This is a genomic window from Umezawaea beigongshangensis (assembly GCF_016464305.1).
GTDB classification, from domain to species: Bacteria; Actinomycetota; Actinomycetes; order Mycobacteriales; family Pseudonocardiaceae; genus Umezawaea_A; species Umezawaea_A beigongshangensis.
The window spans coordinates 224,683-282,353 of the sequence record NZ_JAEIOJ010000009.1; the positions used below are offsets into that span (position 1 = coordinate 224,683).

26 protein-coding genes (2 of these 26 only partly in view) are annotated in these 57,671 nt (G+C 73.9%); 13 read left to right on the forward strand and 13 right to left on the reverse strand.

Features of this window, described 5'->3' with window-relative positions; all coding sequences use genetic code 11:
- The 4 genes from IMZ35_RS22400 to IMZ35_RS31880 form a co-directional block, all read left to right on the forward strand.
- A protein-coding gene (locus IMZ35_RS22400) for an ATP-binding protein (RefSeq protein ID WP_199443111.1) crosses the window boundary here: on the forward strand, positions 1–1,850 show its final stretch. Its footprint begins 3,613 nt before the window's first position; only the last 1,850 of its 5,463 coding nucleotides appear in the window; the start codon falls outside the window, past its left edge; the stop codon is at positions 1,848–1,850.
- A gap of 83 nt (positions 1,851–1,933) precedes the next feature.
- Complete coding sequence (locus tag IMZ35_RS22405) at positions 1,934–2,665, forward strand: class I SAM-dependent methyltransferase (RefSeq protein ID WP_199443112.1); 732 nt, start codon at positions 1,934–1,936, stop codon at positions 2,663–2,665.
- 65 nt (positions 2,666–2,730) lie between these two features.
- On the forward strand, positions 2,731–3,048 hold the full coding sequence (locus IMZ35_RS22410; RefSeq protein WP_199443113.1) for a hypothetical protein: 318 nt from the start codon (positions 2,731–2,733) through the stop codon (positions 3,046–3,048).
- A 70-nt stretch (positions 3,049–3,118) separates the two neighbouring features.
- Positions 3,119–4,663, forward strand: a complete 1,545-nt coding sequence (locus IMZ35_RS31880; protein ID WP_199443114.1) for a nucleotidyl transferase AbiEii/AbiGii toxin family protein — start codon at positions 3,119–3,121, stop codon at positions 4,661–4,663.
- A gap of 176 nt (positions 4,664–4,839) precedes the next feature.
- Here IMZ35_RS31880 and IMZ35_RS22420 read toward each other — a convergent pair whose 3' ends face one another.
- From IMZ35_RS22420 to IMZ35_RS22440, 5 genes are all read right to left on the reverse strand, one after another.
- A complete protein-coding gene (locus IMZ35_RS22420) occupies positions 4,840–5,046 on the reverse strand; it encodes an MbtH family protein (protein WP_199443115.1) in 207 nt (68 codons plus the stop codon).
- Positions 5,047–5,071: 25 nt separating this feature from the next.
- A complete protein-coding gene (locus tag IMZ35_RS22425) occupies positions 5,072–6,328 on the reverse strand; it encodes an MFS transporter (protein ID WP_199443116.1) in 1,257 nt (418 codons plus the stop codon).
- Positions 6,325–21,471, reverse strand: a complete 15,147-nt coding sequence (locus tag IMZ35_RS22430) for a non-ribosomal peptide synthase/polyketide synthase (protein WP_199443117.1) — start codon at positions 21,469–21,471, stop codon at positions 6,325–6,327. The genes IMZ35_RS22425 and IMZ35_RS22430 overlap by 4 nt, the downstream gene beginning before the upstream one ends.
- A 63-nt stretch (positions 21,472–21,534) precedes the next feature.
- The gene (locus tag IMZ35_RS22435; RefSeq protein WP_199443118.1) at positions 21,535–39,630 is read right to left on the reverse strand and encodes a non-ribosomal peptide synthetase; all 18,096 of its coding nucleotides are present in this window, start codon (positions 39,628–39,630) and stop codon (positions 21,535–21,537) included.
- Positions 39,631–39,722: 92 nt separating this feature from the next.
- Positions 39,723–41,072 carry a serine hydrolase domain-containing protein gene (locus IMZ35_RS22440; protein WP_438816891.1) on the reverse strand — a complete coding sequence of 450 codons (1,350 nt, stop codon included), beginning with the start codon at positions 41,070–41,072 and terminating at the stop codon, positions 39,723–39,725.
- Between the two features lie 1,270 nt (positions 41,073–42,342).
- On the opposite strand from IMZ35_RS22440, the gene IMZ35_RS22445 reads away from it, so the two are divergent.
- Positions 42,343–42,804, forward strand: a complete 462-nt coding sequence (locus tag IMZ35_RS22445; RefSeq protein ID WP_199443119.1) for a PPOX class F420-dependent oxidoreductase — start codon at positions 42,343–42,345, stop codon at positions 42,802–42,804.
- Between the two features lie 4 nt (positions 42,805–42,808).
- Here IMZ35_RS22445 and IMZ35_RS31885 read toward each other — a convergent pair whose 3' ends face one another.
- The 3 genes from IMZ35_RS31885 to IMZ35_RS22460 all read right to left on the reverse strand — a co-directional run bounded on the left by IMZ35_RS31885 (position 42,809) and on the right by IMZ35_RS22460 (position 46,056).
- Complete coding sequence (locus tag IMZ35_RS31885) at positions 42,809–43,510, reverse strand: VOC family protein (protein ID WP_199443120.1); 702 nt, start codon at positions 43,508–43,510, stop codon at positions 42,809–42,811.
- A gap of 70 nt (positions 43,511–43,580) precedes the next feature.
- Positions 43,581–45,608, reverse strand: a complete 2,028-nt coding sequence (locus tag IMZ35_RS22455; protein ID WP_199443121.1) for a putative bifunctional diguanylate cyclase/phosphodiesterase — start codon at positions 45,606–45,608, stop codon at positions 43,581–43,583.
- Between the two features lie 82 nt (positions 45,609–45,690).
- Complete coding sequence (locus IMZ35_RS22460) at positions 45,691–46,056, reverse strand: hypothetical protein (RefSeq protein ID WP_199443122.1); 366 nt, start codon at positions 46,054–46,056, stop codon at positions 45,691–45,693.
- 66 nt (positions 46,057–46,122) lie between these two features.
- On the opposite strand from IMZ35_RS22460, the gene IMZ35_RS22465 reads away from it, so the two are divergent.
- Together IMZ35_RS22465 and IMZ35_RS22470 are read left to right on the forward strand one after the other, a co-directional pair.
- On the forward strand, positions 46,123–46,932 hold the full coding sequence (locus IMZ35_RS22465; RefSeq protein WP_307868601.1) for a glycerophosphodiester phosphodiesterase family protein: 810 nt from the start codon (positions 46,123–46,125) through the stop codon (positions 46,930–46,932).
- 43 nt (positions 46,933–46,975) lie between these two features.
- The gene (locus IMZ35_RS22470) at positions 46,976–48,385 is read left to right on the forward strand and encodes an MFS transporter (protein ID WP_199443124.1); all 1,410 of its coding nucleotides are present in this window, start codon (positions 46,976–46,978) and stop codon (positions 48,383–48,385) included.
- On the opposite strand, the gene IMZ35_RS22475 is transcribed toward IMZ35_RS22470, so the two are convergent.
- Both IMZ35_RS22475 and IMZ35_RS22480 read right to left on the reverse strand, forming a co-directional pair.
- Positions 48,348–49,304, reverse strand: a complete 957-nt coding sequence (locus IMZ35_RS22475) for a hypothetical protein (protein ID WP_199443125.1) — start codon at positions 49,302–49,304, stop codon at positions 48,348–48,350. The two genes, IMZ35_RS22470 and IMZ35_RS22475, sit on opposite strands and share 38 nt — an antisense overlap.
- On the reverse strand, positions 49,301–49,642 hold the full coding sequence (locus IMZ35_RS22480) for a PadR family transcriptional regulator (protein WP_229372931.1): 342 nt from the start codon (positions 49,640–49,642) through the stop codon (positions 49,301–49,303). The genes IMZ35_RS22475 and IMZ35_RS22480 overlap by 4 nt, the downstream gene beginning before the upstream one ends.
- A gap of 142 nt (positions 49,643–49,784) precedes the next feature.
- Between IMZ35_RS22480 and IMZ35_RS22485 the strand changes: the two genes are divergently transcribed.
- From IMZ35_RS22485 to IMZ35_RS22510, 6 genes are all read left to right on the forward strand, one after another.
- Positions 49,785–51,161 (forward strand): serine/threonine-protein kinase, encoded by a 1,377-nt coding sequence (locus IMZ35_RS22485; protein WP_307868602.1) that lies wholly within the window; start codon positions 49,785–49,787, stop codon positions 51,159–51,161.
- Between the two features lie 6 nt (positions 51,162–51,167).
- Positions 51,168–51,881 (forward strand): thymidine kinase, encoded by a 714-nt coding sequence (locus IMZ35_RS22490; protein WP_199443127.1) that lies wholly within the window; start codon positions 51,168–51,170, stop codon positions 51,879–51,881.
- A 224-nt stretch (positions 51,882–52,105) separates the two neighbouring features.
- Positions 52,106–52,453 (forward strand): LysR family transcriptional regulator, encoded by a 348-nt coding sequence (locus IMZ35_RS31890; protein ID WP_307868603.1) that lies wholly within the window; start codon positions 52,106–52,108, stop codon positions 52,451–52,453.
- Positions 52,454–52,487: 34 nt separating this feature from the next.
- Entirely contained in the window at positions 52,488–53,126 is a 639-nt protein-coding gene (locus IMZ35_RS22500) for a LysR substrate-binding domain-containing protein (RefSeq protein ID WP_199443128.1), read from the forward strand.
- A gap of 416 nt (positions 53,127–53,542) precedes the next feature.
- Entirely contained in the window at positions 53,543–54,004 is a 462-nt protein-coding gene (locus tag IMZ35_RS22505; protein WP_199443129.1) for an RICIN domain-containing protein, read from the forward strand.
- Between the two features lie 35 nt (positions 54,005–54,039).
- On the forward strand, positions 54,040–54,384 hold the full coding sequence (locus tag IMZ35_RS22510; protein WP_199443130.1) for a hypothetical protein: 345 nt from the start codon (positions 54,040–54,042) through the stop codon (positions 54,382–54,384).
- 80 nt (positions 54,385–54,464) lie between these two features.
- On the opposite strand, the gene IMZ35_RS22515 is transcribed toward IMZ35_RS22510, so the two are convergent.
- The 3 genes in view from IMZ35_RS22515 to kdpA are tightly spaced (at most 1 nt apart) and all read right to left on the reverse strand, a layout consistent with a single transcriptional unit that may run on beyond the window.
- Positions 54,465–55,007 carry a potassium-transporting ATPase subunit C gene (locus tag IMZ35_RS22515; RefSeq protein WP_199443131.1) on the reverse strand — a complete coding sequence of 181 codons (543 nt, stop codon included), beginning with the start codon at positions 55,005–55,007 and terminating at the stop codon, positions 54,465–54,467.
- Between the two features lies 1 nt (position 55,008).
- Positions 55,009–57,042, reverse strand: a complete 2,034-nt coding sequence (kdpB, locus tag IMZ35_RS22520; protein ID WP_199443132.1) for a potassium-transporting ATPase subunit KdpB — start codon at positions 57,040–57,042, stop codon at positions 55,009–55,011.
- On the reverse strand, positions 57,039–57,671 hold the end of the coding sequence (gene kdpA / locus IMZ35_RS22525; RefSeq protein ID WP_199443133.1) for a potassium-transporting ATPase subunit KdpA. The gene runs 990 nt beyond the window's last position; 633 of the gene's 1,623 nt are visible here — the last part of the coding sequence; the start codon falls outside the window, past its right edge; the stop codon is at positions 57,039–57,041. Before kdpA ends, kdpB begins: the two co-directional genes overlap by 4 nt.

Below are 57,671 nucleotides of genomic sequence, written 5' to 3' on the forward strand. Positions count from 1 at the left end.
CGACGACCGCGGGCGCCGGGCTGGAGGAGATCTCGCTGATCGCCCGCCGGCGTGCCCCGGAGACCGGCGCGCTGGAGAAGGTCGTCGTGCGCATCGTCTTCGACGCCACCGGCGGCAGCGAGCTGATCATCGGCGAGCCGACGGACGAGCTGATCGAGCCGCTGGACGGCTACCGGCAGAAGGTGCTGCGCGCGCGCAGCCGCAACACCGTCTACCCCTACGAGCTGACCGGTGTGCTCGGCACGTTCACCGAGCACGACCTGTCGGCGGACGGTGTGCTCGCGCCGGTGGACCGGCCGAAGGGGCGCAACAGCGCGGCGATCGTCGCCGGGGTGCTCAGCACCCCGACCGAGCGCTACCCCGAGGGCGTCACGCGTGTGGTGCTGCTCGGCGACCCGACGAAGTCGCTCGGCGCGCTGTCCGAGCCGGAGTGCCGCCGCGTGATCGCGGCGCTGGACCTCGCCGAGCAGATGCGGGTGCCCCTGGAGTGGTACGCGCTGTCCTCCGGCGCGCGGATCTCGATGGAGTCCGGCACGGAGAACATGGACTGGGTGGCCGCGGCGCTGAAGCGGATCGTCGAGTTCACCCAGGACGGCGGTGAGATCAACATCGTGGTCGCGGGCATCAACGTGGGCGCTCAACCGTACTGGAACGCCGAGGCGACGATGCTCATGCACACCAGGGGCGTCCTGGTGATGACGCCGGACTCGGCGATGGTGCTGACCGGCAAGCAGTCGCTCGACTTCTCCGGTGGTGTGTCGGCCGAGGACAACTTCGGCATCGGCGGCCACGACCGCGTGATGGGGCCGAACGGTCAGGCGCAGTACTGGGCGCCGAACCTCACCGCCGCTCGGGACGTGCTGATGGCGCACTACGACCACAGCTACGTCCTGCCCGGCGAGGAGCGCCCGCGCCGCGCCACCACGACCGACCCGTTCGACCGGGACGTCTGCGACTTCCCGCACGCCGTGCCGGACAGCGACTTCACCACGGTCGGCCAGATCTTCTCCGCGGAGTTCAACCCGGACCGCAAGAAGCCGTTCGACATCCGGACCGTGATGCGCGCCGTCGCCGACCAGGACCACCCGGTGCTGGAGCGCTGGGCGGGCATGGCCGACGCGGAGACGGCGGCGGTGCAGGACGTGCACCTCGGCGGCATCCCGGTGTGCCTGCTGGGCATCGAGTCCCGGTCGGTGCCGCGCCGCGGCTTCCCCCCCACCGACGGCCCGGACACCTACACGGCGGGCACGCTGTTCCCCCGCTCGTCGAAGAAGGCCGCGCGGGCGATCAACGCGGCCAGCGGCAACCGGCCGCTGGTGGTGCTGGCGAACCTGTCCGGCTTCGACGGCTCGCCGGAGTCGATGCGCGCGCTCCAGCTGGAGTACGGCGCCGAGATCGGCCGGGCGATCGTGAACTTCCGCGGCCCCATCGTGTTCTGCGTGATCTCGCGGTACCACGGCGGTGCGTTCGTGGTGTTCTCGAAGGCCCTGAACCCGGACATGACGGTGCTGGCGCTGGAGGGTTCGTTCGCCTCCGTGCTCGGCGGAGCGCCCGCCGCCGCGGTGGTGTTCTCCGGCGACGTCAACGCCCGCACGGCGGCCGACGCGCGGGTGCGGGAGCTGGAGGCCCGCGTCGCGGCCGCCTCCGGCACGGACCGCGCCGCGCTGGTGGCGGAGCTCGACGAGCTGCGCTCGTCGGTCCGGGCGGAGAAGATCGGTGAGGTGGCGGCGGAGTTCGACCGGGTGCACGACATCCGGCGCGCGGTCGAGGTGGGCTCCGTCGACGCGGTGATCCGCGCCGCCGAGCTGCGTCCGCGCATCATCGAGGCGATCGAGGCCCGGCTGCGCTGAGTTCCGGACCCGCGTGATCGACGGCCCCCGCCGCCCGTCTCGGGCTGCGGGGGCCGTCGGACGTCCGTGCCATGATCGGTCGCATGGCCTCTGGACCGGAGAACCGCGCTCTGCCCGCCGACTACGACGGCTTCGCCGAGGCGTACTCGGCGGAGAACGAGACCAGCATCGACAACGCCTACTACGAACGGCCCGCGACCCTGGCGCTGGCCGGGGACGTGGCCGGACGGCGCGTCCTCGACGCCGGTTGCGGGTCGGGGCCGCTGTTCGCGGCGCTGCGCGACCGGGGCGCCGTCGTGAGCGGCTTCGACCAGAGCGCCGGGATGCTGGAGCAGGCCCGGCGGCGACTCGGCGCCGACGCGGACCTGCGCGTCGCCGACCTGGCCGACCCGCTGCCCTACCCCGACGACGCCTTCGACGACGTCGTCGCGTCCCTGGTGCTGCACTACCTGCGCGACTGGGGACCCGCGCTCGCCGAACTGCGGCGCGTGCTGAGGACCGGCGGCCGGCTGATCGCCTCGGTCAACCACCCCACGGCCGACTACTGCGTCGAACGCCTGGCCGGGCGCAGACCCGACTACTTCGCCATCCGCAGTTCGATCGCCGAGTGGCCCGTGGGCGACCAGACGGCCAGGGTGACCTTCTGGAACCGGCCGCTGCACGCGATGACCGACGCCTTCACCGCGGCCGGCTTCCGCATCTCCGTCATCAGCGAACCCCAGCCCGCCCCCGCCGCCCGCGAGCTGTTCCCCGAGGGGTTCCACCTGCTCTCGACCGCCCCGAGCTTCCTGTTCTTCGTCCTGCACGCCGACTGACCGCCGCGGCGCAGCGTCCGCGCCCTCCGGTCTGGATCGCCGGGTTCTGGCCGCACCGCCGTCCGATGCGCCGGGCCGCGCGCTGGGACGGCGCCGTGCCGCTGTTCGCCGACGCGAGCCACGGCCACGCCCCGCCCGTCGACCAGGTCCGCGACCTCGTCGCCCACGTCCGGCAGCACCGCGGCGAGCGGGACGGCACGCCCTTCGAGATCGTGCTCGGCGGCGTCAGCCCGGCCGACCCGGCCGGAGCGCGCGACCTGATCGGGCCGCTGATCGACGCGGGCGCCACCTGGTGGGACGAGCGCCAGCTCGCGGAGGGCGACGACCTCGACCGGCTCGAACCGGTCCTGCGCCGCGTCGAACGGGGACCACCCGCGTTCTGACGTCCCGGCGCGGGAGCCGGGTCGCCGGTGCGTGCAGGAGGAGGGCGGATCGGGTGCGAGGATCGACCACGTGTTCTCCGGCGACTTCGAGGTGCACCTGACCGGTTCCGAGTGGAAGGGGGACGAGCTCGCGGCGTTCGCCGGGCGGCACGGCGCGAAGTTCAGCCACATCCGGCTCGACCGCGGTGCGACGCCGTCCCAACCGATGCTGACCGTCTCGGGCAGCGGCACCCTGGCCCAGCTGCGCGAGCTGGCCGCGCGGTGGCGGACCGACCTGGAGGCGGCCGGTCTGGAGGTGCTCCGGGTGAAGATCGAGGCGGCACCGTGGAACGAGGGCGTGCCGTCCTCCGACGAGGACGCGCGCGACGACCTGTACTTCGAGCACCACGTGAAGGTGCTGCTGCCGACCGGTGACCTCCGCACGATGGCCGCGCTCGACTCGGCGATCCACGAGCACGCGGCCCGCGCGTCGCGCAACGCGCGGCGCACGCGCGACGACGCGCACGAGGAGCGGTTCGTCACCCAGCGCTGTCGCGGTGTGGGCCGGTCGACGGCTCGCGGCCGGCTCGACGCGCTGCTGGCGGCACTGCGCGACGGCGGGTTCGCGGTGCTGGAGGTCGAGGAGGAGTACGTCGTCCACGACGACGCGCTGCACGTCGACCGGGGCTGGCTGGAGGCCGGGCCGCTGGGGCACCGGCGGGTGCGGGAGGAGCAGCGGCTGCTGGCCCCGTCCGCCGAGGGCGGCGACTACCCGTCGACCTACCGTCCGCTGGCGGTGACGCCGGAGCGGGGCGTGCGGCAGGAGGTCGTGTTCGACCCGGCGCTCAAGCACTTCGACCGCGCCTTCCGGACGGGTGAGCCGGTGTTCGACGACGCGGCCGAGGGCGAGCGCTGGCGCACCGCGCGGCGCGCGGCGATGACGCACGTGCTGGCGGTCGTGGCGGCCTCGTCGTGGGCCGGGCACCTGGTGCTGCGGGGCAGCGTCGTGCTGCGGGCGTGGCTCGGCGACACCGCCCGCGAACCCGGTGACCTGGACTTCGTGGTCGTCCCGCACACCGTGGACTCCGACGGCGAGGAGACGCGGGCGATGCTGGAGGGCCTGGTGGCCGCCGTCGCCGCCGACCCGGGTCCTGGCCTGCGCGCGGACCAGGTGGTGTCCGAGCACATCTGGACCTACGAGCGGGTGCCCGGCAGGCGGCTGGTGTTCCCGTTCGACGTCGACGGCCTGCCGGGGGGCGCGGTGCAGGTGGACCTCGTGTTCGGCGAGCACCTGCCCGAGGAGCCGATCGCGGTCGAGGTCCCGCGGGTGGGCAGGCCGATGCTCGCCGCGACGCCGTCCCTGTCGCTGGCGTGGAAGTTGCAGTGGCTGATGACCGACTCCTACCCGCAGGGCAAGGACCTCTACGACGCGGTGCTGCTCGCCGAGCACACCACCGTGCCGCTGGCTCTCGCCCGCGACCTGATGCGTCCTGAACTCGGCGCGCTGGCCGACGAGTTCACCGCGCGGTCCGTGCTGTCGCTGACGGTCGACTGGGACAACTTCCGCGGCGAGCACCCCGGTGTCGAGGGCGACGCGACGTCGTGGCTGCACCGGCTCGCCGCGGCACTCGGGTGACCGACGTCCGCGCGTTCCACCAGGCCCGTCACGACGCCCTCGACCTCGTCGCGCTCGCGGCAGCGCAGCGTCGAGTCCGACGTCGGGGTCTGCCCGTCGGAGGCGAACGCGCCGGGGCCGCGGACGTGCCGTCCTGCGGCGGGCGGGAGCGCACCGGCTCCCGCCCGCGCCGGGGCTCAGCTCCGCTGGTCCGCGGCCATCCGCTCGCGCAGGCTGCGCGGGCGCATGTCCGTCCACACCTCGTCCACGTGCTGCACGCACTCCTGCTTCGTGCCCTCCTTGCCCGTTCTGCGCCAACCGGCCGGCACCTCCTTGTCCGCCGGCCACAGCGAGTACTGCTCCTCGTCGTTGATCAGGACCTGGTAGGTGCCCTCGTCGTCCACGGGAATCTCCTTCTCTCGTCGAGCGTCAGGTGGGGGAACCGGAGGTGCGGTCGAGTTCGGGGCTCTCGTCCTCCGGAGCCGGGTCGCGGGAGAACCCGCGCAGGGTGGGACTGATCGCGGCCAGCACGGTGACCACGGCGATGGCCGCGGCGCACACCAGGACGGCCCGGTCGTCGGGCAGGAACTCGGCGAGCAGGCCGCCCACCGCGGGGCCCGCCGCGGCGGCCACGCCGCTGGCCACCCCCATCACCCCGCTGAGCCTGCCGCGCAGGCGGTCCGGGGTGAGCAGGAGCTGGTGGGTGGTGATGGCGGTGTTGGCGGCGGGCGCCAGGAACGCCATGGCGGCGAACAGCACGCCCGTCGCGTAACCGCTGCGCAGGAACACCGCGAGCGGGGTGAGCAGGGTCAGCCCCCAGAACACGCCCGTGATCAGCGCGTACGGACTGAACCTGGCGTGCAGGCGCGGTGCGGCCAGTGCGCCGAGGATGCCGCCCGCACCGAGCATCGCGGCCATCACGCCCAGTTCGGCCGCTCCGACGCCGCGCTCGCTGCCCAGCACGACGATCACCAGGTAGTACGCGCTGAAGAACAGGTTGACGCTGATCGCGCACAGCGCGGTGACCCGCAGCCGCCGGTGGCCCCACACCCAGCGCACGCCCTCGACCACGTCGCGGCCCAGGTGGGGCGCCGGGCCGGTGGGCGCCGGGTGCGGCGGGACGCGGACGAACAGCAGCGCGACGAACGCGACCACGTGGGTGACGACGTCGAAGACGAACGGGACGATCCGGCCAGCGGCGAACAGGACGCCGCCCAGGGCGGTGCCCCCGAGCTGGGCCGCGTTGGAGCGTGCCGCGTTCATGGCCACGGCCGCCGGGACCTGCTCGGTGGACACCAGTCTCGGCAGCGTGGCGTCCTCCGCGGGCTCGAACAGCGCGCGGCACAGGCCGATCACCGCGGCGGCGGCGATCAGGTGCACGACTCCCGCCGCGCCGGTCCACAGGGCGAGGACGAGGCCCGCCAGGGCGACCGCCTGCGCGGCCTCGCAGGCGAGCATGATCTTCTTGCGGTTCCACCGGTCGGCGAGCGCGCCCGCGGGCAGGCCCACGACCAGCTGCACCACCGCCACCGCGCCGAGCACCGTCCCCGACTGCGCGGCCGAGCCGGTCACGGCCAGCGCCAGCAGGGGGAACGCGAACATCGACGCGCTGAACCCGGTCTCCGAGATCGCCTGGCCGCCCCACAGCAGGCCGTAGGCGCGGTTGCGCGCGAGCGACGTGGTCATGCGCCGGTCCCCCGGCAGTCCCGCGCGATGCCGCGCAGCGCGTCGCCGAACGCGGCGGCCACCCGTTCCACGGTGGACCGGTCGTGCCGGTCCGGCTGGTAGTACCAGGAGAACTCCAGGCGCCCCTCGTGCACTCCGCCCACCACCTCCAGCAGGTGCGCGGCACCGTTCGCGGGGTCCTGCTCGCGGCCGACCGGCGGGAGCGAGGCGTGGTAGAGCCCGTCTCCGGCCGACGTGTCGTCGCCCTGCCCGAGGTAGTTGAAGGCGATCTCCGGGGCCGCCCCGCGTGCTCCTGCGTCGCGCGAGTACCGCAGGGCGCCGTACCCGAGGCCGTTGCCGGGAACAGCGCGCAGCTGCCGCCGCACGGACTTGACGAGGTCGCGCCAGCGCGGCTCTCCGGGCGGGACGTCCAGCGCGACGGGGAACAGGGTGGTGAACCAGCCGACGGTGCGGGACAGGTCGATGTCGTCGGCGAACTCCTCCCGTCCGTGGCCCTCCAGGTCGATCGTGACCGCCCGCTCGCCGGTCCACCCGCTCACCGCCCGCGCGAGCGCGGCGAGCAGCACGTCGTTGATGCGGGTGCGGTAGGCGCCGGGAGCGGTGTGCAGCAGCGCGTCGGTGTCCTCGGTTCCCAGCAGGACCGGCACGACCTCCGGTGCGGTGCCCGGTCGCCCGGTCTCCCGGTCCACGGGCAGCGCGCGGGCGGGCACCGCGTTCGCCCAGTGCTCCCGCTCGTGGTCCAGGCCGCCGCCGAGCGCGTGGTCGCGCAGCCGGTGCGCCCAGTCGCGGAACGAGGTCGTCTTGGCGCCCAGGTCGATCGCCTCGCCCGACGCGGCCTGCCGGTGCGCCCGGTCGAGGTCCTCGAGCAGGATGCGCCAGGACACGGCGTCCACGACCAGGTGGTGGGCGGCGACGAACAGCAGCGGACGGCGTCCGGCGCCGAGGTCGAACAGCTCGGCGCGCAGCAGCGGAGGCACCGCGAGGTCGAAGCTCGCGTGCGCCTCGTCGGCGATCCTCTCCACGGCGGCCGTCCGCTCCGCCTCGTCCACGGCGGACAGGTCGTGCCGCCGCAGCGGTGCGGGCACGCCGACCGGGGCGTTGTGCTGCCGCCACCGGCCGTCGACCCGCTCGAAGCTCAGCCGCAGCGCGTCGTGGTGCGCCACGACCGCCTCCAGCGCCGCCCGCAGGGGCCGCTCGTCCGCGTCCGCCGCGAGTTCGACCAGGACGGACTGGTTGAAGTGGTGCGGGTTGGCGGTGTGCCCGGCGAAGAACCAGTGCTGGATCGGGGTGAGCGGCACCTCGCCGACCACCTCCTCCCGCGTCACCGGCTCGTCGTCCAGTTCGGTGACGACCCCGGCCAGCTCGGCGACGGTCTGGTGCCCGAACAGGTCCTTCGAGGTCATCCGCAGCCCGGCCTGCCGCGCCCGGTGCACCACCTGGATGCTGAGGACGGAATCGCCGCCGAGGTCGAAGAAGTTGTCGTGCGCGCCGATCGGATCGCGGCCCAGGACCTCGGTCCAGATCCTGGCGAGCGCGGTCTGCACGGGTCCGTCCGGCGGCACGGACGACGTCGTCGGCGGTGGGGCGTCCGGCGCGGGCAGCGCGGCGCGGTCCAGCTTGCCGTTGCGGGTGAGCGGCAGTTCCGCCAGCGCCACGAACGCCGGGGGAACCGCGTGCTCGGGCAGGGAGCGGGCGAGGAACTCCCGCAGCTCCTCCGGCGACGGGGTCCTCTCCCCCGGCACCAGGTAGCCCACCAGGCGTCGGTGTCCGTCGTCCTCGCGCACCGACGCCGCCGCCCCGGCGACGTCCGGGTGACCGAGCAGCGCGGCCTCGACCTCGCCGAGTTCGAGGCGGAACCCGCGGATCTTGACCTGCTCGTCGGCGCGGCCTCGGTACTCCAGCTCACCGTCTGCGGTCCAGCGGGCGAGGTCGCCGGTGCGGTACATCCGCGATCCGGGAGCGCCGTGCGGGTCGGCCACGAACCGTTGCGCGGTCTGGCCCGGCCGGTCGAGGTAGCCGCGCGCCAGACCGTCGCCCGCCACGTACAACTCACCCGGCACACCGACCGGCACCGGCTCCAGCGCCGCGTCCAGCACGTACAGGCGCGTGTTCCAGATCGGCCGCCCGATCGGCACCGCACCCGCCGCCAACACCACACCCGGCTCCACCCGGTGCACCACACACCCCACCGTCGTCTCGGTGGGCCCGTACTCGTTGACCACCACCGCACGCGGATGCGTCCCGCGCCACGCGTCCACCGCCGCACCCAACAACTGCTCACCACCCACGACCAGATCACCGGTCGGCGACAGGTCCTCCGACAGGGAAGCCAGAACCGGCAGGTGACTCGGCGTCGCCTTCAAGAACGAACACTGCGCACCCGGCCCGCTCTCCGCCAGATCGGCGAACCGGATCGCGCCACCGGCCAACAACGGCCCGAACAGGGTCGTCACCGTCAGGTCGAACGACACCGACGAGTGCAACACCGACACACCAGACAGACCCGGATACGCCGACACCGCCCACCGCAGGTAGTTCACCACCGCACCATGACCCACCACCACACCCTTGGGCGTACCCGTAGAACCCGACGTGTAGATCACGTACGCCGGATGCTCCGGCCGCAACCGGCGGACACGACACGCGTCGTCCGGGTCCGTCTCCGGCAAACCAGCGGTGTCCAGCACGGCCACCGGATCGTCCAGCACCAGCACCGGAGCGCAATCACGCAGCATCAACTCGACGCGCTCACGCGGATACGACGGATCAACCGGCACGTACGCCGCACCGGCCTTCACCACCGCCAGCAACGCCACCAGCAACTCCACCGACCGCGGCAGCACCACCGCCACCCGATCCTCCGCACCCACCCCCGCACCGATCAACCGGTGCGCCAACCGGTTCGCCCGCACCCCCAACTCCCGATACGTCAACGACCTCCCACCCTCGACCACCGCCACCACATCCGGCGTCCGATCCACCTGACGAGCGAGCAACTCCGGCAGCACCACCGCCGAAAGCCGGTGAACGGTGTCGTTCGCCCCCTCCAACACCCGTGCACGCTCGGCGACCGTCAGCAGGGGCAGCTCTCGGACCGGCCGCGCCGGATCGGCGACGATCCCGTCCAGCAGCACGCGCAGCCAGCCGATCAACCGCCGGATCGTGGCGGCGTCGAACAGGTCGGTGTTGTAGTTGACCGATCCGCTCAGGCCGCCCTCGTGCTCCTCGAACTGGAGGAGCAGTTCGAAGCTCGCCGTCGTCAGCGGGAGGGCGAACTCCTCGGCGATCGGGCCGGACACCGCCGGGGACACAGCCGTCGGGGCCTGGTCCCTGGTGTTCTGCAGCGACACCATCGTCTGGAACAGGGGCGTGCGGCTGGTGTCGCGCACCGGTTGCACCGCGTCCACGACGCGTTCGAACGGCACGTCCTGGTGGGCGAAGGCGTCGAGCACGGTGTCCCGCACCTCGCCCAGGAACTCGCCGAAGGACCGTGTGCCGTCCACGGTGGACCGCAGGACCAGCGTGTTGACGAAGAAGCCGATCAGCGGCTCCAGCTCCACCCGGTCGCGCCCGGAGGTGACGGTGCCGACCGCGACGTCGTCCTGGCCCGACCACCTGCTCAGCAGCACCTGGCACGCCGCCACCAGCGTCGTGAACAGCGTGCAGTTCCTCCCGCGCGAGAGGTCGCGCAGACCGGCGACCAGGCCGGTGGGGAGGTCGAAGTCCAGCCAGGCGCCGTTCGTGGTCCGCTCGGCCGGGCGCGGCCGGTCGACGGGCAGGTCGAGCGGGGTGAGGCCGCCGAGCCGGTCCCGCCAGTGCGCGAGCTGCTCGTCCAGCACCGGTCCGTCGAGGTGCTCGCGCTGCCACACCGCGAAGTCGGCGTACTGGACCGGCAACGGCGGCAGCACGGGCTCCTCGCCGCTTGCGAACCCCGCGTACAGGGCGGTCAGCTCGCGGGTGAGCACACCGGAGGACCAGCCGTCGGTGACGACGTGGTGCAGCACGAGGAGGAGCACGTGCTCTCGGGGGGCGAGCCGGATCAGCCGCGCGCGCAGCAGCGGTCCGCGGCGCAGGTCGAAGGGACGGCGGTTCTCCCGCTCCAGCAGCTCGGCCAGCCGGGTCTCGCGGTCCTGTTCGGACAGTGCGCTCAGATCGGTCACCGGCACGCGGACCTCGTGCGGCGGGCCGACGACCTGCACGCCGCGTCCCTCCACCGCGTCGAACGTGGTCCGCAGCGTCTCGTGCCGCTCGACCAGCGCCGTGAGCGCCCGGTCGAGGGCGTCGGCGTCCAGCTCGCCGCGCAGCCGCAGGGCGGTCGGCGACACGTACTCCGTGCTGCCGGGGTCGAACTCGTCGAGGAACCACAGGCGCTGCTGGGCGAACGACAGCGGCAGCGGGCCGCCGCGCGGCACCGCCGTGACGCCCGGTGTCGTGGCACGGCCGGTCGGCAGCGCGGCGGCGAACCCGCCGGGGGTGGGGTGCGTGAACAGCGTGCGCGGCGACACGTCGACGCCGAGGGCCTCGCGGACCCGCGAGGCGATCCTCATGCTGAGGATGGAGTCCCCGCCCAGCTCGAAGAAGTCGTCGTCGAGACCGACCCGGTCGAGCCCGAGGACGTCCGCCCACACGGCGACCAGCTCGCGTTCGACGGGGGTGCGGGGCGGCACGTGCTCCGCACTCTCCGGCCGTTCACCGGGAGCGGGCAGCGCACGCCGGTCCACCTTGCCGTTCCGGGTCATCGGCAGCGCCTGCAGCGCCACGAACGCGGCCGGCACGAGGTGCTCCGGCAGGGTCCGGCGCGACCGGGCCCGCAGCTCGGAGGCGTCCAGGCCCGACACGACGTAGGCGACCAGGCGCGCCACCCCCGGCACGTCCTCGCGGGCGACCACGAGCGCTTCGGTGACCTCCGGGTGCGCCAGCAGCGCGGCCTCGACCTCGCCGGGCTCGACGCGGAACCCGCGGATCTTGACCTGCTCGTCGACCCGGCCGAGGTAGTCGAGCTGTCCGTCCGCCGTCCAGCGGACCCGGTCACCCGTGCGGTACAGCCGCGAGCCCGGCTCGCCGAACGGGTCGGCGACGAAGCGCTCGGCCGTCGTGCCGGGCCGGTTCAGGTAGCCCCGCGCGAGCTGCACCCCGGCGAGGTGCAGCTCTCCGGGCGCGCCCACCGGGACCGGGGACAGCGACTCGTCGAGCACGTGGCACCGGACGTTGCCCGTCGGCCGCCCGATCAGCGGCCGGTCACCGGTGATGCGGCAGGACACCGCGTCGACGGTGACCTCGGTGGGCCCGTAGTAGTTGTACGCGGTGACTCCCGGTGTGCCGCTCAGCTCCCGCCACGGGGCGGGGCCGGTGGCCTCTCCGCCCAGCAGCACCGTCCGCGGGCGGTGCGCGCCGGTCAGCAGTCCGGCGGGCAGGAGCTGCTGGAGGTAGGTCGGAGTGACGTCCAGGAAGTCGATCCGGTGGTCGCGCACGTACCGGACGACCGCGCGCGGGTCCAGACGGGTGTCGTCGTCGAGGACGTGCAGCTCGTGCCCGTCGATCAGGTGCAGCAGCCCCTCCCAGGACGTGTCGAAGGAGAACGAGGCGGTGAGCGCGGCCCGCACCCGGTCCCGGTCGGCGTCGGTGAGGAAGGTCCCGCGGTGCTCGGCGAGCAGGTTGTGCAGGGAGCGGTGCTCCACGACGACGCCCTTGGGCCGCCCGGTGGAACCGGAGGTGTGGATGACGTAGGCGGCGTTCGCCGGGGTGGGCCGGACGGCGACGGGTGCGCCGTCCCGGCGCGCGCAGCGGTCGCGGACCTCGGCCAGGTCGTCGAGCACGACGACCGGGGCGGCGTCCTCCAGCAGGAGCGCCACCCGCTCGCGCGGCAGGCCGGGATCGACCGGCAGGTGCACCGCACCCGCCTTGAACACCGCGAGGAGGGCGACGACCGCCTCGGCCGAGCGCGGGAGCACCACGGCCACGACGCGCTCCGGCCCGGCCCCCCGCTCCACCAGGTGCCGCGCCAGGGCGTCGGCGCGCGCGTTCAGCCCGGCGAAGTCCAGGACGGTGTCGCGGAACACCAGGGCGGTGTCGCGGGGCCTGCGCGCGACCGTCGCCTCGAACACGTCCAGCACGGTTCCCGGCGGGACGTCGAGCGCGGTGTCGTTCCAGTCCGAGAGCATCCGCCGGTGCTCGTCCTCCGTCGGCCGCACCAGCGCGCCGACGCGCTGGTGGGGATCGGCGGCGAAGCGCTGGACCACCACCGAGAGCTGGTCGGCCAGGCGCTCGGCGGTGGCCGCGTCGAACAGCCGCGGGTCGTAGGACAGCTCCAGGCCGAGCCGGTCGTGCAGGTGGGCGGTGAGGTTCAGCGGGTAGCTGGTGGTGTCGGCCGAGTCGACGTCCAGCACGCGGACGCCCCGCTGCCCGATGCTCTCGTCGATCGGGTAGTTCTCGAAGACCACGACGCTGTCGAACAGGGCGGCGCCCGCCGGGAGGTCGCTCCAGCCCCGCACCCTCGCCAGGGACAGGAAGTCGAAGCGCCGCGACTCGGCCTGCTCGGCCTGCGCGGCGCGCAGCCACGACACGGCGTCCCGGTTCCGGTCGACGGTCATCCGGGTCGGCACGGTGTTGATGAACACGCCGATCATCGACTCGACGCCGGGCAGCTCGGCCGGGCGACCGGCCACCGTGGTGCCGAACAGCACGTCGTTCTCGCCGCTGTGCAGCGCCAGCAGCAGCGCCCACGCGCCTTGCACGACGGTGTTCACGGTCAGGGCGGCACGCTTCGCCGTCTCGTGCAGGCGCCGGGAGTCCTCCGGGGACAGCTCGACCAGCACCGCCTCGGAGGACTCGGCGCGGTGCGCTTCGAGCTGCGGGCGGTCGCGGGGCAGCGGGGTGGCCGCGGTGACGCCGTCGAGCGTCCGCCGCCAGTACCGCTCCGCCTCCTGCTGGTCCTGCGCGGCGAGCCACGCCAGGTAGTCGCGGAACGGCCGCCGCGACGGCACGTCGGGGTGCCGCGCCTCGACGATCGCGGCGTACTGCTCGAACACCTCTCCGAGGATCTGCGCGGTGCTCCAGCCGTCGAGCAGGACGTGGTGGGCGGTCCAGACGAGCTGGACCTCGTCGTCGGAGAGCCTGCCGATCACCAGGCGCGTCAGGGGCGGCGTCGTGAGGTCCACCCCCGTCGCACGGTCCTCCGCGAGCACGCGCTCCAGCGCGGCGGCCCGGTCGTGCTCAGGCAGCGCCCGCCAGTCGTGCTGGACGACGGGCACCCGCACCCGGCGGTGCACCACCTGGAGGGGCTGCTCCACGCCCTCCCACACCACGCTGCTGCGCAGGACGGGCGTGCGATCGACGACCCGCTGGAACGCCTCGGCGAGCGCGTCGGGCCGGGCCACCCCGCCCAGCCGCAGCCGGAACTGGTCCACGTAGGCGGTCGAGCCGGCGTCGACGAGGCCGTGGAAGACCAGACCGGCCTGCAACGGCGTCAGCGGGTAGACGTCCTCGACGTGGCGGCCGTCGCCGACGACGCGGTCGACCCCCTCCTGGTCGAGCCCGGCGAGCGGGAAGTCCGAGGGAGTGCGGCCACCGGCGTCCGGCCCGGCGCAGTGCTCGACGATCTGTCCCAGGGCCAGCACGGTGTCCTCCGCCAACCGGCGCACGGTCCGCTCGTCGTGCACCTCGGAGGAGTACTCCCAGGTCAGGTGCAGCTCTCCGGCTTCGACCACTCCGGTGACGTCGAGCAGGTGCGCGCGCGGAGAGTCCGGGTCGAGGTCCTCGCCGAGCACGTCGAGGCGGTCGCGGACCAGCGCGCCGGAGGTGTCCGCGCCCGACCCGACGTCCCACCGGCCGTGGTAGTTGACGGAGATCTGCGGCGCCGGGTCATCGCGCAGCCGGTTCGCGGGTGAGCCCTCCGCGCTCAGGTACCGCAGCGCCTCGTAGCTCGCGCCGCCGTGCGGCACGGCGCGGAGCTGCTCCTTGACCGACCCGAGCACACCGCCCCAGTCCTCGTCGCGCACGTCGAGCGCCACCGGGTACTGGGCGGTGAACCAGCCGACCGTGCGGGACAGGTCGAGGCCCTCGACGATCTCCTCCCGGCCGTGGCCCTCCATCGTGACCACGACCCGGTCGCGGCCGGTCCACCGGGCCAGGACCCGGCCCAGCGCGCTGAGCAGCACGTCGTTGACCCGCGTCCGGTAGACCGGCGGGACGTCGTGCAGCAGCGCGTGCGTCTGCGCGCGGCCCAGGCGCACCGAGACGCTGCGGGCGGCGTCGGCGGTGTTGCGGGCGACGCGGTCGACGGGCAGAGCCGGGTCGACGCCGTCGAACACCGTCGTCCAGTGCGCGAGGTCGCCGTCCAGTGCGCCCGAGCGGACGTGCTCGGCCAGCGACCGCGTCCACCGGGTGAACGGGGTGCCGACCGGGGCGAGCGGCACGCCGCGGTGCGCCGCCTCCAGGTCGTCGAGCAGCACGCGCCACGACACCCCGTCCATCACGAGGTGGTGCGCGGTGAGGAACAGCCGCGGTGCCCGTCCGGTGCCGGCGGAGAACAGCACGGCCCGCCACAGCGGTCCCCGCTCCACGTCCAGGGAGTTCTGCGCGGCCAGCGCCGCCCGGTGCGCCGCGGCGTCGCGCTCCGCGGGGTCCACGGCGGACAGGTCGACGTGCTCGACGACGTCGGCAGCGTCCGTCGCGGCGGGGTGCTGCACCCAGCTCCCGTCGACCCGCGAGAACCGCATCCGCAGCGCGTCGTGGTGCTCGGCGAGGCGGGCCAGCGCTCGGCACAGCGCTTCCGGGTCGACGTCGGGGGCGAGTTCCAGGTGCACGGAGGTGGTGAAGCGCCGGGAACCCGCCGCGCTCGCCAGGAACGACGACTGGACAGGTCCGAGCGGTGCCGGTCCCGCCACGTCGGCCTCGGCGACCGGTTCGGGCAGTGCCCGCGCCTGCACGACCGTCGCCAGTTCGGCGATGGTCTGGTGCAGGAACACGTCCTTGGAGGAGGTGGCGAGGCCCGCCCGGCGAGCTCGGGAGACGACCTGGATGCTCAGGATCGAGTCACCGCCGAGACCGAAGAAGTTGTCCTCGACGCCGACCCGCGCCACACCGAGCGCCTCGCTCCAGATGCGGGCCAGCTCCGCCTCGACCGGCGTGCGCGGCGGCACGTACCGGTGCACCGGCGCGTCGTCGTCCTCGGGGGCCGGGAGCGCGGCGCGGTCGAGCTTGCCGTTGGCGGTGAGCGGCATCGCGGACAGGGCGACCACGGCGTCGGGCAGCATGTGCGCGGGCAGTGACCGGCCGAGGAACTCGCGGAGTCCGGGAAGGGCGGGCGCGGTCGCGCCCGGTGCGGGGACGAGGTGGGCGACCAGCCGCGCCGGGGCCTGGCGGGCGACCACCGCCGCCTCCGCCACGTCGGGGTGCGTCACCAGCACCGCTTCGATCTCGCCCGGCTCGACGCGGAAGCCGCGGATCTTGATCTGCTCGTCGGACCGGCCCAGGTACACCAGGACGTCGTCGGCTCGGCGGCGCACCAGGTCCCCGGTGCGGTACATCCGCTCCCCCGGCTCGCCGAACGGGCAGGCCACGAACCGTTGCGCGGTCTGGCCCGGCCGGTCGAGGTAGCCGCGCGCCAGACCGTCGCCCGCCACGTACAACTCACCCGGCACACCGACCGGCACCGGCTCCAGCGCCGCGTCCAGCACGTACAGGCGCGTGTTCCAGATCGGCCGCCCGATCGGCACCGCACCCGCCGCCAACACCACACCCGGCTCCACCCGGTGCACCACACACCCCACCGTCGTCTCGGTGGGCCCGTACTCGTTGACTACCACCGCACGCGGGTGCGTCTCGCGCCACGCGTCCACCGCCGCACCCAACAACTGCTCACCACCCACGACCAGATCACCGGTCGGCGACAGGTCCTCCGACAGGGAAGCCAGAACCGGCAGGTGACTCGGCGTCGCCTTCAAGAACGAACACTGCGCACCCGGCCCGCTCTCCGCCAGATCGGCGAACCGGATCGCGCCACCGGCCAACAACGGCCCGAACAGGGTCGTGACGGTCAGGTCGAACGACACCGACGAGTGCAACACCGACACCCCGGACAGGCCCGGATACGCCGACACCGCCCACCGCAGGTAGTTCACCACCGCACCGTGACCCACCACCACACCCTTGGGCGTACCCGTGGAACCCGACGTGTAGATCACGTACGCCGGATGCTCCGGCAGCAACCGGCGGACACGGCACGCGTCGTCCGGGTCCGTCTCCGGAAGCCCCTCCGTGTCCAGCACGGCCTGCGGATCGTCCAGCACCAGCACCGGAGCGCAATCACGCAGCATCAACTCGACGCGCTCACGCGGATACGACGGATCAACCGGAACATAAGCCGCACCGGCCTTCACCACCGCCAGCAACGCCACCAGCAACTCCACCGACCGCGGCAGCACCACCGCCACCCGATCCTCCGGCCCCACCCCCGCACCGATCAACCGGTGCGCCAACCGGTTCGCCCGCACCCCCAACTCCCGATACGTCAACGACCTCCCACCCTCGACCACCGCCACCACATCCGGCGTCCGATCCACCTGACGAGCGAGCAACTCCGGCAGCACCACCGCCGAAAGCCGATGAACGGTGTCGTTCGCCCCCTCCAACACCCGTGCACGCTCGACGACCGTCAGCAGAGGCAGTGCGCGCAGCGGACGCGTCGCGTCGGCGGCCACACCGTCCAGCACCAGCCGCAGCCAGCCGATCAACCGCTGGATCGTGGCGGCGTCGAACAGGTCGGTGTTGTAGTTGACCAGGCCGTCCAGTCCGTCGTCGCTCTCCTGGAACTGCACCAGCAGGTCGAAGGTCGCCGTGACGAGCGGCGGCGCGATCTCCTCCACGTGCAGCCCCGGCAGGGCGGCGCTCCCGCCGGGGGTGTTGTGCAGCAGGACCGCGACCTGGCACAGCGGGGTGCGGCTGGTGTCGCGCACCGGTTGCAGGTCGTCTACCACTCGATCGAACGGGACGTCTTGGTGGGCGAAGGCGTCCAGGACGGTGGCCCGCACGTCGCGCAGGAAGTCCTCGAACGGTCTCGTCGCGTCCACAGTGGACCGCAGGACCAGCGTGTTGACGAAGAAGCCGATCAGGCCCTCCAGCTCGGTCCGCTCCCGCCCGGAGACGACGGTGCCCACGGCGACGTCGTCCTGGCCGGACCAGCGCGACAGCACCAGCTGGCAGGCGGCCAGCAGCGTCATGAACAGCGTGCCGTCCCCGCGGCGGGACAGCTCCGCGAGGGCCGCGGTGGTGCCGCCGGGAACACCGAACTCCAGCAGCGCGCCGTTCCTCGTGCGCACGGCGGGCCGCGGCCGGTCGGTGGGCAGCTCCAGCGGGGGCACGGCGTCGAGCTGACGCCGCCAGTAGCCGAGCTGGTCGTCCAGGGCCGGACCGGTGAGCTGGTCGCGCTGCCACACCGCGAAGTCGGCGTACTGCACCGGAAGGTCGGGCAGTGCCGCGTCCTCCTGCCGCAGTGCGGCGGTGTAGAACGCGCTCAGCTCGCGCAGGAGGACACCGGAGGACCAGCCGTCGGTGACGATGTGGTGCAGGACCAGGACCAGCACGTGCTCGTCGGCGGCGAGGCGGACGAGGCGCGTCCGCAGCAGCGGACCGCCGCGCAGGTCGAACGGGTGGCTGGCCTCCTGCGCCAGCAACGCGCGCAGCGCGTCGTCCCGGTCGGTCTCCGCGCTCAGGTCCAGCAGCGGCACGCGCACCTCGTGCGGCGGGTGCACGACCTGCGTGCCGACGCCGTCGACGGTGTCGAAGGTCGTGCGCAGGGACTCGTGCCGCTCCACCAGCGCGGTCAGGGCGGTGTTCAGCGCCTCGGCGTCCAGCTCGCCGCGCAGCCGCAGCGCCGTGGGCGAGACGTACTCGGTGCTGCCCGGCTCGAACTGCTCCAGGAACCACAGGCGCTGCTGGGAGAACGACAGCGGCAGCGGGCGGTCGCGCGCGGCGACGGGGACGGTGGTCCTGGACCGCTCACCGCTCCCGCGGGTCAGGGCGGCGGCCAGCCTGGCGGGGGTGGGCGCGGTGAACAGCAGCCGCGCGGGCACGTCCGCGCCGAGCGCGGCGCGCAGGCGCGAGGTGATGCGGATGCCGAGGATCGAGTCACCGCCCAGCGCGAAGAAGTTGTCCTCCACGCTCACCCGCTCCAGGCCGAGGACCTCGGACCACACCGCGGCGACCAGGCGCTCGACGTCGTCGCGCGGGGCGACGTGGTGCTTCCGGTCGGCGGACGGGTCCGGCGCTGGCAGGGCGCGCTGGTCGAGCTTCCCGTGCCGGGTCAGCGGCAGCCGGTCGAGCGCGACGAACGCCGACGGCACGAGGTAGTCGGGCAGCGACCGGTTGAGCAGGTCCCGCAGCTCGACCGGGGTGGGCGTGTCCGCACCGGACGCGACGGTGTAGGCGACCAGTCGCGCACCGCCCGGCCCGTCCTCGCGGGCCACCACCGCGGCCTGCCCGACGGCGGGGTGCGTCAGCAGCGCGGCCTCGATCTCACCGGGCTCCACCCGGAAGCCGCGGATCTTCACCTGCTCGTCGACCCGGCCGCGGTAGTCGAGCTGCCCGTCCGCCGTCCACCTCACGAGGTCGCCGGTGCGGTAGAGGCGCGAGCCGGGTTCGCCGAACGGGTCGGGCACGAACCGCTCCGCGGTCTGCCCCGGTTTGCCGAGGTACCCGCGGGCGAGCTGCGGACCGGCCAGGAACAGCTCGCCGGGCACGCCGGTCGGGGCCGGTTCCAGGTTCTCGTCCAGCACGTGCGCCCGCAGGTTGGCCAGCGGGCGTCCGATGAGCGGCCGGTCCCCGGTGACCGTGCGGCGCACGGCGTCGACGGTGGTCTCCGTGGGCCCGTAGTAGTTGTGGACGGTGGTGCCGGTGATCCCGCTCAGCTCGCGCCACAGCGACTCGCCCAGCGCCTCGCCGCCGAGCATGAGGTGCCGCGGCCGGTGGTCTCCGGCGAGCAGTCCGGCCGGCAGGAGCTGCCGCAGGTAGGACGGCGTCAGGTCGAGGAAGTCGACGCGGTGCTCGCGCACGTACCGGGTCAGCGCCTCGGGGTCGAGGCGGACGTCGTCGTCCAGCAGGTGCAGTTCGTGGCCGTCGGCCAGGAGCAGCGGCCCCTCCCACGAGGTGTCGAACGACAGCGCCGCCGTCAGCGCGACCCGCATCGTTCGCGCGCCGAACACCGCGCGGTGGTCGATCAGCAGGTTCATCAGCGCGCGGTGCTCCACGACGACGCCCTTCGGCGTGCCGGTGGAGCCCGAGGTGTGCACGACGTAGGCGGCGTCGCCCGGCGCGGGCCGCGACCGGTCCGGGGCCGGGCCGTCGGCGAGGTCACCGGTGTCGCGCAGCACGACCACCGGGTCCGTGTCGCGCAGCAGCAGCGCGATCCGCTCCGCGGGCAGCCCGGGGTCCACCGACTGGTGAACCGCGCCCGCCTTGAGGACGGCGAGCAGCGCCACCACGGACTCGGCCGACCTGGGCAGCACGACGGCCACCACCCGCTCCGGCCCCGCGCCGCGGCGCACCAGTTCGCGCGCCAGCCGCTCGGCGCGGGCGTCCAGCTCGCCGAAGGTCAGCGACGTGTCCCGGAAGACCAGCGCGGTCCGCTCCGGGTGCGCGGCGGCGGTGGCCTCGAACACGTCCACGACCGTCGTGCCGGGAACGGGCACGTCCGTGGCGTTCCACTCCACCAGCAGGCGGCGCCGCTCCTCCTCGCCGACCAGCGGCAGGTCGGCGACCCGGCTGTCCGGGTGGTGCGCGACGGCGGTCAGGAGCGTCGTCAGGTGTCCCACGAGCGCGTCGACGGTGCCCGCGTCGAACAGGTCGGTGCTGTACTCGACGACGCCGCCCAGCTCACCGCCCGACTCGTGGAACTCCACGCTGAGGTCGAAGTTGGACGACCTCCGGTCCACGTCGACGTCCCGCACGGCGAGTCCGGCGAACGACGACGGGGTGGACGGCGCGCTGTGCAGCAGCACCATCACGTCGAACAGCGGGTTGCGGCTGGCGTCGCGCTCGGCGCCCACGGCGTCGACGACGCGCTCGAAGGGCACCTCGTCGTGGGCGAAGGCGTCGAGCACGGTGCCGCTGACGCGGCCGAGCAGCTCGCGGAACGTGGCGGACCGGTCGACGGCCGATCTCAGCACCAGTGTGTTGACGAAGAACCCGACCACCCGCTCCAGCTCGGGCCGGTTGCGTCCTTGCACGACCGTGCCCACGGCGACGTCGTCCTGGCCGCTGTAGCGGGCGAGCAGCACCTGGCAGGCCGTGAGCAGCGTGCTGAACAGGGTGGTGTCCGCGGCCAGGGCGAGGTCGGCGAGCCGCTTGGCGACCTCCGTCGGCACGGCGAACTCGCGGACCGCGCCCGCCGTGCTCCGCTCGGCGGGCCGGGGCCGGTCGGTGGGCAGCTCCAGCGGCACGACACCGCTCAGTGCCCGCTTCCAGTGCTCCAGGTGCTCGTCCAGCACGGGCCCGGAGAGCCTGTCGCGCTGCCAGGCGGCGAAGTCCGCGTACGCCAGGGGCTGTTCGGGGAGGACGGCGGTCTCGCCCCGCGCGGCGGCGGTGTAGAGCGCGGCGAGCTCCTCGGTGAGCACGCCCATCGACCAGCCGTCGGTGACGATGTGGTGCACGCAGAGGACGAGCACGTGGTTCTCCGGGTCCTGCCGGACCAGCAGCGTGCGCAGCAGCGGTCCGGTCCGCAGGTCGAAGGGCCTGGCGTACTCCCGCGCGAGCACCCCGTCCACGTCCCGCTCCGCCACGTCCAGCACGGGCAGCGCCACCTCGTGCGGCGGGTGCACCACCTGGACGGCGTCGCCGTCCGCCTCGTCGAAGGTGGTCCGCAGCGACTCGTGCCGGGCCACCAGCTGCCGCAGCGCGGCGGTGAGGGCGGGCACGTCCAGCGGCCCCAGCAGTCGCAGGGCGAGCGCGCTGTTGTACTCGGGGTCGCCGGGCCGGAACTGGTCGAGGAACCACAGGCGCTGCTGGGAGAACGACAGCGGCAGCGGACGGCCGCGGTCGGCGGCGGGGATGGCGTCGGATCGTCCGGCCGCTCCCGCCAGCCTGCGGCGCAGCGCGTCCTGGAGGTGGGCGGGCAGCGCCGCGATGCGGTCCTGGCGTGACGACGTCATTCTCGTTCCCTCACAGTTCTTCGACGCGCTCTGACGCGGACGGGACGTGCGGTCGGCCGGAACTCATCCCGGGCGGCCGGGCTCCTCGGCTCCGGGCTGCTCGGCTCCGGGCTGCTCCCCGGAAGCGAGGCCCTCCAGTTCGCTCAAGATCTTTTCCTCGATCGTCTCGGCCAGGGCGGCCACGGTCCGCGCGGCCAGCACGTCCCGCGGGGTCAGGCGCACGTCGAAGACGGCACTGGCCCTGGCGGCGATGTGCAGGCTGCGGATCGAGTCGCCGCCGAGCTGGAAGAAGCTGTCCCGCACGCCGATGTCGCGCAGTCCCAGCACCTCCTCCCAGATCCCGGCCACCGCTCGTTCCAGCTCCGTCTCCGGTGCGACGTGCTCGGTGCTGACCGCGGCGCTCGGGTCGGGCGCGGGCAGCGCGCGCCGGTCGACCTTCCCGGTGCCGCTCAGCGGCAGGCGCTCCAGCTGCACGAACACCGACGGCACCGAGTGCTCCGGCAGGGTCCGGTCGAGGAACGCGCGCAACGCCTCGGGGTCGAGGCGGGCGCCGGACACCGCGTAGGCGACGAGCGTCTTGACGCCCGGCCGGTCCTCGCGGGCCACGACCGCCGCCTGCGCCACGTCGGGGTGCGCCGCGAGCGCGGCCTCGACCTCGCCCAGCTCGATGCGGAAACCGCGCACCTTGACCTGCTCGTCGGTGCGGCCGAGGAACTCCAGCTCGCCGCGCGCGTTCCAGCGCACGACGTCGCCCGTGCGGTACATCCGCTCACCGGGGCGGAACGGGTCGGCGACGAACCGCTCGGCGGTCGCCCCCGGTGCGCCCCAGTAGCCCCTGGCCAGTCCCGCGCCGGAGACGTGCAGCTCACCGGCCGCGCCGATCGGCACCGGTGCCAGGTCGGCGTCGAGCACGTGGACCCGCGTCCCGTCCAGCGGCCTGCCGATCGGCAGCACGTCGGGCAGGTCGTCCACACCGGACACCGGCCGCGCCGTGGCGAAGGTGGTGGTCTCGGTCGGCCCGTAGCCGTCGACCACCAGCAGCCCGGCACACGCCTGCAGCACCCGTCGCACGGCGCCGGAGGGCACCACGTCACCGCCGGTCCAGACCTCGCGCAGCCCCGAGAAGCACTCGGGCGACTCCTGCGCGAGCAGGCGGAACAGCCCCGCGGTCAGCCACAGGCCCGTCACCCCGTGCTCGGCGACCGCCCGGCGCAGCACGACGGCGTCGACGTCCTCCGGCGGCGCGACGACGACCCGGCCGCCGGACAGCAGCGGCACCCACACCTCGTAGGTGGAGGCGTCGAACGCCTGCGGCGAGTGCAGCAGCACCCGCTCGTGCCCGCCGGTGCGGAACCGGTGGTCGGCGGCCAGCGCGGCGACGTCGCGGTGCCGCACGGCCACCCCCTTGGGGACGCCGGTGGAGCCGGAGGTGAACATGACGTAGGCGAGCTGCTCGCCGTCCACGACGACGTCCGGGGCGTGCTCCGGCTCGTCCGCGAGCGCCGGGTCGTCCACGGCGGTGAGCACCCCGGTGTGCACCGCGGCCACGTCGTCGTGCCGGACCGCGTCGGTCACCACGACGTCGACGCCGTGCAGGAGCAGGCGCAGCCGCTCGGCCGGGGCCCGCGCGTCGAGCGGGACGTACACGCCGCCCGCCTTGGCGACGGCGAGCTGGGCGACCACGACCGCGGCGGAGCGGTCCACCGCGAGCCCGACCGGGTCCTCCGCCCGGACGCCGAGCCCGATCAGCCGGTGGGCCAGGCGGTTCGCGCGGCGGTCGAGCTCGGCGCACGTCAGCGACAGCCCGTCGGCCACCACCGCCGGGTCGTCCGGTCGTGCCCGGACCCGCTCGGCGAACAGCTCGGGCAGCGACCGCGACGGCGGCTCGTCGCCGGTGTCGTTCCACTCGCGCAGCACCAGCCGCTCCTCGTCGGCGGGCAGCGCGGGCAGGGCGGACAGGGGACGGTCGCCGTCGGCGACGAGGGCGGTCAGCAGCGACAGGAGGCGGGCGGAGAGCCGCTCGACCGTGGACACGTCGAACAGCTCGGGGTCGTAGCCGATCTCGACGGACAGCGTGCGGCCCGGCGAGGCCACGACGGTGAGCGGGAAGTTCGTCGTCTCCAGGGCGCTGAGGTCGCGGACGCGCAGGCCGTGCTCGGCGGCGGCCTCGTCGTCCACGGGGTAGTTCTCGAACACGACCAGGCTGTCGAACAGGCTCTCGCCGCCGGTCTGGAGCTCGGCCAGCGGGACGAAGTCGAACGCACGGGCCTCCGCCTGGGCGGCCTGGAGGTCTCCGAGCCACCGCGCCACCGGCGCGGCGCGGTCGATCCGGACGCGGACGGGCAGGGTGTTGATGAAGATGCCGATCATCTCGTCCACGTCCGGCAGCTCGGCGGGCCTGCCCGACACGGTCGCGCCGAACACGACGTCGCGCCGGCCGCTGTGCCCGGCCAGCAGCAGCGCCCAGGCGCCCTGCACCACGACGTTCGCCGTCAGCCCGTGCCGCTTGACGAACGCGGCGAACCGGTCCGACGCGGCCTCGTCCAGCGCGCACGGCAGCCACTCGGCCGAGCAGCTCGTGTGCGTCCCGGCCGGTGCGCGGTCCAGCGGCAGCGGCGTCGGGCCCTCCAGGCCGTCGAGGGTGTCGCGCCAGAAGCGCAGGGCTTCGGCGCGGTCGCGTCCGGCCAGCCACTGCAGGTAGTCCCGGAAGGGGCGCCGGACCGGGAGCGGGTGACCGGCGTGCGCGCCGAACAGGTCGGCGAGCACCTGGAACACGCTCCAGCCGTCCAGCAGGACGTGGTGGAACGTCCACAGCACCTGGACCTCGGTGTCCGACAGCCGGGCCAGCGCCACCCGCATCAGCGGCGCGCGGCCGGGGTCGAGACCGGTGGCGCGGTCGTCGGCCAGCAACCGCTCCAGCTCCCGCGCCCGCCGCTGCGGCGGCAGGCCGGTCCAGTCGAGGTGCCGGACCGGCAGGACGACGTCGCGGTGCACGACCTGCACCGGCTCGGGCACGCCGTCCCAGACGAACGAGCTGCGCAGCACCGGCGTGCGGTCGAGGACCCGCTGCCAGGCGGCGGCCAGCGCGGCGGGGTCGGCCACGCCGTCCAGCACGAACGTGGCCTGCTCGAAGTACAGGCCGCGGCCGGACTGCGACAGTCCGTGGAACACCATCCCGCTCTGCATGGGCGTCAGCGGGTAGACGTCCTCGACCGAGCGGGTCGCCAGCCGGTCCACCGCGGCCTGGTCCAGACGCGCGAGGGGGAAGTCCGACGGGGTGCGGCCACCGGCGTCCGGTCGCGCGCAGTGCTCCACGACCTCCCGCAGCGCCTCGACCACGTCCCCGGCCAGCGCGGCGACGGTCCGCTCGTCGTGCAGGTCCTCGGAGTAGAACCAGGTCAGTTCGAGGTCGTCGTCCTCGATGCGGCCCACCACGTCCAGCTCGTGGGTCCTGACCTCGGAGGGGTCCACGTCGGCCGCCAGGCCGCCGCGCACCGCGCGCAGGAGACCGTCACCGGCGAAGTGCCAGTCGAAGCGGCCGAGGTAGTTGAAGCCGACCCGCGGGGACACCTCGGGCACGGCGCCGGTGAGGTGGCGCAGGGCGCCGTGGCCGATCCCGCGCCGGGGCACGGCGCGCAACTGCTCCTTGACCGCCTTCAGCGCGGCGCCCCAGTCGTCGGGGACGTCCAGCGCCACCGGGAACGCGCTGGTGAACCAGCCCACCGTGCGGGACAGGTCCACGTCGTCGAACAGGTCCTCGCGGCCGTGGCCCTCCAGCTCCACCAGCACCGGTCCGGACCCGGTCCGCAACACCCGGCCCAGCGCGGTGAGCAGCACGTCGTTGATCTGCGTCCGGTACACCTCCGGCACGTCCTGGACCAGCGCCCTGGTCGTGGCGCGACCCAGGCGCACGCTCACCGAGCGGGTCGAGGCGATGGTGTTGACGCCGCCGCGGTCCACCGGCGGCGCGACGGCGCGCGGCAGCGCCTCCCAGTGGGGCAGCTCGTCGTCGAAGCCGCCCGCCGCCGCGTGCTCGGTCAGCCGCAGCGCCCACGACCGGAACGACGTCGTCTTCGGGCCCAGTTCCGCGCCGCGGTAGGCGGCGTCGAGGTCCTCCAGCAGGATGCGCCACGACACGCCGTCCACGACCAGGTGGTGCGCGGTGAGGACCAGCTCGGGGTTCTCGCCGTCGCGGCGCAGCAGGACCGCGGACAGCAGCGGCCCGTGCTCCAGGTCGAACTCCGGGTGCTCGGCGACCGGCCCGGTCCGCACGTCGAGCACGTCGGCCGGTTCGGCGGCGGCCACGTGCTGCGACCAGCCGTCGCCGGTGCGCGCGAAGCGCAGCCGCAGCGCGTCGTGGTGGTCGAGCACGGTCGCCAGCGCCGCCCGCAGCGCCGCCTCGTCCACGTCGGCGGCCAGCTCGACCCGCACGGACTGGTCGAAGCGACCCGGTACCGCGTGGTGGGCGAAGAACCAGTGCTGGATCGGGGTGAGCGGCACCGCTCCCGTCACCGGGCCCTGCTCGGCCGGCGCCTGCGCCGGGCCGGTCGCGTTCGCCGCCAGCGCGGTCAGCGTGGGGTGGCGGAACAGGTCGCGGGGCAGCAGGTTCAGCCCGCGGCGCCGGGCGCGCGAGACGACCTGGATGCTCAGGATCGAGTCGCCGCCCAGTTCGAAGAAGTCGTCGGTGGCGCCCACCTCGGCGACACCGAGCACCTCCGCCCAGATCTCGGCGAGGGTCCGCTCGGCGTCCGTGCCCAGCGCCACCCGCTCGGTGATCGGCGCGTCGAGGTCGGGTGCGGGCAGGGCCGTCCGGTCGACCTTGCCGTTGACGGTGAGGGGAAGCGCGTCCAGCGTGACGAACGCGGCGGGGACCATGTAGTCCGGCAGGCTCCGGCCCACGAACTCCCGCAGCTCGGCGGACGTGGGCCTGCCCGGCGGTTCCGCCACGAGGTAGGCCACCAGCCGCTTGACGCCGGGCTGGTCCTCGCGGGCCAGCACCGCGGCCTGGGCGACGTCGGGACGGGTGGCGAGCACGGCCTCGATCTCGCTCGGCTCGATGCGGAAGCCGCGCACCTTGACCTGCTCGTCGACCCGGCCGACGAACTCCAGCTCGCCGCGCGCGTTCCACCGCGCGACGTCGCCCGTGCGGTACATCCGCTCACCGGGGCGGAACGGGTCGGCGACGAACCGCTCCGCGGTCAGGCCCGGACTGCCGAGGTAGCCCCTGGCGACGCCCTCCCCGGCGACGTGCAGCTCACCGGGGACACCGGGCGGCACGGGCCGCAGCCCGCGGTCGAGGACGTAGGTCCGCGTGTTGTCCAGCGGTGTGCCGATGGGCACCACGTCCGGCACCTCGTCCGCGGCGGACATGAGCCGCACGGTGGCGAAGGTGGTGGTCTCGGTGGGGCCGTAGACGTCGGCCACCGTCGTGCCGGGGCACGCCTGCAGCACGGCGCGCAGCGCGGCCGCCGGGACGGCGTCACCGCCGGTCCACACCTCGCGCATCCCGGCGAAGCACTCCGGTGCCTCCTGCGAGACCAACCGGAACAGGCCCGCGGTGAGGAACGCGGCCGTCACGCCGTTCTCGGCGATCACGTCGGCGAGGGTCTGCACGTCCAGCTCCCCCGGCGGCGCGATCACGACACGCCCGCCGTTCAGCAGCGGGACCCAGGTCTCGTAGGTGGAGGCGTCGAACGCCTGCGGCGAGTGCAGCAGCACCCGCTCGTGCGCCCCACCGCGGAACCGGCGGTCGTGCGCCAGCGCCACGACGTCGCGGTGCCGCACGCAGACGCCCTTCGGCGCACCGGTGGAACCGGAGGTGTGCATGACGTAGGCGAGGTCGTCCGGGTGCGGGACCGGGAGCGGGCCGGCCGGCTCGGCGCCGTCCCCGGCGAGGACGCACCGTCCGTGCAGCGACCGGCCGAGCGCCTCCCACGTGTCATCGGCGACCAGCACCGCCGGACGCGCCTCCGCCAGCAGCCGCTCCAGCCGGGCTCGCGGGGCGCGGCTGTCCAGCGGCACGTAGGCGCCACCGGCCTTGAGCACCGCCAGTTCCGCGACGACCAGGTCGATCGAGCGCTCGACCAGCACGCCCACCAGGTCCTCCGCGCCGACCCCGAGCCCCGCCAGCCGGTGCGCGAGCCGGTTCGCCCGCTCGTCCAGCTCGGCGTAGCTCAGCCGGTCCTCGCCGCGCACCAGCGCGACGGCGTCGGGCGTGCGCCGCGCCTGGCGCTCGAACAGCGCGGGAACCGTGCCGTCGGGCAGCGGGTGGGCGGTGTCGTTCCACTCGTCGAGCACCAGGTGGCGCTCGGCGTCGGTGAGCAGGTCGACGTCGTCGAGCCGCTGGTCCGGGTCCGCCGCGATGCCGCGCAGCACGGTGGTGAGCTGCCGGGCGATCCGCTCGGCCGTGCCGGGGTCGAACAGGTCGGGGTCGTGGCCGACGTCGATCGACAGCCGCTGACCGGGTGACGCGACGACGCTGAGGGGGTAGTTCGTCGTCTCGACGGCGTCCAGCCCGCGCAGCCGCAGGCCGTGCTCGGAGGCCGCCTCGTCGTTGATCGGGTAGTTCTCGAACACCACGAGGCTGTCGAACAGGCCGGTCCCGGCCGGGACGCCGCTCCACGCCTGCAGGCGCGTCAGCGGCAGGTGCCCGAACCGGCGGGACTCGACCTGTCCGGCCTGCAGCTCCCGCAACCACTCGGCCACGCGGCGGGTGCCGTCGACCGCGACCCGCACGGGCAGCGTGTTGATGAAGATGCCCACGACGTCGTCCGCGCCCGGCAGCTCCACGGGACGGCCGGACACCGTCGTGCCGAAGCACGTCTCCCGCTCGCCGCTCCAGCGCGACAGCAGCAGCGCCCACGCGCCCTGGAGCACGGTGTTGACCGTGAGTCCGTTGCGCTGGGCCGCGTCGCGCAGCCGGGCCGAGTCGGTCTCGTCCAGCTCGACGGTCAGCCAGCGCGACGAGCGCGTGGTGTGCTCCTCGGCGGCGGGCCGGTCGACCGGCAGCCTCGCCGGGGCGCTCAGGTCTCCCAGGACCCGCCGCCAGTGCTCCTCGGCCAGGGTCTCGTCCTGCCGCGCCAGCCACTCGACGTGGTCGCGGAACGGCCGCCGGTCGGGCAGGTCGTGGCCCGCGTGGCGGGTGAAGACGTCCGCGAGGACCTGGAAGACGCTCCACCCGTCGAGCAGCACGTGGTGGAACGTCCACAGCACCCGCACCCCGGTGTCGGACGTGCGGGCCAGGACGAGCCTGGTCAACGGGGTCTCGGCCGGGTCGAGCCCGGCCGCGCGGTCGCGGTCGAGCACGTCGCGCCACGCCCGGTCGCGCTCCTGCTCGCCGAGGCCGCGCCAGTCGTGCCGGGTGATCGGCACGGTGACGTGGCGGCGCACCACCTGGACCGGCTCCGGCACGCCCTCCCACACCACGCTGCTGCGCAGCACCGGCGTCCGGTCGACGACGTGCTGCCACGCCGCGGCCAGGACGTCCGGGTCGGCGACGCCGTCGAGGTCGAAGACGACCTGCTGGAAGTAGACGCGGTCCTCGCTCCGGCTCAGGCCGTGGAACACCATGCCGGCCTGCAACGGCGTGAGCGGGTAGACGTCCTCCACGTCCCGGCCGTCGCCGACCAGCTCGTCCACGGTGGCCTGGTCCAGCGCCACCAGGGGGAAGTCCGAGGGGGTGCGTCCGCCGGCGCCGGGTTCGGCGCAGTGCGCCACGATCTCCCGCAGCGCGGCGAGCACCCGGTGCGCGAGCGTCGCGATCGTGGCCTCGTCGTGCACGCCCTCGGCGAAGTACCAGGTCAGCTCCAGCTCGTCGCGCTCGACCCGGCTCACGACGTCCAGCAGGTGCGCGCGGACCGACTCGGGGCCGTCGTCGGACTCCAGCCCGCCGGAGCCGGAGCCGAAGCGCCCGAGGTGGTTGAAGGAGATCCGCGGCGCGATCTCCGGCGCGGTGCCGGTGAGGTACCGCAGGGCGCCGTAGCCGACCCCGCGCCGGGGCACCGCGCGCAGCTGCTCCTTGACGGCCCGCAGCGCCGTCCCCCAGTCGTCCGGGACCTCCAGCGACACCGGGAACACGCTGGTGAACCAGCCCACCGTGCGGGAGAGGTCCACGCCGCCGAACAGGTCCTCGCGGCCGTGGCCCTCCAGGTCCAGCAGCACCCGGTCGTGGCCGGTCCAGTCGCGCAGGACGCGGCCCAGCGCGGTCAGCAGGACGTCGTTGACCTGCGTGCGGTACACGGCGGGCACGTCGCGCAGCAGCGCCGCGGTCTCCTCGCGGCCCAGCCGGACGGTGACCGAGCGCGTCGACGCCGCGGTGTTCGGACCGGTGCCGTCCACCGGGATCTCCGCGTTCCCCGTCACGGCGTTCCAGTGGACGAGCTCGTCGTCGAAGCCACCGGCGGCGGCGTGCTCGGTCAGCCGGGTGGCCCACTCCTGGAACGAGGTGGTGCGCGGGCCGAGGTCGACGTCCTCCCCGCGCGCCGCCTGCTCGTGGGCCCTGGCGAAGTCCTCCAGCAGGACGCGCCAGGAGACGCCGTCGACGACCAGGTGGTGCGCGGCGAGCCGCAGTTCGCCGCCGGACAGCGTGGCGCGCAGCAGCGGACCGCGCGCGAGGTCCACGTCGGACGCGCCGAGGACGTCGGTCGCCGTGACGGGCGCGTTGTCCTGCCGCCAGTGCCCGTCGACGTGCTCGAAGCGCATCCGCAGCGCGTCGTGGTGCTCCAGCAGCGCGGCGAGCGCCCGCCGCACCGCCCGCTCGTCCACCGGCCGGGGCAGCGGCACCCGCACGACCTGGTCGACGTGCTGCGGGTCGGCGGTCTGCGTCGCGAAGAACCAGCGCTGGATCGGCGTGAGCGGGACCTCGCCGTGCACCGGCCCCCGCGACACGGCCTCGGTGGTCGTGGTGGCGGCGGCGGCGAGGGAGGCGACGGTGGGGTGCGTGAAGAGGTCGCCGGGCAGCAGGTCCAGGCCGATCTGCCGCGCCCTGGAGACCACCTGGATGCTGAGGATCGAGTCGCCGCCCAGTTCGAAGAAGTCGTCCTGCGCGCCGACCCGCTGCACGCCGAGCACCTCGGACCAGATGGCGGCCAGCGCGGCCTCCCGCTCCGTGCCGGGGGCGACGTGCCCTGCACCGGCCGGGGTCGCGGGGTCCGGGGCCGGGAGCGCGTGCCGGTCCAGCTTGCCGTTGGCGTTGAGGGGAAGGCGGTCCAGCGTCACGAACGCGGCCGGGACCATGTAGTCCGGCAGCGTGCGGTCCAGGAACTCCCGCAGCTCCGCCGGCGCCACCTCGCGGGAGCGCGGGACGACGTAGGCGACCAGCCGCTTCACGCCGGGCCGGTCCTCGCGGGCCAGCACCGCCGCCTGCGCCAGGTCCGGGTGCGCGCCCAGCGCGGCCTCGACCTCGCTCAGCTCGATGCGGAAGCCGCGGACCTTGACCTGCTCGTCGACCCGGCCGACGAACTCCAGCTGCCCGTCGTCGGTCCAGCGCACGACGTCGCCCGTGCGGTACATCCGGTCGCCCGGCCTCCCGAACGGGTCCGCCACGAAGCGCTCGGCGGTCAGGCCCGGCTGCCCCAGGTAGCCCCTGGCGACGCCCTCCCCGGCGACGTGCAGCTCACCGGGGACACCCGGCGGGACGGGTGCGCCGCCGGCGTCGAGGACGTAGGTCCGCGTGTTGTCCAGCGGTGTGCCGATGGGCACCACGTCCGGCACCTCGTCCGCGGCGGACATGAGCCGCACGGTCGCGAAGGTCGTGGTCTCGGTGGGGCCGTAGACGTCGGCCACCGCCGTGCCGGGGCACGCCTGCAGCACGGCGCGCAGCGCGGCCGCCGGGACGGCGTCACCACCGGTCCACACCTCGCGCATCCCGGCGAAGCACTCCGGGGCCTCCTGCGAGACCAACCGGAACAGCCCCGTGGTCAGGAACGCCGCGGTGACCCCGTTCTCCGCGATCACGCGCCGCAGCGCGGCGACGTCCAGCTCGCGCGGCGGGGCGATCACCGCGCGTCCGCCGTTCAGCAGCGGGACCCAGGTCTCGTAGGTGGAGGCGTCGAACGCCTGCGGCGAGTGCAGCAGCACCCGCTCGTGCGCCCCACCGCGGAACCGGCGGTCGTGCGCCAGCGCCACGACGTCGCGGTGCCGCACGCAGACGCCCTTCGGCGCACCGGTGGAACCGGAGGTGTGCATGACGTAGGCGATCTGGTCGGGGTGCGTCGCCACGCCGGGCGGGGTGTCCGGCTCGTCCGCGGCGTCGCCCACCCGGACCACGTGTCCGGTGTGGACGTTCCGCGCGGTGGCCAGCCACGCGTCGTCGGCGACCACGACCGCCACGTCCGCGCCGGTGAGCAGCAGGCGCATCCGGTCGGCGGGCGCCCGCAGGTCCAGCGGCAGGTAGGCGCCACCGGCCTTGAGGACGGCCAGCTCCGCCACGACGAGGTCGGCCGAGCGCTCCACGAGCACCGCGACCCGGTCCTCCGGCCGCACACCGAGCCGCAGGAGCCGGTGGGCGAGCCGGTTGGCGGCGGCGTCCAGCTCGGCGTAGGTCACCGAGGTGCCGTCCGCGACCACGGCGACCGCGTCCGGCGTCGCGCGCACCCCGGCCTCGAACAGCGCGGGGACGCTCGTGGCCGGGAGGTCCGCGCCGGTGGCGTTCCACTCCACCAGCACGCGGCGGGCCTCGTCCCCGGTCAGCAGCGGGACGCGGGAGATCGGCAGGTCCGGCGCGTCGGCCACGGCGCGCAGCAGGGTGGCGAGCTGTGCGGCCGTCCGCCGCGCCGTCGCCGCGTCGAACAGGGCGGGGTCGTGGCCGAGCACCAGCGACAGGCGCTCGCCGGGGTAGACCACGACGCTGAGGGCGTAGTTGGTCCGCTCGGAGGCCCGCAGGTCGCTCAGCCGCAGTCCGTGCGCCGCGGCGACGTCGTCCCCGACGGGGTAGTTCTCGAACACCACGATGCTGTCGAACAGGGCGCTGCCCGGCGGCAGGTCGCTCCAGTCGTGCAGCCGGGTCAGGGCGACGTGCCCGAAGCGGCGCGACTCGACCTGGGTCCGCTGCACCTCGCGCAGCCAGGCGGCGACGCCGAGGTCGTCGTCGACGCGCACCCGCACGGGCAGGGTGTTGATGAAGATGCCGATCACGTCGTCCACGCCGGGCAGCTCGGGCGGACGCCCGGACGTCGTGGCGCCGAAGCACACCTCGGGCTCACCGCTGTAGCGGGCCAGCAGGGACGCCCACGCACCTTGCACCACGGTGTTCAGCGTCAGCCGGTTGCGCTGGGCGAACTCGTGCAACCGGGCGGTCGCCCCCTCGTCCAGCTCCACGGCGACCCGGTCCGACGAGCTGGTGGTGTGGCCGCGCGCGGGGACCCGGTCGTACGGCAGCGGGGTCGGGGTGGTCATCCCCGCCAGCTCCGTGCGCCAGTGCTCCTCGGCGAGGCGGTCGTCCAGCCGCGCCAGCCGGGCCAGGTGGTCGCGGAACGGGCGGCGCGCGGGGAGGTCGGCCTCCCGCTCACCGGCGAGCGCCGCGTGCTGGGCGAAGACGTCGGACAGGACGTGGAAGACGCTCCACCCGTCGAGCAGCACGTGGTGGAAGGTCCACAGCACCCGCACGTCGGACTCCGACAGCCGCAGCAGCACCAGTCGCAGCAGCGGCGCGCGGGTCAGGTCCAGCTCCCGCGCCGCGTCCTCGGCGAACAGCCGGTCCAGCCGCTCCTGCGCCTCGGCGGCGGACAGGCGCGTCCAGTCGCGGTGCTCCACCGGCACGGTGACGTCGCGCTCGACGAGTTGCAGCGGTTCCGGCACGCCCTCCCAGACGATCCTGCTGCGCAGCACCGGCGTCCGGTCGACCACCCGCTGCCACGCCTCGGCGAGCAGGCGCGGATCGCGCACGCCGTGCAGGACGAAGGTCATCTGCTCGACGTAGAGGCGGTGCGCGCCGCGGGCCAGGTCGTGGAACACCATGCCCGCCTGCACCGGGGTGAGCGGGTAGAGGTCCTCGACGGCACGCCCGTCACCGACGAGCCGGTCCACCGCGGTCTGGTCGAGGCCGGCCAGCGGGAAGTCCGAGGGCGTCCGGCCTCCGGCACCCGGCTCCGCGCAGTGCGCCACGATCTCGCGCAGCGCGGTGAGCACGTCCCGAGCCAGCGCGGCGACGGTGCTCTCCTCGTGCACCCCCTCGGCGAAGTACCAGGTGAACGCCAGCACTCCGTCGTCGACGCGGCTGACCACGTCCAGCAGGTGCGGGCGCTGTTCGGCGGGGTCGGCCTCCAGGGACAGCTCGCGCCGCACGCCGGTGCACAGCTCGCCGTCGGGCGAGGTGAAGCGGCCGAGGTGGTTGAAGGAGATCCGCGGCGCGATCTCCGGCGCGGTGCCGGTGAGGTACCGCAGGGCGCCGTAGCCGATCCCCCGCCGGGGCACCGCCCGCACCTGCTCCTTGACCGACTTCAGCGCGGCGCCCCAGTCGCGCGGGACGTCCAGGGACACCGGGAAGATGCTGGTGAACCAGCCCACCGTGCGCGACAGGTCCACGCCGTCGAACAGGTTCTCGCGGCCGTGGCCCTCCAGGTCCACGACGACCCGGCCGCGGCCGCACCACTCCCCCAGCACGCGGCCCAGCGCGGCCAGCAGCACGTCGTTGACGCCGGTCCGGTACGCGGCGGGCACGTCGCGCAGCAGCGCGGTGGTCTCCGCCCCGCTCAGGCTCGCGGTCACCGAGCGCTCCGCGCCGACGGTGTTCGGGCCGTCCCCGTCGACGGGCAGCTCCACGTCGCCGGTCAGGCCGCGCCAGTGCTCCAGCTCGTCGTCGAACCCGCCCGCCGCGGCGTGCTCGGTCAGGCGCAGCGCCCACTCGCGGAACGAGGTCGTCCGCGGCCCGAGGTCGACGGGTTCGCCGCGCACGGCCTGCCGGTAGGCCTGCTCCAGGTCCTCCAGCAGGACGCGCCACGACACCCCGTCCACGACCAGGTGGTGCACGGCCAGGCGCAGCAGCCGCTGTCCGTCCTCTTCGGACACCTCGGCGCGCAGCAGCGACGAGCTCGCCGCACCGGCGGGGGCGTTGTCCTGCCGCCAGCGCCCGTCGGCGCGGGTGAACTCCATGCGCAGCGCGTCGTGGTGCTCCACCAGGGCGGCCAGCGCGGTGGACAGGGCGGTGTCGTCCACGTCGTCGGCGAGCACCAGCGTCGTCGTCTGGTCGAACCGCCAGGTGCCGTGCGTGTCGAAGAACCAGTGCTGGACCGGGGTCAGCGGCACCGGCCCGGACACGGGGCCGCGCACGACGGCGCGCGCGGTCTCCCCCGCCGCCGCGGCGAGGGCCGCGATCGTCTGGTGGTCGAAGAGGTCGCCGGTGGAGATCTCCAGACCGGCGCGGCGCGCGCGGGTGCTGACCTGGATGCTCAGGATCGAGTCGCCGCCGAGTTCGAAGAAGTTGTCCTCGACCCCGACGCCGTCCACGCCGAGCACCTCGGCCCAGATCCGGGCGAGCACCCGTTCCCGCTCGGTGCGCGGGGCGGTTCCGCGCGGCGCGGGCCGGTCGAACCGCGGCTCCGGCAGCGCACGCCGGTCGACCTTGCCGTTGGGGCTCAGCGGCAGCTCCGCGATCGGCGCGACCACCGAGGGGACCAGGTAGTCCGGCAGGACCCGGCGCAGGGAGTCGCGCAGCGCGGCGGGGTCGGGCACCACGCCGTCGGCGGGGACGACGTGCGCCACGAGGTGCTTGCGCCCGGCGGACTCCGCGACGACGACCACCGCCTGCGCCACGGCGTCCAGCGCGGTGAGCGCGGCCTCGACCTCGGCGGGCTCCACCCGGAAGCCGCGGATCTTGACCTGGTCGTCGGTCCGGCCGACGAACTCGATCGTGCCGTCGTGACGGCGGCGCACGACGTCTCCGGTGCGGTAGGCCCGCTCACCGCCGGGAACGGCCAGGAACCTCTCGGCGGTGGCTCCCGGACGGCCCCAGTAGCCGCGGGCGAGCCCGCTGCCCGCGAGGTGCAGCTCACCGAGCGCGCCGGGCGGCACGGGGTCGAGGCGGTCGTCCAGCACGAGGGCGCGCACGCCGTCCAGCGGTGTGCCGATGGGCACCACGCCGGGCACGCCGGAGGCCGACGACATGCGGAACGAGGTGGCGAACGTCGTGGTCTCGGTGGGTCCGTAGCCGTCGACCACCACGAGGCCGGGGCACGCCAGGAGCACGCGGCGCACCGCGGCCGCCGGAACCACGTCGCCACCGGTCCAGACCTCCCGCGCCCCGGCGAGGCACCGCGGGTCTTCCTGCGCGACCAGGCGGAACAGCCCGGCGGTCAGCCACAGCGCGGTCACGCCGTGCTCGGTGATCGTCGCGCGCAGGACGTCGACGTCCAGGTCCCCGGTCGGGGCGACGACCACCTCGCCGCCGGTGAGCAGGGGCACCCACAGCTCGTAGGTGGAGGCGTCGAACGCGAGCGGCGAGTGCAGCAGCACCCGCCGGTGGGCGTCCCCGGCGAACCGCTCGTCCAGCGCCAGGGCGACCACGTCGGCGTGCCGCACGGCGACGCCCTTGGGGGTGCCGGTCGAACCGGAGGTGTACCCGACGTAGGCGAGGTTCTCCGGGTCGACCTCGGGCAGCGGCAGATCGGCGTCCCGCGCCTGCGCGACGGTGAGCACCGGTCCACCGTGGACGGTCCGCGCGGTCTCCCGCCAGCGGTCGTCGGTGAGCAGGACCGTCGCCCCCGCTCCGTCGAGGACGCGGCGCAGCCGTTCCGCCGGGGCGCGCACGTCCAGCGGCACGTACGCGCCACCGGCCCGCAGCACGGCGAGCACGGCCACGACGAGGTCCGTGGAGCGGTCCAGCAGGACGCCGACCCGGTCCTCGCGCCGCAGGCCCAGCCGCAGCAGGTGCCGCGCGAGCAGGTCGGCCCGCTCCCGCAGCGCGGCGTAGCTCAGCCGCTCCGCGCCGCTGCTGACCGCCGTCGCGCCGGGCGAGCGGTCCGCCTGCTCGTCGAACAGGTCCAGCACCGTCCGGGACACGACCGGGGTGCGGGCGCCGTCGCCGAGCAGGGCGCTCCGCTCGGCCGGGGTGATCAGCGGCAGCTCGGCCAGCGGCCGGGACGGGTCGTCGACGACGCCGGTGAGCAGCACCTCCAGGCGCCGCGCGAGGTCCTCGATCGTGCCGGGGTCGAACAGGTCGGTGTTGTGCTCGACGGCGACGGTGAGCGTGTCCTCGCCCGGCCAGAACTCCACCACCAGGTCGAAGCGGGCGGACGGGCGCGGCAGGTCGTGCTCGGTGACCCGCGCTCCGGCGACCTCCCGCGGCCGCACGAGCGGGCTCTGCAGCACGACCACGGCCTGCACCAGCGGGGTGCGGGAGGGGTCGCGCTCGGGCTGGACCTCGTCCACGACCCGGTCGAACGGCACGTGCCCGTGGGCCAGCGCCTCCAGGACCGTCTCCCGGACGTCGGCGAGGAACCCGGTGAACGGCTGGTCGCCGTCGACCCGCGAGCGCAGGACCAGGGTGTTGACGAAGAAGCCGGTCAGGTCCTCCAGCTCGGTCCGGTCGCGCCCGGAGACCGCGGTGCCCACGGCCACGTCGCGCTGACCGCCGAGGCGGGCCAGCAGGACCTGCACCGCCGCGGTGAGGGTCGCGAACAGCGTCGCACCCCGCTCACCGGAGAGCGCGGTGAGCCTCCGGACCAGGTCGGCGGGCAGCGCGTGCCGGTGCACCGCGCCGGCGGTCGTGCGCCGCGCGGGCCGGGGCCGGTCGGTGGGCAGGGCCAGCGGCTCGATCCCGTCGAGGACGCGGCGCCAGTGGTCGAGGTGCGGTCGCAGCGCCGCCGCGTCCAGGGCGGGGTCCTGCCACGCTGCGTGGTCGGCGAACCCGAGGGGCAGCTCGGGCAGCGAGCGCGGGTCGGCGCCGCCGTAGAGGGTCAGCAGGTCGTCGGTCAGGATCGCCACGGACCGGCCGTCGGTGACGACGTGGTGCTGACACAGCACGAGCAGGTGCTCCTCGGGGGCGAGGCGCAGGAGCGTCGCGCGGGTCAGCGGTCCCCGTCGCAGGTCGAAGGGCACCGCGAGGTCGGCGAGCAGCACGGCGTCCAGGTCGTCGGTCGCCGTGGCGTCCACGACGCGCAGCGGCACCTCGCTCACCGGAGCGACGCGCTGAACGGGCCTGCCGTCGGCGGAGTCGAACGTGGTGCGCAGCGAGTCGTGCCGGGCGGACAGCGCGGCGAGGGCGCGGCGCAGCGCGGCGAGGTCGAACGGTCCGGAGAAGCGCAGGCCGACTGCGGTGTTGTACTCGGCGCTGTCGGGTGCGAGCTCGTGCAGGAACCACAGGCGCCGCTGCGCCGGGGACAGCGGCAGGTCGCCGCCGGTGCGCGTCCGGCCGATCGGCGCCTGCGGGACGACGGGCGGCAGGTCGGCCAGCAGCGCAGCCAGCCGCGCGGGGGTGCGGGCGTCGAACACGGCCCGGTGCGAGATCCCCGGCCCGAAGGCGGCGCGCAGCCGGGCCAGCACCTGCACGGCGAGGATCGAGTCGCCGCCCAGGGCGAAGAAGTCGTCCTCCACGCCGATCCGCTCGACGCCGAGCACGTCCGCGCAGATCCGGGTGACGACGCGTTCGGCGTCGGTCCGCGGGGCGGTGGTCTCGTGCGCGGGTCCGGCCGGCGGCTCGGGCAGCGCCCGGCGGTCGACCTTGCCGTTGGGGCTCAGCGGAAGGGCGTCCAGCACGACGACGACCGAGGGCACCAGGTAGTCCGGCAGCGACGCGGCGAGGTGCGCCGAGAGGTCGTCGGGCAGCCGTCCGTCCCCGGTGACGACGTACGCGACGAGCCGCTTCACCCCCCGCTGGTCCCCGTGCGCGACCACGACGCCGTGGGTCACGGCGTCGTGCCGGGTCAGCGCGGTCTCGATCTCGCCGGGCTCGACCCGGAAGCCCCTGATCTTCACCTGCTCGTCGGTCCGGCCGAGGAACTCCAGCTCACCGCACGCGTTGCGGCGCACGACGTCCCCGGTGCGGTACATCCGCTCTCCGGGAGGGCCGAGGGGGTCGGCGACGAACCTCTCGGCCGTGAGACCGGGACGCCGCCAGTAACCGCGCGCCAGACCTGCCCCGGCGACGTACAGCTCGCCGGAGCGGCCGTCGGGGACGGGCGCGAGGTCCGCGTCGAGCACGTGCAGCCGCACACCGTCCAGCGCCGTGCCGATCGGCACCGTCTCGGGCACGGCGTCGGCCGCCGGCAGGGCGTGGGTCGCGGCGAAGGTCGTGGTCTCGGTCGGCCCGTAGCCGTCGACGACCAGCAGGCCGGGGTTGGCGTCGAGCACCCGCCGCACCGCGGCGGCGGGCACCACGTCCCCGCCCGCCCACACCTCGCGGAGCCCGGCGAAGCAGTCCGGGGTCTCCTGGGCCAGGACGCGGAACAGACCGGCCGTCACCCACACCGCGGTCACCCCGTGCCGCGGGACCGCCTCGCGCAGCCACTCCGCGTCGAGGTCGGCCGACGGCGCGACGACGACCGCTCCGCCGGTGAGCAGCGGCACCCACAGCTCGTAGGTCGAGGCGTCGAAGGCCAGCAGCGAGTGCAGCAGGACGCGCTCGTGCCCGCCGCCGGCGAACCGGGAGTCCGCCGCCAGCGCCACCACGTCGCACTGCCGCACCGCGACGCCCTTGGGCGTGCCCGTCGACCCCGACGTGTGCACGACGTAGGCCAGGTTCTCCGGGTCCACCGCCACCGCGGGGTCGTCGTCGGGCTCGGCGAGCAGCGACGGGTCGCCGGTCAGCACGACGTGCCCGGCGCGCAGCGGCTCCGCCCGCTCCGCGCGGTCGGTGATCAGGACCGAGGTCCCGGCCCCGGCGAGGACCAGCGCGTTGCGTCCGGCGGGAGCGCGGTCGTCCAGCGGCACGTAGGCGCCGCCCGCCTTGATCACGGCGAGCACGGCGACGACGACGTCCGGCGAGCCCTCCAGCAGCACGGCCACCCGGTCCTCCGTCCGCACGCCCAGGCGGCGCAGGCGGTGGGCGAGCCGGTTGGCGCGGCGGTTCAGCTCGGCGGCGCTGAGCGTGGTGTCGTCGGTGATCACCGCCGGGGCTCGCGGCGCGAGCCGCACCCGCTGGGCGAACAGCTCGGCCGGGGTGGCGGGTGGCACCCGTCTGTCCCGGTTCGCCCGGTTCTCGATCAGGTCCGTGTCCTGCGTCGTCATCGTCTCAGAACCTTCCGGGCGCGGCGGAGGTCCAGCCGCTGGCCCGCAGCGGTTGGACGGACAGGGGGTGGGGTGCGGTGGTGCGCGTCCGGTCAGGAGGCGAGCCGGGCGATGCGACCGCCGACCTGGATGGCGGGCGCTCCGGTGCGGCGGTCGCGCAAGAACCGCCCGCAGTCGGCCGGTGTCAGGCTCTCCGGGTCGAGCACGGAGAACGCGCCGCCGTCGTAGAGGGTCAGGCCGTGGAAGACCTCGCCGTCGACGGCCATGGACGCCGCTCCGTCCGTCCCGTGCTCGACGGAGTACTCGACGCCGCCGTTGCGGTACCGGGCGAAGTACTCCGCGGGAACGGGAACCCGGTCGGCCGACCGCTTCCCGGCGCGGTAGTCGGCGATCGGGAAGCCCTCGGACCTCAGCTCGTCGACCACCGAGCGCCACAGCGCGGTACCGGTGCCCGCGTTGGTGGTCAGGGCGACGACGCACTCGCCCTCCCGGTCGATCCGCAGGTGGCAGGACGTGCCGTCGGCGGTGCCGTCGTGCCCGAGCCAGTCGCCGTCCAGCCCCCGGAACGACGCCAGCCCTAGCGTCCACCCGTCGGCGAGGCCGAACGGCTCGGCGTCGGGCACCGCGCGGTGCATCTCGCGCGCGGTCTCGGGGTCGAGCAGCTCCGGCTCGCTCAGGTGCAGGCGGCCGACGGCGACCAGGTCGCGGGCGCTGAGCGCGAGCCCGCCCGCCGGCGCCAGCACGGGTGGGAGCACCTGCTCGACCGCCCGCACCCCCGAGCGGGAGCCGCCCGAGTGCCCTGCGACGGTCGGCGCGGGTCCCGGACCGCCGATGAAGGCCGGTTCGATCCCGATGGGGTCGAGCAGGATGGCGCAGACCGCCTCGCGCCAGGACATCCCGGTCGTCACCTCGACGAGCCGTCCGACCAGGGCGTAGCCGATGTTGGAGTAGGAGAACTCCTCTCCCGGCACGCAGACCAGCGTGGACGGGGTGATGCCGTCCAGGCCCCTGCGCAGGGAGGTCGCGTCCTCGCCGGGGTCGGAGGGCAGTCCGCTGGTGTGGCTCAGCAGCTGCCGTGCCGTGAGCTGCCGGGCAGCGGCGTTGCCGCGCAGCTCCGGCAGCACGTCGCCGATCGGCGCGTCCAGCTCCAGGTCGCCGTCGGACACCAGGATCATGGCGACGGTCGCGGTGCAGGCCTTGGTGATCGAGCCGATCGGGACCCGCGACGACGCGCTCATGGGTCGTCCGCCCGCGTGGTGCTCGACGCCGGTCTGGACCGTCACCGTCTCACCGCGGTGGTGGACCGCGAGCTGAGCTCCGGGAACGCGGTGCTGTCGTGCCAGGGCGGTCAGCCGCTCGCCGAGCCGGTCGCTCAGCCCCGCGGACGATCGACAGGAGGTTCCCGCACCGTGGTGCTCGCTGCCGGGCCGGACCGCTGCCACTGGACGACTCGTCGCTCTCGGAAGCACAGAAAACGCCCCTCACCACTGCGAAGATGACCATCGGGAACACCGCGAGGATCGCGGCAGAAAGCATGAGCCGGTGGGCCGAATTCTCCCCAGTCACCGGCTTCCCACACGTTCTCGTGTCAAAACCGCCACTCGTACCGCCGAAAGGACGATTTGGCGAGAAGTGAAATGGGGGCTCTTCTTTCGCGGCGACTCATGTTTGAACCGGAACCCCGCGGGGAAGGGGCGACGAATGCTCTGGTCAACCAGCGGGACCACGGACCTCCGCCCACTTCTGTGATCCATCTTCCCACCAGGTGAACAGAACCGCCGCCTCCCGGCGCGAGGCCCTCACCCGGTCCAGAACGTTCCGGAGGTCGTCCGGCGGACACATCGGCGGCCGATGCCCGGTCTGGACAAAAACGACCAGCACAAAGAACGGGCAGATCGATGAACGACGAAATTCCACCCGTTGTGGACTGATGTGCGACCGGCCTCGTTCTCGCGCAGTGGACCACACCTCCTGCCCGTGTCGCGCGACTCGTCGGACCGTTCTCACCGATCCTCCGCCCGTCGCGGGCCGTCACACAATTATGAACGATCCGTTCACCGCGACGACAACCACGCGGCCCGGCTGCGCGACTCTTTCCCGGCGCTCCGCCGGACTTCGAACAGCGCCGCGCCCGACACCCCCTCGTCAGAACATCTGGTGTTCATTCTCCGGACCACCGCCGAGAACCTCCCGGTTTCGGTGCTCGGTACGGACGCAGTCGCGTTCGACGCGTTCGGCGAGCCCCGGCCGACGAACGCCGACCCCGAGAAGCGGCCGTTCGCCGATCGGACTGGTCGACACGGACGAGTTTGCCGCGCGCGTCCGCGACCGAGGGAGAGCGGGGACGCCACGGGGTGGGCACGCCGGCGACGCGACCGCCGACACCACCGGGCACGGCGCGTTCGGCCGCCGGTGATCGGCGCGTACGACCGAACGCGCTGGGGCGTTCGCGGTTCGCGCGCTGCCGCGCGGGTCCGATCGGGTGGCACGCAGCACCGGGCCCGCGCCGTGCGGCTCGCCCCCGCGAGCGAGGAGGAGTTCGCGCAGCCCTTGCGCGTCGCCGTGCCCGACCACGCCGGGGTGACGCGGTGGGTGGTGCGGCGTCGGGAAGCGGACGCCGCACCACCCACCACGAGTGTGCCCGAGGGGTAGGACAATTCCGCGTCCCCGCGCGGCCGACGCCGTCCCACCGGCCTGTTCTAGGCTCGGCGCATGCCCAGAACAGCCACCGCAGACGTCGTCGACCGCGAGGCACTGCTGGAGTTCCTGCGTCCGCGCCATCGCGCTCTGCTCATCACCCACCGCGCCGACGGCCGTCCCCAGGTCTCGCCCGTGTCCTGCGGCGTCGACGCGGAGGGCCGCATCGTCGTGTCCACCTACCCGCAGCGCGCGAAGGTCCGCAACCTGCGGCGCGACGACCGGGTCAGCGCGTGCGTGCTGTCCGACGACTGGGACGGCCCCTACGTGCAGGTCGACGGCCGCGCCGAGGTGCTCGACCTGCCCGAGTCCGTCGAGCCGCTGGTGGAGTACTTCCGCGCTATCGCCGGTGAGCACCCCGACTGGGACGAGTACCGGGAGGCGATGCGGCGTCAGGGCAAGAGCCTGATCCGCGTCACCGTCGAGCGGTGGGGACCGATCGCCACCGGCGGCTTCCCGCCGGAGCTGGAGTCCTGAGGGGTCAGGAGGGGGCGACCACGTCCGGCGGGAACCAGGAGCCGCCCCAGCCGCGCGGCTCCTGCAGCAGGGTGAACACCCCGCCCGCCGGGTCGGCCAGCACGGCGACGACTCCGGTGGGCACCTCCGTCGGCGGCACCAGCACGGTGCCGCCGGACGCGGTCGCCGCCTTCGCCGTGATCCGCACGTCGACCACCGCGAAGCAGCACGTCCAGCCCGCCGGCACCGCCGTCGTGCGCAGCCGGCCCGCGACCGCGCGCGTCGACTGCGCGCACCGCGCGTCGAAGAGCGTGAAGCCCTGCTCGGCCGCGCGGGGCCGCCAGCCCAGCTCGGCGGCCCAGAACGCGTCGGTGTCCCCGCCGGGGGCGGTCATCAGCTCCGTCCAGCACGGTTCCCCCGCACGCGGCTGCGGCGCCCACGGTCCGTGCAGCACCCGGCCCCGCGACACCCCGGCCGCGACACCCGCCGGGTCCACGAGGTCCCGCTCCCGCTCGCCCGCGAACACCATCCGCCACCCCGCAGCGCCGCCGCGGGGCACGGGTCTCACCCGGACCGCGAGCCGGTCGCCCACCCAGCCACCGGTGGTGCCGTCCGGATCGGGCAGCACCACCCAGCCCAGCAGTTCGGCGTAGAACTCGGCGACGGCTTCCGGCGCGGGCGTGCACAGCTCGACACGACGCAGACCACGGACAGGACTGTCGGACACGGGGCGGATCCCATCGACGAGGAGGTGCTGGCGGTGATCAGGAGTGCGCACCATCCTTCGGGGTGGGCCGCTAACCGGACAATGCGCCGTTCGGCCGCACCCCCTGGGCCGGCAGGACCTCCTCCAGCGGACGCGGCGTCCCGAGGTGGAAGCCCTGGCCCACCCGGACTCCCAGCCCGGTGAGCGCGCCGACCTGGTCGGGTCGCTCGACCCACTCGGCCACGGCCGACAGGCCCAGGCCCCTGGCGATCTCCACGATGCCCGCCACCAGCACGGCGTCCGTGCGGCTGGTGTCGATCGCCTTGACGAACTCGCCGTCGATCTTGATGCCGGTGATCGGCAGGTGCTTGAGGTGGACGAAGGAGCCGAACCCCGACCCGAAGTCGTCCAGCACGATGCGGCAGCCGAAGCCGCGCAGCTGCTGCGCCAGCGCCCGCGCCGCGTCCAGGTTTCCCACCGCGGCCGTCTCGGTGATCTCCAGGCCCAGCCGTCCGGGGGCCACGCCCGCGCTGGCCAGCCGGTCGAGCACGAAGCCGCCGAAGTCGGCGTCGTCCAGCGTCCGGCCGGAGATGTTGACGTTGAACCGCAGTTCCGGGTCGGGGTGCGCGACCAGCGTGTCGATCGCCCTGGTCAGCACCCAGCGGTCGATCTCCAGCACGAGGTTGCCGCGCTCGGCGACCGGGAGGAAGTCCGCCGGTCCCAGACGGGGTTCCTGACCGTCCTCCAGGCGCAGCAGCAGCTCGTGGCCCAGGACGACTCCCGTGCCGAGCCGCACCATCGGCATGGCGTGCAGCGCCAGACCGCCGGACTCCAGCGCCGTGCGCACCCGGTCGAGCACCGAGACCCGCTTCGCGGTGTCCGCGTAGTGCCCCGGCTCGTAGACGGTGACCCGGTTGCGACCGGCGCCCTTCGACGCGTACAGGGCGAGGTCGGCGTTGGCCAGGACCAGCTCCCACGTGTCGCCCGGCCCGTACTCCGCCATGCCGGTGCTCACCGTGATGTGCGCCGCCACGCCCGCCGACACCAGCGGCAACGCCGCCACCGCGTCGCGCAGCCCGTCGGCGACGAGTTCCGCCTCGGCGCGCTCGCAGCCCGGCAGGACCACCGCGAACTCGTCGCCGCCGAGGCGGCCGATGAGCTGTCCCGGTCGCAGCCGCGACGCGAGCGCCGAGGCCAGGGTCCGCATGACCCGGTCGCCCACGGCGTGCCCGCGCAGGTCGTTGACGTCCTTGAAGTTGTCCAGGTCCAGCAGCAGCAGCGCGCCGTCGCCTCCGGTCGCCAGCGCGCGCTCCAGCTCCCTGGTCAGGACTCGCCGGTTCGGCAGGCCCGTGAGCGGGTCCAGCTCGGCCATCCGCAGCAGTTCCTCGTGCACCCGGTGCGCCCGCGTCACGTCGTGAGCGGTCCCCAGCGCACGCACGGGCGTGCCGGAGGAGTCGCAGATGATCTCGCCGAAGCACTCGAAGATCCGCTCGCCGCGCGGTTCGGGCAGCAGCATCCGGTGGGTGTAGGAGAACTTCGCGCCCGCCTCCAGCGCCTCGGCCAGGGTGCTGCGGATCATCGGGAGGTCGTCGGGGTGCACGAACCCCGAGTAGTTCTCCATGGTCAGCTCCACGTCGGACGTGAAGCCGAACATCTCCAGCAGCGCGTCGGACCACACGATGCGGTCCTCGCCGATGTGCCACTCCCAGGTGCCCATCCGGCCGAGCACCTGCGCGCGCCGCAGCGCGTCGGCCTCCTGCGTGACGTCGAGCTCCCGGTCGCGCCAGGAGGTCACGTCCACGACCTCGTAGAGCAGGTCACCGCCGGACAGCTCGCAGCAGGTGATCTCCAGCCACCGGTGCCCGCGCGGCGTCGACGAGGACGCCAGCAGCGGGAGCCCGGCGTGCGCGTGCTCGCCCGGCGGACGCTCCGGGACGCCCGGCAGCAGTGCGGGCAGCGACCTGCCGACGGCCTGCGCCACCGGCACGCCCAGAACGGCCGCCAGCGCGGGGTTCACCCAGCGCAGCACACCGCGGGCGTCCGACACCGCGAACCCCACGTCGGACCGCTCCAGCACCTCGCGGTGCACGGACCGCACACCGTCCTCCACCGCGGTCATCACGCCCTCCCGACGAACTCGCGCGCCATGATGGTGGACGCGCGGACCGCGGGCAAGCCGTCCCGGTCCGGCGGCCGCGGCGCTACCGCAGCCGCTCCACGCCGTGCGCCGACTCCGCGACCCGCAGCGCCAGCGCGCGCAGTTCCTCCCCACCGGCCCCGTCGCCCACCGCCGTCACGACGTCCTCGGCGGCACAGCGCAGCTGGAACAACCGGTCCTGGAGGTCGGCCAGTTCGCCGCTGGAGAGCACGACCGCGTCCTCGGGGAGCCCGCCGCGCTGCACGGCGGCGCGGCGCTCGTAGGCGCGCTGCCGGCACGACTGCCCGCAGTAGCGCCGCGGCCTCCCGATCCGCCCGGACTCCGGCAGCCTGCGCCCGCACCACGCGCAGTGGCGCACCTGCTCCCGCGTCCCCGCGGACACGCCCTCCCAGTGGGACACCAGCTCCATGACGCGGACGCTATCCCGCCACCCACCGGCCACCACAGCGCCACGCCGCCGAGGCACACTCCACTGGTGACCGACGAGAGGCACTACCTCGCTGGCCCCCACCCCAGGGCCTTCGCCCACCGCGGCTGGCACCTCGGCGACCTGAGCGGCATGGAGAACTCGCTGAGCTCCTTCCGCCGCGCCGTGGCCGAGGGGTTCAGCTACGTCGAGACCGACGTGCACGTCACCTCCGACGGCGTGGTCGTCGTCCACCACGACCGCTCGCTCGACCGCACGACCGACGGGCGCGGACCGGTCGCCGAGCAGCCCTGGTCGGTCGTGCGGCACGCCCGCGTCGGGGGACGCGAGCCGGTCGCCCGCCTGGAGGACGTGCTGGAGGAGCTGCCGGACGTGCTGCTCAACGTCGACGTCAAGGCCGACGCCGCCGTCACACCGGTCCTCGACGTCCTGCGCCGCACCCGCGCCACCGCCCGCGTGTGCCTGGCGTCGTTCTCCGAGACGCGTCTGACCCGGTTGCGCCGACAGGGACCGCCGGACCTGCTCACGTCGATGGGCCCGCGCTCGGCGGGCGCGCTGTGGGCGGCTCGCCGGGTCCCCGTCCCCGCGCTGGCGGTGCGGGGACGCATCGCCCAGGTGCCGAGCCGCCGGGGACGGCTCACGGTGGTCGACCGCCTGTTCGTCCGGGCGGCGCACCGGCGCGGGCGCGAGGTGCACGTGTGGACCGTGGACGACGAGCAGCACATGCGGGCTCTGCTCGACCTGGGTGTGGACGGACTGGTCACCGACCGCCCGGACCGGCTGCGCGAGGTCCTGCGCGACCGCCGGGCGTGGACCGCCGGGCGACGGGCGGACGACGAGGAGGCAACAGCTCGGTGATCTCGCCGCGGACGGCCCGGCGCGCCCAGTACAGTCCGCCGTCATGAGCGCGGTGGACAGTCCCGAACAGACCAACGGCGACGCCCCGGACCGTCGTCGCGAGCAACGCGGCTGGACCTGGTACGACTGGGCCAACTCCGTGTTCCCCACCTCCGTGGCCACGGTGTTCCTCTCCGGCTACCTCACCGCCGTCGCCTCCGAGGCGGCCAAGGCCGACACCGCCCGCAACGGCGCCGACGCCTGCGCCGACGGCGCGCTGCGCTCCTGCGACATCACCGCGTTCGGTCTCGCCTTCCCCGCCGGTTCGCTGTGGGGCTACCTGCTGTCGATCGCCACCGTCGTCCAGGTGCTCGTGCTGCCCGTGATGGGCGCCATCGCCGACCGGACCCAGAACAAGCGCCGGATGCTGGGCGCGTTCGCCTTCACCGGGTCGGCGGCCACGGCCGCGCTCGCCCTCGTCGACGGCACCAACTGGACGCTGGGCGTCCTGCTCTTCGTCCTGGGCAACATCTGCTACGGGTCGTCGGTCGTCGTCTACTACGCGTTCCTGCCCGAGATCGCGACACCGGACGAGCGCGACGCGGTGTCCGCGCGCGGCTGGGCCTTCGGCTACCTCGGCGGCGGCATCGCCCTGGGCGTGCAGCTCGTGCTGTTCCTGTCCCACGACGCCATCGGTCTCACCCAGGGCGAGGCCGTGCGCGCCGCCTTCGTCCTGTCGGGCCTGTGGTGGGCCGGGTTCACCCTCGTCCCGCTCTCCCGGCTGCGCCGCCACCAGGCGCCGCACGGCTCGGAGAGCGGCGCCTCGGTGATCACCGCCGGGTTCGCCGAACTCCGGCGGACCGCGCGGTCGGCCCGGATGTTCCCGCTGACGCTCGCGTTCCTGGCGACCTACCTCATCTACACCGACGGCATCTCCACGGTCGCCAACGTCTCCGCCCAGTACGGCCGCGACGAGCTCAAGCTCGACGAGACGGTCCTGATCACGACGATCCTGATCGTCCAGTTCGTCGCCTTCTTCGGCGGTGTCCTGCACGGCATCGGCGCGCGCCGCTGGGGCGCCAAGCGCACCATCCAGGTCAGCCTGCTCGTCTGGATCGTCGTCCTCGTGGCGGCCTACTTCGTCCAGGCCGGTCAGCAGTTGCAGTTCTACGGCCTCGCGGCGGGCATCGGCATCGTCCTGGGCGGGACGAACGCGCTCTCCCGGTCGATCTTCAGCCAGATGATCCCGCCCGGCCGCGAGGCGCAGTACTTCTCGCTCTACGAGGTCGGCGAGCGCTCCACCTCCTGGCTCGGCCCGCTGGTCTTCGCCGGGGTCGGGCAGGCCACCGGCTCGTTCCGGCTGGCCATCGTCTCGCTGGTGATCTTCTTCGTCGTCGGCTTCGTCCTGATGATCTTCGTGCCCGTGCGCAGGGCCATCAGCGAGTCGGGGAACCCGGTACCGGCGAAGGTGTGAGGCGCCGGCGTCGCGCTCGGGTCACGCCCAGCGCGACGCCGACCGCCACCAGCGCGACCACCCGGCCCACCGCGACGGCCCGGACCCCGGCGTCCGGCACACCGGCGACCAGCACGACGCGCACCGACTCGGGCAGCAGCACCAGCACGCACACCGTCAGCGCCGACGGCCACGCCCCGCCCGGTCGCGACGTCACCAGGTGCGCCACCGCCACCACCAGCAGCGCGACCACGGCGACGGGGCGCACCGCCGACGCCGCGGTCACCAGTTCCAGCGGGACCAGCGCGAGTCCGGCCAGCCACACCGCGGCCGTCCCCCGCGTCCAGGTCCGGCGCGACGGCGGCGGGGCGTCGCGGTGGAAGCCCGCCACGAGGCACGCCGCGGTCACCCACAGCGGCAGCGACACCAGCGCCCAGGTCACCGTCGAGCGCGCGGCGTCCCCCTGGACCGCGGAGGAGACGAACCACCACGCGCCCGGCAGCGCGCTCACCACCGCCAGGACCGCGGCCGTGCCGCGGCGGCCGGCGAGCAGGGCGGCCAGCGCCGCGGCGAGCAGCAGGCCGACGTGGGGCTGCCGGTCCGGCACCAGCGGCCAGCCCAGCGCCCACCGCACCGCCTGCGCCACCCCGGCGGTGACCTCCTCCGCGCTCAGCCCGACCAGGCCGAGCAGCGCCACCAGTCGCACCACCGCGCCCGGCGCCAGCACCCGCACGCCGCCGCCGTCGAGCCGGGTGCGCACGGCCAGGCCGAGGGTGGCCCACGTCTCGCCCCAGCCGGGCCAGCCGTGCTCCAGGTCGGTGCTGTCGTCGCGCTCCTCCAGGAACAGCGCGACCATCTCCTCCTCGCGCTCCTCCCGGTACCAGCGGGGCAGCGCCCGCAGCAGCCGCCGGTAGCGCGTCTCCAGGTTGCTCGCGCTCACAGCGCACCCCCGGCCAGTCCGCGCGCCCGCAGCACGCCGGACGCGGCGCGCACGTTCGCCGACAGCCTCGCCACCTCGGCCGACAGCGCCCGGTACCCGGTCTCGGTGATGCGGTAGTAGCGGCGCAGGCGGCCCTGGTGCACCTCCTCGCGATCCCGCTCGGCCAGCCCGTCGGCGACCAGGCGGTCCAGCACGCCGTAGAGGGTGCCCACCCGCAGCCGGGTCCTCCCCTCCGACAGCGCGGCCACCGACCGCACGATCGCGTACCCGTGCAGCGGCTCCTCCGCCAGCGCTGTCAGCACCAGGAAGGTCTGCTCGGTCATCACCCGACTGCTCATGCACCGAGTTATATCGGAAAGCGTACTATCAGCGCCAGTGTTCTCCCAGCTGACGACGCCGGAGTCGAACGCCGCATGACGAGACGGTGACATCGGCGACCCCCTGGTTTGGCCGAACGGGGGAACGGGGAACCACTGGAACGTGCTTCCGCTACTGGCTGACCGCTACCAACTGCTGGAACGAATCGGTTCCGGCGGGATGGGTGTGGTGTGGGCCGCGAGAGACGAGCTCCTCCGGCGCGAGGTCGCCGTCAAGGAGGTGCTGCCCGCGCACCGCGACCGCATCGAGCACGAGGCGCAGGTCGCGGCGAGGGTCTCCCACCCGCACGTCGTGACCGTCTACGACCTGTTCTACGAGCAGGGCCGTCCGTGGCTGGTCATGGAACTGGTCCGCTCCAGGGCGCTGTCCGCGGTGATCGAGGACGAGGGTCCGCTGCCCGTGCAGCAGGTCGCCCACATCGGCCACCAGGTCCTCTCCGGACTCGCCGCCGTGCACGCGCAGGGCATCCTGCACTGCGACATCAAGCCCGGCAACGTGCTGCTCGACGACAACACCCGCGCCCACCTCACCGACTTCGGCATCGCGGCCGACACCGGCACCTCCAACGACGGTGCCAAGATCTTCGGCGCTCCCGCCTACATCGCTCCCGAACGCGCCCGCGGCCTGCCCATCGGCCCGGCGTCCGACCTGTGGTCGCTCGGCGCCACCCTCTACACGGCCGTCGAGGGCCACGCCCCGCTGGACAAGGGCGACCCGCTGGCCACGATGACCGCCGTGGTGATGGAGGACGTCGAGCCGCCCCGCCGAGCCGGCCGCCTCACCCCGTTGCTGAACGACCTGCTCGACCGCGACCCGGAACGGCGTCCCGGCTTCGACGAGGTGGACCGGAGGTTGCGCGAAGCCGCCGACGAGCCCGACACCATCGTGATCAGGCAGCGCGTCACCGGCGACCTGGCCCCGCCGACCGCCGTCGTCGACCCCGTGCCCACGAACGTCTCCCCGATCGCGCGCCGCCGCCCGCCGTTCGCGCTGGCGGGAGGAGTGCTCGCGGCGGCCGCGGCGGTGGTCGCCGTGCCGCTGTTCGGCTTCACCAGCGATCCCGGCCAGGGCAACGCCCCCGTCCCGGCCATCAGCACCCAGGCCCAGGCCCCGGTCGACGCCGCCGAGGCGTCCCCGCAGACGCCGGAGGCCGCCGTCCCGGCCGAGGCGGTGGTCCAGGAGCCGGCTCCCGTCGCCCAGACCGAGGCGCTGAACGTCACCGAGGCACCCGCTGCCCGGGTCCCCGTCGAGGAGCCGGTGGTCCCCGTCGAGCAGGTGGAGCCCGTCGTCCCGGTGGAGCCGGTGGAGCCGGTGGAGTCCTCGCAACCGGACACCACGTCCACCGGGACGACGGTGCCGGAGACCAGCAGCGCCCCCATCGACCCCGAGCCCACCGCGGAGCCGACGACCCCGCCGGTCGAGGAGACCAGCGTCCCGGACGCCACGTCGGCGCCCGCGTCGGAGGACCCACTAGGCTGACCCCGCGTGGAGCCCCTTCCCGCAGATCCCGACCCCACCGACGCGCTGTCGGCCATCCCCGCCGCCGGAGCGCGACGAGCGCTGGGCGTCCTCGGCAGGGTGCGGTTCTTCCACGGTCCGATGGACTGCGGAAAGTCCACCCTGGCGCTGCAGATCGATCACAACCAGGCCCGGCAGGGCCGGTGCGGGTTGCTGCTGGTGCGCCACGACCGCTCCGGCACCCCCACCATCTCCAGCCGCATGGGCATCACCCGCGCCGCGCTGGAGGTGCACGAGACGATGGACGTCTGCGCCCTGGTCCGCGAGCACTGGGCGCGCGGCGTGCGAGTGGACTACCTCATCGTCGACGAGGCGCAGTTCCTCTCCCCCGCCCAGGTCGACCAGCTCGCCGAACTCGCCGACGACTCCCAGATCGACGTCTACGCCTTCGGCCTGGCCACCGACTTCCGCAGCCAGCTCTTCCCCGGCTCCCAACGCCTCTTCGAACTCGCCGACGAGCTCAACGCCATCCAGGTCGAGGTCCTCTGCTGGTGCGGCCTGCCCGGCCGCTTCAACTCCCGCATCCACGACGACCAGGTCGTCCGCGCCGGACACACCGTCCTCGTCGCCGACACCAACCCCGCCGACGAGGTCCGCTACCAGGTCCTCTGCCGCCGCCACTACCGCACCGGCGACCTCGGCCCCACCGCCACCCACCCCGAACAACTCCGCCTCGCCTGACGCCGCAACACCGACGTGGCCAGTGCCGCACCGGGCAACGTCCCCCCTGGTGACGGTCTCGCGCAGGCGCTCGTCGTGGGCGTGCTCGCCTCGCCAGATGATGCGGCGGCGGATCGTGCTGCTCCGCTCGTGGTGACCCTGGGTGGTCGGTGCCGTCGAGGGTGACGTGGCGCGGGGCGGTGAACCGGGCCTCGACGCGGTTGGGCCAGGAGGAGTTGGTCCGGGTGCGGGCGATCTCGACGTCGTTGGCCTCGGCCCGCTCTGCGGCCCGGTCGTGGGCGGCGAACAGGTGCCGAACCCCGTCGGGAGAAGACAAGCCGGCGTCCCAGGACTGGAGCAGGATCGACCTCAACCTCTTCGTCCCGCTGAACGCCTTGCTGATCGAACGGAACGTCGCGAAAGCCGCCGAACGGATCTTCGTCACCCAGCCCGCGATGAGCGCCGCGCTCGCCAAACTGCGCCGGGTCTTCGACGACCCGCTGCTCGTGCGCGACGGCCGCGAGCTCGTGCTCACCCCCCTTCGCCGAGTCACTGCGCCAGCCGGTGCAGGAGATGATGCTCTCGGCCCGTGACATGATGAACGCCAATCGGCAGTTCGATCCCGCGGTGTCGAAGCGCACGTTCACCGTCATCGCGAGCGACTGCACCACGACCGTCCTCCTGGGACCGCTGCTGCCCCGACTGCTGGCCGAGGCTCCCGGTGTGCGGATCAAGGTCGCGCCGCCGGGGCCCGACTACGTCGACGCCGTCCGCTCGGTCCGGTGCGACCTGCTCTTCTGGCCGTCGTACCTGCTGAACCCCGAGCTGGACAGGTTCCCGCGCGCCCCCCTGTTCACCGACGAGTTCGTGCTGGCCGCCGCGCGCGACAGCACCTCGTTCGACCACCCGCTGAGCGCGGCGGAGCTGGCGACGACACCGTGCGTGCGACTGACTCCGTTCACGTGCCGGGACAACACGATCGACCTGATCGCCGCTCTCGAATCGGCGGCACCCCCCGTGATCACCGTCGGCTCGTTCGCGCTGGCTCTGGAAGTGGTGTCCCGCACCCATCTCGTCACGACGGCCCAGCGCCGGTTGTTCGAGCTGAAGCGCGAGGCTCTCGGCCTGCGGGAGGTCGAGATGGCGACGCCCCTGCCCGAACTGACCATGACGATGTACTGGCACCCCCGCACCGGTCGTTCCCCCGCCCACCAGTGGCTGCGGTCCCGCGTGCAGGACGCCGCCGCCGCACTCGGGCTCTCCTGAGCCCGTCATCCGCGGTCGGCTGCGCACCCGAGCACGTCGCGCTGGGCTCGACCCGTTGTGACGGACGTCCGAGATCGGGAGACGTGTGTCCCCGGAGAGATGTCCCCGGAGAGATGTCCCCGCGGATCGGGTCCACGTCGACCGGTGACCACCCGCACACGTCCGACGACGTGCCCACGACGACTGCTGTGGGGCGTTCCGCCTCGCCCGGCCCCGCAGCGCCGAACGGCCGTGCTCGGCCGCGCATCAGGCGGAGTGGATCACGTGACGCGCAGGTGAAGATCAGAAGAACGTGATCATTTGCTCTTTGCGCACACAACATCACCCTTCGTAACGTGGCGGTGCGGGTCGTCCGGCCCGCCCGATCACGTGCAGGAGATGCGATGTCCCGCTTTCGCAGAACGGTTTTCGCTGCTGTGGCAGCTGCCGGCCTCACCGCGGCCACGGCCACGCCGGCCAGCGCGGCGACCTACTACAACCTCGTGAACTTCAAGAGCGGCAAGTGCATGTCCGTCGAGGGCAACGGCAGCGACGCCAACGGCGCCAACGTCATCCAGTGGAGCTGCAACGACGGCACCGAGCAGCTCTGGTACTGGTCCGGCAGCCAGCTGAAGAACAGCAAGAGCGGCAAGTGCCTCTCCGTCGCCGGCGGCGGCAGCACGGCCAACGGCGCCGAGCTGATCCAGTGGAGCTGCAACGGCGGGGCCGAGCAGGCCTGGGAGCCCTCGGGCGGCTACCTGTTCAACTACAAGAGCGGCAAGGTCGCCTCGGTGTCCGGCGGCGGCAGCACCGCCAACGGAGCCGAGGTGGTCCAGTGGTCGGCCAACGGCGGCGGCGAGCAGGGCTGGGACTTCGTCGCCCGCTTCATCGACGTCTGATCCGCCGTCCCACCAACACGAACTGGGGTTTCACCGTGCTTCTCACCACCGTCAGGAAGGTCGGCGTCGTCCTCGCCGCGGTCGCCGGCGCGGCCGTCCTCTCCGCCTCCCCCGCCTCCGCCGCACAGCAGTGCGGCAACCTGGGCGGTCCCGAGGGCGGCACGCTGCCGCTGTGCAAGTCCTGGGTCTGGGACGGCAACGACCACGACGGCAGGTGGTGGACGGACGGCCCGTCCTCCCTGCCCTCGCAGACCTACCTGCAGCGCTCCGAGGACGGTTCCGTGAAGAACTCGTCCTTCTCCGGCAGCTACCAGGACGTCACGAAGATCGCCTTCCGCCTCTGCGACAGCCTGTCCGGGCGCTGCACCAGCTGGTGGTGATCGAGCGGGAAGCGTGCCACCCGGCACGCTTCCCGTCCGCCGCGCCGCCAGCGGGGCGGTGCGGCCGTCCTCGCCCGGCATCACGTCGCGGACTCGACCGCTCGGTTGAGGGCGGTGACGTTGACGCCGGGCTCGCCCAGAAGACCGGCGCTCCGCCCGTCGGTGCTGGCCGCGATCAGCTCGCGCACCCGTTGCTCGGACAGCCCGTTCTCCCCGGCCACCCGCGGCAGCTGCAACTCGGCGTAGGCGGCGCTGATGTGCGGGTCCAGGCCGGAGGCCGAGGCGGTCACCGCGTCCTGCGGCACCCGGTCCTGCGCGACGCCCTCGCGCCGGGCGATCTCGGTCCGGCGTTGCGCCACGACCGCGTCCTGGTCCTCGTCGTGCTCGCCCTTGTTGGAGCCGCCGGAGGCGGGGAGCGTCGCCGCCGAGGGTCGGGTGTGGAACCACCGGTCGCCCTGGCGGTCGATCCCGACCAGGGTGGTGTCGACGGCCTCGGCGTTGGCGTGCAGCCCCGGTGCGCGGGACACCGTCCACACCGCGGCGGGGTAGAGGACTCCGGTGATGACGGTGAGCACGAGCAGCACGCGGAGTCCGGCGAGCGCCTGTGCGACGAAGTTGGTCATGTCAGCCGATCCCGGGGACGAGTCGCACGAGCAGGTCGATGAGCCAGATCCCGGCGAACGGGGTGATCACGCCGCCGACGCCGTAGAGCAGGAGGTTGCGCCGCAGCAGCGCGGAGGCGCTGGAGGGCCTGTACCGCACGCCGCGCAGGGCCAGCGGGACGAGCGCCACGACGATCAGCGCGTTGAAGATCACCGCGGACAGGATCGCCGACTGCGGCGAGTCCAGGCGCATGACGTTGAGCCGGTCGAGCTGGGGGTGGATGCCCGCGAACATCGCGGGGAGGATCGCGAAGTACTTCGCCAGGTCGTTGGCCAAGGAGAACGTGGTCAGCGCTCCCCTGGTGATCAGCAGCTGCTTGCCGATCTCCACGATCTCGATCAGCTTCGTCGGGTCGGAGTCCAGGTCCACCATGTTCCCGGCCTCCTTGGCGGCCGAGGTGCCGGTGTTCATGGCCACGCCCACGTCCGACTGGGCCAGGGCGGGCGCGTCGTTGGTGCCGTCCCCGGTCATCGCGACCAGCTTGCCGCTGTCCTGCTCGCGGCGGATCAGGGCCATCTTGTCCTCGGGCCTGGCCTCGGCGAGGAAGTCGTCCACCCCCGCCTCCGCCGCGATCGCCCTCGCGGTCAGCGGGTTGTCGCCGGTGACCATGACCGTGCGGATGCCCATGGCGCGCAGTTCGGCGAAGCGCTCCCTCGTGCCGGGCTTGACCACGTCGGACAGCCGGACGACCCCGAGGACCCGGTCGTCCTCGGCCACCACCAGCGGTGTGCCGCCCCGCGTGCTGATCTCGTCCACGACGGCCCTCGTGTCCGCGTCGAGGGTGAAGGCGCTCGCCGCGCCCTTGCGCACACGACGGCCGTCCAGGTCGATGCCGCTCAGGCGGGTCTGCGCGGTGAACGGGACGAACTCGCCGGTCTTCTCCCGCTCGTCCGGTTCGGCGGGCAGGCCGTACCGCCGCACGCACAGCTCGACGACGCTGCGGCCCTCGGGGGTGCCGTCGGCCAGCGACGACAGCCGTGCGGCGCGCGCCAGTTCTTCCTCGCTCGTGCCGCGCACCGGGACGAACTCGGTGGCCCGCCGGTTGCCCCACGTGATGGTGCCGGTCTTGTCCAGCAGCAGGGTGTCGACGTCGCCGGCGGCTTCGACGGCCCTGCCGGAGGTGGCGAGCACGTTGCGCTGCACCAGCCGGTCCATGCCCGCGATGCCGATCGCCGACAGCAGCGCGCCGATCGTGGTGGGGATCAGGCACACCAGCAGCGCGGTCAGCACGATCACCGACTGCTCGCCGCCGGAGTGGATCGCGAACGGTTGCAGCGCCACCACCGCGAGCAGGAAGACGATCGTCAACGTGGACAGCAGGATCGTCAGGGCGACCTCGTTCGGCGTCTTCTGCCGCTGCGCGCCCTCGACCAGACCGATCATCCGGTCCACGAAGGACTCACCGGGTTTCGTGGTGATCCGCACGACGATCCGGTCGGACAGCACCGCCGTGCCGCCGGTCACCGCCGAACGGTCGCCTCCTGACTCGCGGATCACCGGCGCGGACTCGCCGGTGATCGCGGACTCGTCCACGGTCGCGATGCCCTCGACCACGTCGCCGTCGCCGGGGATCACCTCGCCGGCCTCGACCACGACCAGGTCGCCGACCCGGAGAGCGGTGCCGGGCACGGACTCCCCGGTCGTGAGGCGTGCGACCGCGTCCCCCCTGGTCCGGCGCAGCGATTCGGCCTGCGCCTTGCCGCGTCCCTCGGCCACGGCCTCGGCCAGGCCCGCGAACAGGACCGTGAGCCACAGCCACACCGCCACCGCGACGGTGAAGACGTCCGGGTCGGCGGCGGCGAACACCGTGACCAGGATCGACCCGGCCCAGACGACGAACACGACCGGGTTGCGGAGCTGGTGGCGGGGGTGCAGTTTGCGCAGCGCGTCGGGGAGGGAGACGAGGAGCTGCCGGGGGTGGAACACGCCCGCGGAGACCTGGCGGCCGCGGCTCTCGCCGGGGCTCCGCGTCGGGGCGTCGGTTGTCGTGGTCACAGCAGGGCCTCCGCGATGGGACCGAGAGCGAGTGCGGGAACGAAGGTGAGCGCGGCGACCAGCACGATCGCCCCGCCGAGCAGGGTCGCGAACAGCGGACCGGTGGTGGGCAGCGTTCCCGCCGTGACCGGGACCTTCTTCTGCGCGGCCAGGGAACCGGCGAGGCACAGCACGGCGACGATCGGCACGAACCGGCCGAACGCCATGCACACGGCCAGGGACGCCTGGAACCAGTCGCCGGTGACGGTGATGCCGGCGAACGCGCTGCCGTTGTTGTTCGACGCGGAGGCGTAGGCGTAGAGGATCTCCGACAGGCCGTGCGCTCCCGAGTTGGTCAGCGCCTCCCGCGTGGAGGGCAGGACCGCGGCGATGCCCGCGCCGACCAGGACCAGCGCGGGCATCGCCAGGATCGAGACCGCGGCGGCGGTCACCTCGCGCTGGCCGAGCTTCTTGCCCAGGTACTCCGGTGTGCGGCCGACCATCAGGCCGGCGAGGAACATCGCGATCACCGACATCACCAGGACGCTGTAGAGACCCGTGCCCACACCGCCCGGTGTCATCTCGCCGAACAGCATGTTCAGCAGCGTGCCGCCGCCACCCAGACCGGTGAAGCTGTCGTGCATCGAGTT

Coding starts and splice junctions, on each gene's coding strand:
- IMZ35_RS22515 (WP_199443131.1), bottom strand. CDS start 55,007: ATGACCAACTTCGTCGCACAGGCGCTCGCCGGACTCCGCGTGCTGCTC.
- IMZ35_RS22405 (WP_199443112.1), top strand. CDS start 1,934: ATGGCCTCTGGACCGGAGAACCGCGCTCTGCCCGCCGACTACGACGGC.
- IMZ35_RS22470 (WP_199443124.1), top strand. CDS start 46,976: ATGAGCGCGGTGGACAGTCCCGAACAGACCAACGGCGACGCCCCGGAC.
- IMZ35_RS22480 (WP_229372931.1), bottom strand. CDS start 49,642: ATGAGCAGTCGGGTGATGACCGAGCAGACCTTCCTGGTGCTGACAGCG.
- IMZ35_RS22455 (WP_199443121.1), bottom strand. CDS start 45,608: ATGACCGCGGTGGAGGACGGTGTGCGGTCCGTGCACCGCGAGGTGCTG.
- IMZ35_RS22425 (WP_199443116.1), bottom strand. CDS start 6,328: ATGACCACGTCGCTCGCGCGCAACCGCGCCTACGGCCTGCTGTGGGGC.
- IMZ35_RS22430 (WP_199443117.1), bottom strand. CDS start 21,471: ATGACGTCGTCACGCCAGGACCGCATCGCGGCGCTGCCCGCCCACCTC.
- IMZ35_RS22435 (WP_199443118.1), bottom strand. CDS start 39,630: ATGACGACGCAGGACACGGACCTGATCGAGAACCGGGCGAACCGGGAC.
- IMZ35_RS22445 (WP_199443119.1), top strand. CDS start 42,343: ATGCCCAGAACAGCCACCGCAGACGTCGTCGACCGCGAGGCACTGCTG.
- IMZ35_RS22460 (WP_199443122.1), bottom strand. CDS start 46,056: ATGGAGCTGGTGTCCCACTGGGAGGGCGTGTCCGCGGGGACGCGGGAG.
- IMZ35_RS22410 (WP_199443113.1), top strand. CDS start 2,731: ATGCGCCGGGCCGCGCGCTGGGACGGCGCCGTGCCGCTGTTCGCCGAC.